At 72.3% G+C, this 47,798-nt stretch carries 36 protein-coding genes, 2 tRNA genes and 2 pseudogenes; 21 read left to right on the top strand and 19 right to left on the bottom strand.

The window, feature by feature from the left end:
* Together EYA84_RS32345 and EYA84_RS02415 are read right to left on the bottom strand one after the other, a co-directional pair.
* Window positions 1-504 (bottom strand): annotated as a pseudogene (locus EYA84_RS32345) (hypothetical protein); the annotation flags it as partial.
* Between the two features lie 67 nt (window positions 505-571).
* The gene (locus EYA84_RS02415; RefSeq protein ID WP_131051343.1) at window positions 572-1,276 is read right to left on the bottom strand and encodes an NUDIX domain-containing protein; all 705 of its coding nucleotides are present in this window, start codon (window positions 1,274-1,276) and stop codon (window positions 572-574) included.
* A gap of 74 nt (window positions 1,277-1,350) precedes the next feature.
* On the opposite strand from EYA84_RS02415, the gene EYA84_RS33300 reads away from it, so the two are divergent.
* Complete coding sequence (locus tag EYA84_RS33300; protein WP_236145561.1) at window positions 1,351-2,394, top strand: SPFH domain-containing protein; 1,044 nt, start codon at window positions 1,351-1,353, stop codon at window positions 2,392-2,394.
* A 103-nt stretch (window positions 2,395-2,497) separates the two neighbouring features.
* On the opposite strand, the gene EYA84_RS02405 is transcribed toward EYA84_RS33300, so the two are convergent.
* On the bottom strand, window positions 2,498-2,737 hold the full coding sequence (locus tag EYA84_RS02405; protein ID WP_131051342.1) for a DUF6458 family protein: 240 nt from the start codon (window positions 2,735-2,737) through the stop codon (window positions 2,498-2,500).
* Between the two features lie 153 nt (window positions 2,738-2,890).
* Here EYA84_RS02405 and EYA84_RS02400 point away from each other — a divergent pair.
* A tRNA-Gly gene (locus tag EYA84_RS02400) sits at window positions 2,891-2,963 on the top strand.
* A gap of 38 nt (window positions 2,964-3,001) precedes the next feature.
* Window positions 3,002-3,076: transfer RNA gene (locus EYA84_RS02395), tRNA-Val, on the top strand.
* Window positions 3,077-3,089: 13 nt separating this feature from the next.
* On the opposite strand, the gene EYA84_RS02390 is transcribed toward EYA84_RS02395, so the two are convergent.
* Both EYA84_RS02390 and EYA84_RS02385 read right to left on the bottom strand, forming a co-directional pair.
* The gene (locus EYA84_RS02390) at window positions 3,090-7,148 is read right to left on the bottom strand and encodes a trypsin-like peptidase domain-containing protein (RefSeq protein WP_131051341.1); all 4,059 of its coding nucleotides are present in this window, start codon (window positions 7,146-7,148) and stop codon (window positions 3,090-3,092) included.
* A 14-nt stretch (window positions 7,149-7,162) separates the two neighbouring features.
* Window positions 7,163-7,492, bottom strand: a complete 330-nt coding sequence (locus EYA84_RS02385) for a CU044_2847 family protein (protein WP_131051340.1) — start codon at window positions 7,490-7,492, stop codon at window positions 7,163-7,165.
* Between the two features lie 429 nt (window positions 7,493-7,921).
* Between EYA84_RS02385 and EYA84_RS02380 the strand changes: the two genes are divergently transcribed.
* Together EYA84_RS02380 and EYA84_RS02375 are read left to right on the top strand one after the other, a co-directional pair.
* Window positions 7,922-8,542 carry a hypothetical protein gene (locus tag EYA84_RS02380; RefSeq protein WP_236145560.1) on the top strand — a complete coding sequence of 207 codons (621 nt, stop codon included), beginning with the start codon at window positions 7,922-7,924 and terminating at the stop codon, window positions 8,540-8,542.
* Window positions 8,539-11,874, top strand: a complete 3,336-nt coding sequence (locus EYA84_RS02375) for a helicase HerA domain-containing protein (protein ID WP_131051338.1) — start codon at window positions 8,539-8,541, stop codon at window positions 11,872-11,874. The genes EYA84_RS02380 and EYA84_RS02375 overlap by 4 nt, the downstream gene beginning before the upstream one ends.
* A gap of 28 nt (window positions 11,875-11,902) precedes the next feature.
* Here EYA84_RS02375 and EYA84_RS02370 read toward each other — a convergent pair whose 3' ends face one another.
* Together EYA84_RS02370 and EYA84_RS02365 are read right to left on the bottom strand one after the other, a co-directional pair.
* A complete protein-coding gene (locus EYA84_RS02370; protein WP_131051337.1) occupies window positions 11,903-12,577 on the bottom strand; it encodes a polysaccharide deacetylase family protein in 675 nt (224 codons plus the stop codon).
* Between the two features lie 243 nt (window positions 12,578-12,820).
* Entirely contained in the window at window positions 12,821-14,440 is a 1,620-nt protein-coding gene (locus tag EYA84_RS02365) for a glycoside hydrolase family 43 protein (RefSeq protein WP_131051336.1), read from the bottom strand.
* A gap of 255 nt (window positions 14,441-14,695) precedes the next feature.
* On the opposite strand from EYA84_RS02365, the gene EYA84_RS02360 reads away from it, so the two are divergent.
* From EYA84_RS02360 to EYA84_RS02345, 4 genes are all read left to right on the top strand, one after another.
* Window positions 14,696-15,991, top strand: coding sequence for an extracellular solute-binding protein (locus EYA84_RS02360; protein ID WP_131051335.1), 1,296 nt, complete (start codon window positions 14,696-14,698; stop codon window positions 15,989-15,991).
* 46 nt (window positions 15,992-16,037) lie between these two features.
* Entirely contained in the window at window positions 16,038-17,057 is a 1,020-nt protein-coding gene (locus EYA84_RS02355) for a LacI family DNA-binding transcriptional regulator (protein WP_131051334.1), read from the top strand.
* Between the two features lie 123 nt (window positions 17,058-17,180).
* Window positions 17,181-18,206, top strand: a complete 1,026-nt coding sequence (locus EYA84_RS02350) for a LacI family DNA-binding transcriptional regulator (protein ID WP_131051333.1) — start codon at window positions 17,181-17,183, stop codon at window positions 18,204-18,206.
* A gap of 270 nt (window positions 18,207-18,476) precedes the next feature.
* Window positions 18,477-19,493 (top strand): NAD-dependent epimerase/dehydratase family protein, encoded by a 1,017-nt coding sequence (locus tag EYA84_RS02345; protein WP_131051332.1) that lies wholly within the window; start codon window positions 18,477-18,479, stop codon window positions 19,491-19,493.
* 52 nt (window positions 19,494-19,545) lie between these two features.
* Here the strand turns inward: EYA84_RS02345 and EYA84_RS02340 are convergent, their stop codons facing one another.
* The gene (locus EYA84_RS02340; RefSeq protein ID WP_131051331.1) at window positions 19,546-20,520 is read right to left on the bottom strand and encodes an Acg family FMN-binding oxidoreductase; all 975 of its coding nucleotides are present in this window, start codon (window positions 20,518-20,520) and stop codon (window positions 19,546-19,548) included.
* A gap of 210 nt (window positions 20,521-20,730) precedes the next feature.
* On the opposite strand from EYA84_RS02340, the gene EYA84_RS02335 reads away from it, so the two are divergent.
* Window positions 20,731-21,369, top strand: coding sequence for a response regulator transcription factor (locus EYA84_RS02335; protein ID WP_131051330.1), 639 nt, complete (start codon window positions 20,731-20,733; stop codon window positions 21,367-21,369).
* 21 nt (window positions 21,370-21,390) lie between these two features.
* On the opposite strand, the gene EYA84_RS02330 is transcribed toward EYA84_RS02335, so the two are convergent.
* On the bottom strand, window positions 21,391-23,019 hold the full coding sequence (locus EYA84_RS02330) for a GAF domain-containing sensor histidine kinase (RefSeq protein ID WP_236145563.1): 1,629 nt from the start codon (window positions 23,017-23,019) through the stop codon (window positions 21,391-21,393).
* A gap of 125 nt (window positions 23,020-23,144) precedes the next feature.
* Entirely contained in the window at window positions 23,145-24,152 is a 1,008-nt protein-coding gene (locus EYA84_RS02325; RefSeq protein ID WP_131051328.1) for an Acg family FMN-binding oxidoreductase, read from the bottom strand.
* Window positions 24,153-24,338: 186 nt separating this feature from the next.
* Between EYA84_RS02325 and EYA84_RS02320 the strand changes: the two genes are divergently transcribed.
* Window positions 24,339-26,249, top strand: a complete 1,911-nt coding sequence (locus EYA84_RS02320; RefSeq protein ID WP_131051327.1) for a heavy metal translocating P-type ATPase — start codon at window positions 24,339-24,341, stop codon at window positions 26,247-26,249.
* A 21-nt stretch (window positions 26,250-26,270) separates the two neighbouring features.
* Here EYA84_RS02320 and EYA84_RS02315 read toward each other — a convergent pair whose 3' ends face one another.
* The 3 genes from EYA84_RS02315 to EYA84_RS02305 form a co-directional block, all read right to left on the bottom strand.
* Complete coding sequence (locus tag EYA84_RS02315; RefSeq protein ID WP_131051326.1) at window positions 26,271-27,158, bottom strand: universal stress protein; 888 nt, start codon at window positions 27,156-27,158, stop codon at window positions 26,271-26,273.
* A gap of 12 nt (window positions 27,159-27,170) precedes the next feature.
* Window positions 27,171-29,564 carry a phosphoketolase gene (locus tag EYA84_RS02310; RefSeq protein ID WP_131051325.1) on the bottom strand — a complete coding sequence of 798 codons (2,394 nt, stop codon included), beginning with the start codon at window positions 29,562-29,564 and terminating at the stop codon, window positions 27,171-27,173.
* Window positions 29,565-29,651: 87 nt separating this feature from the next.
* Complete coding sequence (locus EYA84_RS02305) at window positions 29,652-30,515, bottom strand: universal stress protein (RefSeq protein ID WP_131051324.1); 864 nt, start codon at window positions 30,513-30,515, stop codon at window positions 29,652-29,654.
* Between the two features lie 203 nt (window positions 30,516-30,718).
* Between EYA84_RS02305 and EYA84_RS02300 the strand changes: the two genes are divergently transcribed.
* From EYA84_RS02300 to EYA84_RS02270, 7 genes are all read left to right on the top strand, one after another.
* On the top strand, window positions 30,719-30,955 hold the full coding sequence (locus tag EYA84_RS02300) for an HTH domain-containing protein (protein ID WP_131051323.1): 237 nt from the start codon (window positions 30,719-30,721) through the stop codon (window positions 30,953-30,955).
* Complete coding sequence (locus EYA84_RS02295; protein WP_131051322.1) at window positions 30,955-31,536, top strand: Clp protease N-terminal domain-containing protein; 582 nt, start codon at window positions 30,955-30,957, stop codon at window positions 31,534-31,536. The genes EYA84_RS02300 and EYA84_RS02295 overlap by 1 nt, the downstream gene beginning before the upstream one ends.
* A 99-nt stretch (window positions 31,537-31,635) precedes the next feature.
* Window positions 31,636-32,622: a diacylglycerol kinase family protein gene (locus EYA84_RS02290; protein WP_236145559.1), complete on the top strand. Its 987-nt coding sequence runs from the start codon at window positions 31,636-31,638 to the stop codon at window positions 32,620-32,622.
* The gene (locus EYA84_RS02285; protein ID WP_131051320.1) at window positions 32,615-33,625 is read left to right on the top strand and encodes a YihY/virulence factor BrkB family protein; all 1,011 of its coding nucleotides are present in this window, start codon (window positions 32,615-32,617) and stop codon (window positions 33,623-33,625) included. Before EYA84_RS02290 ends, EYA84_RS02285 begins: the two co-directional genes overlap by 8 nt.
* 125 nt (window positions 33,626-33,750) lie before the next feature.
* Window positions 33,751-35,241, top strand: coding sequence for a phosphatase PAP2 family protein (locus EYA84_RS02280; protein ID WP_131051319.1), 1,491 nt, complete (start codon window positions 33,751-33,753; stop codon window positions 35,239-35,241).
* 19 nt (window positions 35,242-35,260) lie between these two features.
* On the top strand, window positions 35,261-36,028 hold the full coding sequence (locus EYA84_RS02275; protein WP_236145562.1) for an endonuclease/exonuclease/phosphatase family protein: 768 nt from the start codon (window positions 35,261-35,263) through the stop codon (window positions 36,026-36,028).
* A gap of 547 nt (window positions 36,029-36,575) precedes the next feature.
* The gene (locus EYA84_RS02270) at window positions 36,576-37,364 is read left to right on the top strand and encodes a hypothetical protein (protein WP_131051317.1); all 789 of its coding nucleotides are present in this window, start codon (window positions 36,576-36,578) and stop codon (window positions 37,362-37,364) included.
* Between the two features lie 277 nt (window positions 37,365-37,641).
* Here EYA84_RS02270 and EYA84_RS02265 read toward each other — a convergent pair whose 3' ends face one another.
* Entirely contained in the window at window positions 37,642-38,604 is a 963-nt protein-coding gene (locus EYA84_RS02265; RefSeq protein ID WP_131051316.1) for a TIGR03557 family F420-dependent LLM class oxidoreductase, read from the bottom strand.
* Between the two features lie 366 nt (window positions 38,605-38,970).
* Here EYA84_RS02265 and EYA84_RS02260 point away from each other — a divergent pair, with 366 nt between their 5' ends.
* Window positions 38,971-40,332: a cellulase family glycosylhydrolase gene (locus tag EYA84_RS02260; protein WP_131051315.1), complete on the top strand. Its 1,362-nt coding sequence runs from the start codon at window positions 38,971-38,973 to the stop codon at window positions 40,330-40,332.
* Window positions 40,333-40,558: 226 nt separating this feature from the next.
* On the opposite strand, the gene EYA84_RS02255 is transcribed toward EYA84_RS02260, so the two are convergent.
* Complete coding sequence (locus EYA84_RS02255; RefSeq protein ID WP_131051314.1) at window positions 40,559-41,800, bottom strand: RNA polymerase sigma factor; 1,242 nt, start codon at window positions 41,798-41,800, stop codon at window positions 40,559-40,561.
* Window positions 41,797-42,189: a YciI family protein gene (locus EYA84_RS02250; RefSeq protein WP_162854325.1), complete on the bottom strand. Its 393-nt coding sequence runs from the start codon at window positions 42,187-42,189 to the stop codon at window positions 41,797-41,799. Before EYA84_RS02250 ends, EYA84_RS02255 begins: the two co-directional genes overlap by 4 nt.
* Before the next feature lie 208 nt (window positions 42,190-42,397).
* On the opposite strand from EYA84_RS02250, the gene EYA84_RS02245 reads away from it, so the two are divergent.
* Complete coding sequence (locus EYA84_RS02245; RefSeq protein ID WP_131051312.1) at window positions 42,398-43,522, top strand: sporulation protein; 1,125 nt, start codon at window positions 42,398-42,400, stop codon at window positions 43,520-43,522.
* 90 nt (window positions 43,523-43,612) lie between these two features.
* Here the strand turns inward: EYA84_RS02245 and EYA84_RS02240 are convergent, their stop codons facing one another.
* Entirely contained in the window at window positions 43,613-43,996 is a 384-nt protein-coding gene (locus EYA84_RS02240) for a hypothetical protein (protein WP_131051311.1), read from the bottom strand.
* 373 nt (window positions 43,997-44,369) lie between these two features.
* On the opposite strand from EYA84_RS02240, the gene EYA84_RS02230 reads away from it, so the two are divergent.
* Window positions 44,370-44,771 (top strand): hypothetical protein, encoded by a 402-nt coding sequence (locus EYA84_RS02230; RefSeq protein ID WP_131051309.1) that lies wholly within the window; start codon window positions 44,370-44,372, stop codon window positions 44,769-44,771.
* 52 nt (window positions 44,772-44,823) lie between these two features.
* Here EYA84_RS02230 and EYA84_RS02225 read toward each other — a convergent pair whose 3' ends face one another.
* Together EYA84_RS02225 and EYA84_RS02220 are read right to left on the bottom strand one after the other, a co-directional pair.
* Window positions 44,824-47,046, bottom strand: coding sequence for an ATP-binding domain-containing protein (locus tag EYA84_RS02225; RefSeq protein ID WP_201272273.1), 2,223 nt, complete (start codon window positions 47,044-47,046; stop codon window positions 44,824-44,826).
* Between the two features lie 232 nt (window positions 47,047-47,278).
* Window positions 47,279-47,798: pseudogene (locus tag EYA84_RS02220) on the bottom strand (tetratricopeptide repeat protein); the annotation flags it as partial.

Here is a 47,798-nt window from a genome sequence, read left to right as displayed (position 1 = left end):
AGATGTGTAAAACAGACAGGCTCCGATCCCGGCGCCCCGACCGCCCGCCACCACGCCGGCCCCGGTGCCCGCACCCATCCCGGCACCGAGCCGTACGCCGAGGCCCACCCCCTCGCCGAGCCCGTCGCCGCCGACCGCCTCGCCCTCGCCCTCGCCCTCGCCGTCGCCCTCGCCGTCGCCGACCGACGCGCCGTCCTCCCCGACGACCTCGGCCGATCCGAGCATCTCCACCGACCCGGGCACCACGCCGGACCCGTCGGAGTCCACCGACCCGACCGCCTCGACCGATCCGACCGCCTCGGGCGGCCCGACGGAGTCGGGTGACCCGCCCTCGGGCGGCCCGACCACCTCGGGTGACCCGCCGTCGGCCGGTCCCACCTCGGAGGACCCGGCCGATCCGACGGCCCCGCCGTCCCGCCTGCTGCCCGGACCGGTGCTGCCGCCCTCCGGCGGCAACGACAGTGCCCGGTCGCGTGCCCGGATCCGGCTGCGGGGGCGTCGCACGTCTGAGGCGCACGGGTGTACGCCGGAGACCGCCGGGCCCGGGTCCGGGCGCTGAGGACCGGAGGCGTCAGCCCCTGCTGGTGCGGGGTGGGTCGGGTCGCAGCATCGGCGGGTACAGCATCGCGGCCGGGCCGCGCCGGAACAGTTGGGCCGGTCGGCCGCGTTCGCCCTCGGTGGAGCGGCCGACCGGGACCAGGAAGCCCGGTGTGCTGGTCACCTTGCGGTGGAAGTTGCGCGGGTCGAGGGATGTCCCCCAGACCGTCTCGTAGACCGCCCGGAGCTGCGCCACCGTGAACTCGGGTGGGCAGAACGCGGCGGCCAGCGGGGTGTACTCCAGCTTGGCCCGAGCCCGTTCCAGCCCGTCGGCCAGGATCCGCTCGTGGTCGAAGGCGAGCTGACCGGGGGAGAGGCGCGCCAGCGGCAACCAGTCGGCCGAGGCGGCGTCCGTGCCGGCCACCGGGGTGGCCTGGTCGGGCAGGAGCGCCAGCCAGGCCACGGTGACGACCCGGCCGCGCGGGTCCCGGCCGGGACGGCCGTACGTGCCGAGCTGCTCCAGGTGTCCGGCCGGCTCGGCCAGGCCGGTCTCCTCGGCCAGTTCCCGGGTGGCGGCGGCGGCCAGGTCCTCGTCGATCCCGACGAACCCGCCGGGCAGCGCCCACCTGTGCAGGTACGGCTCGATGCCGCGTCGGACCAGCAGGACGCAGAGCTGCTCCGCGCGCACGGTCAGCACGACCAGGTCTGCGGTCACCGCGAAGGGCGGGTACTCGGCCATCTCTTTATCACCACCTTGACGACAAAGTAGCAGACCCTTTATCGTCGTGTAGACGACAAAGGGAGGCGAGAGTCATGGCCGACGTGACGAGGCGACTGTTCCTGCGCCACCTGCGCGGCACCCCGACCAGCTGGGTGCGTCTGCACGTGGGCGGTCGGGTCCGCCGGGAGGGAGTGGGCCAGTCCTTCTGGTACCGCCCGCTGCGCGCCGTGCTCAGCGAGGTGCCGGTGGACGACCGCGAGCTGCCGCTGCTCTTCCACGCCCGCACCGGCGACTTCGCCGACATCACCGTGCAGGCCACCGTCACCTACCGGGTCGCCGACCCGGCGCTGGCCGCCGGTCGGCTCGACTTCTCGGTCGACCCGCGCACCGGCAGGGCGCGGGCCCGCCCGCTGGACCAGGTGGCCACCCTGCTCGCCGAGCTGGCCCAGCAACCCGCCCTCGACCTGCTCGCCCGGGTGCCGCTGGCCGAGGCGCTGACCACCGTCGCACCGGTCCGCGAGGCGGTCTCCGACGCGCTGGCCACCGAGGCACGGCTGGCCGACATCGGGGTGGCCGTGGTCAGTGCCCGGGTGGTGGCGATCCGGCCCGAGCCGGAGCTGGAACGCGCCCTACAGACCCCCACCCGGGAGGCGGTGCAGGTCCAGGCCGACCGGGCCACGTACGCCCGCCGGGCACAGGCCGTCGCGCAGGAACGCGCCGAGAACCCCGCCGCCCCGCCGTCGAGTCCGTCGCCAACCCCGGCGGCCGCGACCGGCGGTGGACAGTTCGCCACCGCGCTGACGTTGCGGACCAGCCCCGGCAGCACGGCGTCCCGCAGCTACACCGTGCCCCGCAACCGGGTCCTCCTGCTCACGGACTTCCTGGTCGACAACCCGCAGGGGGACACCGGAACGTTGACCATCACCGCCGACGACGTGCGGGTGGTCACCTACGGCCTGGAGAACTTCCGTAACCAGGACTACCACTCGGTCACCCCGATCCGGGTACCCGCCGGATCGCGGGTGACCCTCACGGTCGAGTGCCGGCAACCCGGCACCCCGGTCGGTGCCGCCACGCCCGGGACCTGCCAGGAGGGGCTCTATCTGAACGGCATCCTGAACCGGACCAGGCCCTAGTGCGGACAGCGACGGCGGCCACCGTTCCCGGTGGCCGCCATCGTCATGTGTGCCGGGCGACCGATCAGCTCCCTCGGCCGCCGCGCCGATCGTCGGGCGCCGCTCACAGCGGCGGCGCGACGTCCCGGCGCTCCTCGACCCGGCGGTACTCGGCCGGCTGCTCGGTGGCGACCACCTGGCGGCGGCGTCCCCAGACCAGGGTGGTCATGATCAGACCGAGTACGCCGGCGGCCATCAGGATCCAGCCGACCACGTCCAGGTCGAGACCACCGATGCTGGCGTTGACCGCGAAGGTGAGGATCGCGCCGAGCGCGAGCAGGAAAACACTGGTTCCGATACCCATGACAGCCTCCTTCTTCCAGGGGCGCGGGTGTGCTGTCGGGAAGGTCTGTACCCCGACGGTGACCGGCACAATCACTCCGGGAAGTGGGGTGGCCGATCGAGCGATCTTGTCATCGGGTAGAGTTGGCGCGTCCCCGGCACTTCGCGGGGGCACGCGGACGTAGCGCAGCTGGTAGCGCATCACCTTGCCAAGGTGAGGGTCGCGGGTTCGAATCCCGTCGTCCGCTCGCAGTCCGCCCGCACCTCTGGTGCCGGCGGTCTCCACGGGCGATTGGCGCAGTGGGAGCGCGCTTCCTTGACACGGAAGAGGTCACTGGTTCAAACCCAGTATCGCCCACCAGCCCGATCGGGCGTCAGCCGGTGACGGCCAACGCGAGCAGTCCCTGATCCAGCCCCACCAGCAGCGTGTCCTCCACGGTGCAGCAGGCGAGCGCCGGGTGATAGACGGGGATGGTGCGGCCCAGTCGACCCGTGGCCGGGTCCCAGATCCGCACCGTGCGATCCCTGCTGGTCGAGGCGAGCAGGTCACGACCGCCGATCCGGACGAGGCTCAGGCCGGTGACGGCTGCGGTGTGCCCGGTGAACCACCGCACCGGCTCGCCCCACTCGGCGTCCCACATCCGGATCGAGTGGTCCGCGCTGGCGGAGACGAGCATCGGGCGGCCGGCCACCGGGACGGCGCAGAGCGCGGTCACCGCGTCCTGATGACCCTGTCGGGTCCAGATCGGGGTGTCCCCGCCGGCCCAGAGCATCACGGTGCCGCTCTTGTCCGCCGAGGCGAGTGCCTCGATACCGGGCCAGGTCACCGTGGTCAGGGCCGTCACCCACGCCCGCGTGACATGTCCGAGCAGGACCCCGCGCACCGAGCCGGTGTGCGGATGCCACAGCCGGATGGCCTGGTCGTCGCCGGCCGAGGCGATCACCGTCTCGCCGTTGACCACGAGCGGGCAGACCGCCGCGACGGGGGCGTGGTGTTCGCTCATCTCGTGCACCGGCTGATCGTCCCGGGAGCCCCACGACCCGACGGTGGCGTCGTCCTGAGCCGTGAAGATGAGCGGCTCCTCGTCGTCCGCGATCGCGCACATGGCGTTGACCGGCCCGCCCGACGTGGTGAACTCCCGCACCCGCTCGCCGGTGCCGGCGTTCCAGACACGTACCCGGCCGTCGACACCACCCGAGGCGACCAGGACCCCCTGCGTGCCGGGCACCGGGCAGAGGGCGGCGACCGGACCGAAGCGGTCCTGGTCGGCGACCGTGTCCGGCTGGCCGCCCGCCGGATCCCACAGCCGTACGGTGCCGTCGTCTCCGGCGGTGGCGAGCATCCGGTCCTTCGCCGTGCGCAGCTCGCACACCGCGCGGACCCAGTTCGCGTGTCCCCGCAGGCTGGGGCGGCTGGCCCAGGTCGGCACCTCCCACAGCCGGATGAGTCCGTCCTCGCCGGTGGACACCAGCAGGAGCCCCCCATCGACCTCGACCGTGCAGAGGTCGGTGAGCGGCCCGCCGGTTTCGAGGACCTGCACCTGCCGGCCGGTCAGCGGATCCCAGAGGCGGACCGTGCCGTCGTATCCGGCCGAGGCGAGCAGCGTGCCGTCGGGCGTCCGGACCGCATAGAGAGTCGTGACCCAGCCGACGTGACCGGTGAGGGTCAGAGTCGGCCGGTCGTCGACGGTCGGCTCCCAGATCCGGATCACGCCGTCGTAGCCGGTCGAGGCGAGCAGGTGGCGGCCGGCGGCCGGCACGTACGTCACCGCCGTCACCCAGCCGGCGTGGCCGGTCAACTCGTACCGCTGGGTGCCGCTCACCGGGTCCCACACGCGGACGGTCCGGTCGTCGCCGGCCGAGGCGAGCAGGTCACCCGTCGGCAGCGGAATGGCGCAGATGTTGCGTACCCAGTCGTCGTGCCCGCGCAGCTCGTGCCGACGGTGGCCGGACCGTGGTTCCCAGAGCCCCACCGTGCCGTCGTGGCCGGCGGTGGCGATCAGCACCTCGCCGGCACCGGTGCGGACGGCGCACACCCCACGGACCGTGTCGTCGTGGCAGGTGAAGACCGACTCGACCTGGTTGGTCAGGGGGTCCCAGAGCCGGAGGGTGCCGTCGTCACCGACGGAGGCGAGGAGCCGTCGGTTGTCGATCTCGATGGCGGCGACGTCGTAGACGGCCTGCGAGTGGCCGTCCAACACGCTGCGTTCCTGGCGGGGCGGTGTGTGCGCCCACCGCGCCTGGTAAGGGGCCTGTGCCGCCGTGATCCCGCTGCGCAGACCGTCGAGGCGATCGACGACCGAGAAGAGCGCGGCCCGTTCGGCCGGTTCCGCCGCGACCGCCAGCGGGGTGCGTTGCAGCAGGCGGGCTCGGGCCTGCGGCAGTGGGGCCGTCGGGAGCTGTTCCGTGTCGACCACGGTGAGCAGGCGATCCAGGTGTGCGTGGAGCAGGTAGCCCTCGTCGGCGAGCAACCGGTCCACGAGCCCGGCCCGCGCGGCGTGTGGTGGCAGCGACCGGAGGAGGTAGTCGGGGGCACGGTCCCAGCCGTCGGCGGCGGCCCGGTCCACCCACGCGGAGACCAGTCGGCGTTGGTCCTCGCGTCGTGCGTCGCGGGCGTCGCGCTCGGCCAGCAACGCGTCGTTGAGGGCCTGGTGGAACAGCCGGTACGCGGGCTGCGCCCCGCCACCGGTCTCGACCAGGAAGTTCGCCGCCGAGGTGCGGGCGAACGCTAGCAGTTGCGCCTCCGTGACCCCACCGCCCAACGCCGTCACCGCCGTCTGCCACAGGGCGAGCGGCAGCCCCGGGGTCTCGGCGTACGCCAGTGCGGTGAGAGCCAGCCGGGCCGAGGTCGAACCCGCCGCCGGCAGACCCGCGAGGTACGCGTCCAACGCGTACGCCACGGTCGCCGTGAACGACACGGTGGCGGGGTCGACCGCGTCGATGTCGCGCAACGCGTGCGCCCGTGCGACGAGACCGGCGACGAGGAAGTTCCCCTTGGCCAGGGCCGCGATGCGACGGGCGAGTGGCGCGGCGGCACCGGGTGCGGCGTACGGGTTGGCGGGCCTCTCGGCACCGAGGAGTTGCAACGTCGCCTCGGCGTAGTTGACGAGATCGGACTCGGCGAAGTACTCGGAGGTGTCCAGGTCGATCAACTCGGCCTGGTCGCCGAAGCAGGCGATGAGGTCACCACGGTCGTCGGAGCGGCGGGTGCCGACCACGACCCGGGCACCGTACCGGCCGCACTCCTGTGCCATCGGCAGCAGGATCTCGTCGATGATCTGGCGGGCGTGGCCGGGGTCCACGGCCTCGTCGAGCGCGTCGACGACCAGAGCGAAGGGGACGGGCCGACGCTCCAGTCGTCGGCGTACCGCCGGGACCAGGTCGGCGGGCGCGGCCGGCAGGTCGACGGCGACCGCGCGGGCGATCTCGGTCGCCACCTCGTCGGCGGTCTTGCCCTTGACGTGCACGGCGCACGAGACGGAGCCGACCGTGGCGGTGACGGCGACGTCGTCGGCGGGAAGCGTGGCGCGGATCTGTCGGTCGGCGGTGGTGACGACCCGTCCCAGGACCGCGGACTTGCCGACGCCGGGTGACCCGGTGACGATCAGTGGACCGGTGACCGCCGTCGCACCGTCGATCCAGTCGACGATGCGACGGAGGGCGGTCTTCCGTCCCCGGAAGCGGGTGCCGCCCTCGGTGTCGACCGCCACTCCCCGGGCGCGGGGGAGCCAGTGCCGGCCGGCTTCGCCGTCGCCGCTGAGCGCCCAGCCCCAGGCGGATAGCGCGGTGTCGTCGGTGTCCTCGATCCGCCAGGCCGACAGCGTCCCGAGCTTCATCTCGGGTATCTGCTCGTCGGCGTAGTGGAGCGTCACCGCCTGTCCCCGGCCGTTGCCGTCGGCGGAGACGACGACGCCGATCACCGCCTGGTACTCCGGAGACCAGACGGCAGCGCCGCTGAACCCCTTCTTCAACGCTCCACCGGCACCGCTGTCGATCATGACGTGGCCGTATCCGCCGGTGTCGGTCACGGAGCCGGTGGCCGAGGTGCCGCCGATGATCTGTGCCGGGAATCCGAACGCCCAGAAGGGGCGATCCACCAGGGGCTTGGGTTCCAGGCAGCGCAGCCGTGCGGGGACGACGGTGGGCGGCACCGGCTCGACGAGTTCGAGCAGGACCAGGTCGACGTGGGCGGTCTGCCTGCCGTCGTGCAGGCACTGTCCGACCTTGCGCCGGTCGAAGTACGTGACCTTCGGGGCGAGCGGGAAGGCGACGTACAGGTCGTCGTGAAGGGTGCCGTCGGCGGCGAACGCCACGTGGTGACAGGTGAGGACGAGGTTCGTGTCGATGACGATGCCGGTGCCGACCGGGTGCTGCTGGTTCGCGCCGCGATGGAGGGCAGCGACCCAGGGGCTGTCGTCAGGGGCTGTGGTCACGGGTCGCCCGTTCGTCAGGGCCGCAGACCGGCGCCGAGATCCGGATTGTCGCGCGCGTGCCAGGCGAGGGTGACTTCGAAGTTCGCCTCTCCGGTCGCCTTCGCCACCACCCAGTTCGCCGTTCCGGTCGCCTTGATCCCGAACCGGACTTCGACCGAGTCGGGCGCGACGGATTTCACCTGTTCCAGCAGTTCCTTCGCAGCGGCGACCGCAGGGGCGGCCGATTCCCGCACCCAACCGGCGACATCGCCGAACCCGGCGGGCTGGAAACCTGCCGGCGGTTCGACCTCGATCAGTGCGACGGTCTGGTCATCGACCTGGTAGCGGACCACTTCAGACTGCACAGGTCACCTCCGTTGCCCTCTCCCCGGAACGGCAGGAGAGGTCGCGGCGTCACCCAATTGCCGGCGGGCCTCTCGCCGAACAGCCATGCTGCCTGTTGTCGTGGACATTTGGCAACGGCCGCTTAGTCGATCACGACTGGCAGCTCCGAACTGGTGTTCCAGTCATGCCGTCCACGCTGGACCGCTGAAGATCGACTCAGCCGGGTTGTCGGTTATCGGCAGCCCGATTGCTGACCTTGCGCTCGCTGGCCGCCGTCGGCAGAATCGGCCCGTGCGCGGGGCGAACCCGTTGCGGAACCTGGACCACGGCCACCCCTTCCGAGTCTTCGATCATCACCGTCAACGTGGTGAAAGCTCGTGCCACAGAGGAGCATCCGCATGCCGGAAAAGGAACTGACCCTCGTTGACCGGTGCATTCTCGTCACACTTATGATCAAGGCGGCGCCGCTGCCGCAGACCTACTTCACCAATGTCGCCGGGATCGGCCTGAAAGCGGATCATCGGCGTCGACTCCTCGCTCTCGACCTGATCGAGGTCTCCGAGAAGCCGATCACCCTGGCCCTGACCGACAAGGGATGGAGCCGGGCCGCCGAGGAATTGGGAGCCGAGGCACCGAAGGGCGCGGGTACGGCGGGCGGCACGCTCTATGTCGTACTGGACTTCCTGCGGCGGCTGATCGATCACTCGGGTACCCGTGCCGACGATCTGTTCCGCCTGCAGATCAAGGAGGACGACGTCGTCCCGGCCGTGGCCGTGTCACCGACCGGCACCGATCCGGCGAACTCCACGGTCGACGTGGTCTCCCTGATCCGGCAGGCGTACCAGGCACTGGCAGCCCGTCCCGGCGACTACGTCATGCTGGCCGACCTGCGCGCTGCGGTCGCGGATCTGCCCCGTACGGAGGTCGACGCCGCGTTGGTGCAGCTCAACCGGGAGCGCGACGTCCACCTGGTGCCGGAATCCAACCAGAAGGTGCTCCGGCCGGAGGAGCGCGCCGCCGCGGTGAGTATCGGCAACCAGGACAAGCACCTTATCGCCATCTCGTCATGATGGCCGCCGAGCAGCGGCGGGCCCTGGCTGCGCTGAGGTTCAACTGGGCGCCGACACCGGACGACGTCTGGAAGCCGACCCCGTTCCACGTCGAGGGTCTGCACCACGACGTCGTGCAGACGGTGCTGGACAGCTTCGCCGAGGCGGAGCAGAGCCCCGACTCCAGCCCGGTGGGCGTCGCCATCCTCGGTCAGCGCGGCACCGGCAAGACCCACCTGCTCGGTACGGTGCGTCAGGAGGTGCAACAGCGCGGCGGCTTCTTCTTCCTGGTGGAGTTGCTGGAGGCCCGGGCGTTCTGGCACAGCACCGCGATGTCGATGCTGACGGGCTTCGCCAGGGCGATGCCGGACGGGACGACGCAACTGCGGGCGTTCCTGCGCCGGCTGGCGGACCGCGTCGACGCGCCGCGAACGGTCCGCCGGGCGGTCACCGGTGAGACCGAACTCAGCCGATCGGCGCTCGACGCCTTCGTCGACCTGATCCGCAAGACCGATCGCCAGATCGGGACCGAGTGTCAGGACACCGCGCGGGCGTTGGTCCTGTACGCCGCCGAGCAGTCGGCCCCGCAGGACATCGGCTTCGACTTCCTCTGCTCCAGCGACGAGGAGGAACCGGGTCTGCGCGCCGGCTGGGGGCTGCGACGCACGCGGCGAGCGCCTCAGGAGGTGGTCCAGGACACCAGCCGCCTGCTGGCCATGGTCGGTCCCACGGTGATCGCGGTCGACCAGATCGACCTGATGGTCGCGCAGTCGGTGAAGGCGACCAACCACGAGGTGCGAGGCGAGACCGACTGGCAGACCTCGTTGTTGCTGGAACAGGTGGCCAGCGGGCTGATGGCCCTGCGGGAGACCACCCGTCGCTCGTTGTCGGTGGTGTCCTGTCTGCCGCAGACCTGGCAGAACATCAAGGAGCAGGCCACCGACACGGTGCAGGACCGGTTCCGGGAGGCCGCCTGGCTCAAGCACATCCCCTCCGCCGAGGTCGGGCGGGAACTCGTCGAGAAGCGATTCTCGATGCTGTTCGACGGACTCGGCTTCACCCCGCCGTATCCGTCCTGGCCGGTCCACCCGTCCACCTTCGAGGAGGTGGAGGGCTTCACGCCGCGCGAGTTGCTACGGAGCATCGACGCGCACGTCCGGGCCTGCCTGGCCGCCGGTGAGGTGCGGGAACTCCGGCATCTGCTGCACGCGGCGGCGGACCGACCCGGCGTCCCGAGCGGATCACCGGCGGGTGGCGCGTCGGCGACGGGTCGCGCGGACGAGTTCGGGAAGATCGACGTGAGGTACGCGGAACTCGTCGCCGGGGCCGATCCCGAGCCCGCCGTCCGCCAGAAGTCCGAGGACGCGCGGGTGCCGGAACTCCTCAGGGCCGGGCTGACCGCGTGGATCGCCGAGCAGGGCTCCGCGGTGGAGGCGTTCAGCCTCGACCCGATCCCGGCCGGGGGCAAGCCGGCCCTGCACGCCCGGCTGCGACACAGCCTCGACGAGGAGAGCGAGGACGAGGAGCACTGGTCCTTCCGGGCGATCTGCGCCCCGCACCACATCGCCGCGCTCAACCGGATCCGCAACGCGGTGACCACGGCCGGGCTCACCGAGGGCATCGCCAAGCGTCGGCTCTTCCTGCTGCGGAGCGCGGCGTGGTCGACGGGGGCCCGTACCCGGGAGGTGCTGGAGGCGTTCGAGCGGGCGGGCGGGCGGACGCTCGACTTTCCCGCCGCGGACATCCGCCGCCTGGCCGCCCTGGAGCAGCTCATCCAGACGTACGGCCTGGAGACCCTACGGCCGTGGTTCGCCGACCGCCGACCGGTGGCGGACATCGGTTGCCTGCGAGAGGCACTCGGTGTCCGGCCGGCCGATGCGCCGGTCACCGGTCCGCCCGCCGGTGCCGTGCCCGCCGGCGCCGTGCCCGCCGCTGTCGTGCCCGCCCTCGACGTGGCGCCGGGACCGGCGTCCCGGCCGGAGGCGCCGCCGGACCGGGTGGTCGGGCGGGCTCCTGTTCCTGCGTCCCCCACCAGCGCACCGTCGGCGGCGGCGTACGCGGCGGTGCCGCAGACACCTGTCGCCGGTCCACCGCCCGTCGCCGGAGTCGACCCGCACCAGGTGGTTCTCGGTGTCGTGCCCGGTCGGCCGGACCCGGTGCGGATCGGCCTCGAATCGCTGCGCCGGCACACCGTCGTCTTCGCCGGTTCCGGCTCGGGCAAGACCGTGCTGATCCGCCGGCTCGTCGAGGAGTGTGCCCTGCGCGGCGTCTCCGCCATCGTCCTGGACCCGAACAACGACCTGGCCAGACTCGGCGACGCCTGGCCGGCACCGCCGAACGGGTGGGGTCCGGGGGACCCGGACCTGGCTGCGGCGTACCTCTCCGGGACGGACGTGGTGATCTGGACGCCGGGCCGGCAGTCCGGGCGGCCGTTGACGTTCCAACCGTTGCCCAGGTTCGCCGACGTGCTCGACGATCCGGACGGCTTCACGGCCGCGGTGAACGCCGCCGTCGCCACGTTGGCCACGCATGCCCGGGTGGACGGCGGAACGGACAAGGCGCGCCTCGGACGGGCGGTGCTTCGTGAGGCGCTGATCAGTTACGCCCGGACCGGCGCCAACGACCTGCACGAGTTCACCGAGGTGCTCAACGAGCTACCCGACGGGGTCAGCCAACTCGACAGCGCGCCCAAGTTGGCGGCGAGCATGGCGCAGTTGCTCAAGGCGGCGCTGATCAACGACCCCTTGTTCGGTGGGGCCGGAACCCCGGTCGACCCCGGTGAACTGCTCACGCCTCCGCCGGGTCGACGGGCCCGGATCTCGGTGATCAGCTTCGTCGGGCTTCCCGAGGACCAGCAGCGGCAGAGCTTCGTCAACCAGCTCCAGTTGGCACTCTTCACCTGGATCAAGCGCCATCCGGCCGGTGACCGGCCCCTGGGCGGGCTGCTGGTGATGGACGAGGCGCAGACGTTCGCCCCGTCCGGTGCCGTCACCGCCTGCACCCAGAGCACCCTGGCGTTGACCTCGCAGGCCCGCAAGTACGGCCTGGGCCTGGTCTTCGCCACGCAGTCGCCGAAGGGGCTGCACAACCAGATCCCCGGCAACGCGGCCACCCAACTCTTCGGACTGCTGACCGCTCCGGTCCAGATCGAGGCGGCACGCGAGGTGGCCAGGGCGAAGGGCGCCGACGTGCCGGATGTGGGGAAGATGCGGACGGGGCAGTTCTACGCCGCCGTCGAAGGTGCCCGGTTCGTCAAGATGCAGGGCCCGATGTGCCTGAGCCACCATCCGCCCAGCCCGTTGACGACGGAGGAGGTCGTGCACCGTGCGGCCGCTGCCGACTCCGGCGTCTAGGTCGCCGGGTCGTCACCCCGCTGGTCCGTCAGCGACTCACGGTGCTGCCGGGTAGGGCGAAGGTCCACCCTGCGGTACGCGCCAACGGCACGAAACGGTCGACAGCGTCGACGGTCTGGCTCCGGTCTCCGCCCCCGTCGTGCAGCAGCACCACCGCGCCGGGTGCGGCACCGTCGGTGAGTCGCCGCAGCAGTTCGTCGGTGCCGGGCGGCTCCCAGTCGGTGACGGCGACCCGCCAGCCCATCGGCCGCATGCCGAGCGCGGCGGCGACGGTGGGGGTCTGGCCCCAGGCGCCGTACGGGGCACGGAAGTAGCCGACGCGGGCGTACGGGACGGCCTGCCGGATCACCGCGTTGGTCTCCAGCAGGTCCGACGCGATGCGACCGGCGGCCCAGTCACTCATGTCGTCGTGCCGCATCCCGTGGTTGCCGAGCACGTGGCCCTCGGCGGTGATCCGGCGGACCACCTCGGGATACCTCACGACCTGGTCGCCCCGGAGGAAGAAGACCGCCCGGACGTCGTGGTGGGCCAGCACGTCGAGCAGGCGTGGGGTGTGCACCGGATGCGGCCCGTCGTCGAAGGTGAGGCAGAGGACCTGCCCGGTGTCGATCACCTCGACCGGTCGAGCCGGTGGGGGCCCGATGCCCGACCGGAACGTGACGGCGGGGTAGGGGGCGTGGCGGGGCTGGGTGGACGGTGGCATCACCGGTGGCCTTCCGACAAGGTGGTGCGGCGAGTAGGTCGCGTGGGGCGCGAACCCGCCCCACCTGGCACGGCGACGATGCTGCGGTGGCGATGCGGTCGTTCCGGGAGCGTCCGGTAACTTGGTCGAAACGTTACGGCCGTCGATGCCGAGGCGTCAATGGTCGATACGTCCGACTCTCGGCATCTTGCCTGTTCAGGGCGCTGGAAAGCGATATCGAGAACTTTCCGGACGCCGCGTAGTTCAGTGGTCGAGGTAGGTGGCGTGGTCGAAGTCCGCGTACCGTCCGTCGCCACCGATGTCCTGCACCCAGAGTCCGAGCAGCGACCCGGTGAAACCCCAGGCGGTGAACTCTCCGTCGACCATCTCGGTGGCGTGCTCGTCGGAGAGGATGGTGGCGTCCAACTCGACCGGCACCTGCTGCCAGCCGGCACCCAGGTCGTACTCGAAGCGCAACACCGGGCCGTCGAAGGTCACCCGCAGGCCGACCTGGCGGGCGCCGCCGGTGTCGACGGTGAGCTGCGGGTACGCGGTACGTCGTCCCCGGTCGCAGCTGAGCACCTCCAGCACCACGCGCCCGTCGTCGGCCCGGGTCAGATAGAGGTGGTGCCAGTTCCGGGTGTTGTAGTACCCGGTCACGCCGGCCAGGTGCCGGTGATCACGCGGGTCGAACTCGACGACCGTCTCCAGCGAGCAGTGCGACGTGCGGACCCGGCGGGCGACCAGGCTCGGGGTCTGCTTGCCGGTCGGCGACTGTCCACCGTGCACGCGCAGGTACGAGGGGCGCGAGCGCAGGTCGATCCAGTCGTCGTCGGCCGGTCGGCGCAGCGTCGACCAGCACACCGCCAGTTCGGGCGCGTCGAAGTGGTCGACGGCCGGCTCCGGCGGCCACGGCTGTGTCGGCAGGTCCGGTGCGGGGATCTCGTCGGCCGGGATGCCGCCGTCGACGCGGGGCCACCCGCCGGACGGCCAGTCGACCTTCTGCAGCGCGGTCTCCCGCCCCAGCACGCACGCGCCGAGCGGGGTGTACGGGCGGCCGACGAGGTGTGCCATGTACCACTCGCCGTGCGGGGTCTGGACCAGGCTGCCGTGTCCGGCCTTCTGCAACCTGAGGTCGGGGCGGCCGACGGAGGTGAGCATCGGTCCGGCCGGGTCGACCTCGTACGGCCCGAACAGCTCGCGCGAGCGGGCCACCGTGACCTGGTGTTCCCAGCTCGTGCCGCCCTCGGCGGTGACCAGCCAGTACCAGCCGTCACGGCGGTACAGGTGCGGTCCCTCGGTGAGGCCGACCTCGGTGCCGGTGAAGATGATCCGCGGCTCACCGAGCATGCGCCTGCCGGCCGGGTCGTACTGCTGGATCTCGATGCCGCCGAAGCGGTCGCGGCCCGGCCGCCACTCGGCGCTGAGCGCGAGCACCCAGGTGGTGCCGTCGTCGTGGAAGAGGGCCGCGTCGAAGCCGTGCGAGTGCAGCCGGACCGGCTCCGACCAGGGGCCGGTGATGCTCGGTGCGGTGGTGAGGAAGTTCTGTGCGTCCCAGTAGCCGCCCGCGAAGCTGGCCACGTCGCTGTAGACGAGGTGGAACAACCCGTCGTGATGGGTCAGGTCGGGTGCCCAGATGCCGGCGGCGTCGTCGCAGCCGCGCAGGTCGAGCAGGCGGCGGTCGGTGACGATCCCGCCCGTGTCACGCCAGTGCACCAGGTCCGTGGAATGGTGCACGCGCACGCCCGGATACCACTCGAAGGTCGAGGTCGCCAGGTAGTAGTCGTCGTCGACGCGCAGGATCGACGGATCGGGATGGAATCCGGCGAGGATCGGGTTCCGGATCGACCGGGTGGTGGCCACGTCCGCGGTCTCGGCCGACATGCGCTGCTCCTTCAGGCTTCGAACCCGGTGGATTTCCGGAAGTGGGCTGCGGGAACCTCCCAAGATTCGGCTCACCGTAGCGGGTAGTGTCTGCATACGACAGCCCTCTTGACCGCGTACGTCGACGCGTCGTAACGTGCCGGCCATCACGACGAAAATACCGGCAACGGGTTGAAACTTTCGAACTGCCATTCGCGGCCTGTCGCCGATCGCAGTGCCTCTATGCGTACGTCACCGGTTGTCGAAGGGATACAGATGACAGCGCCCGTCTCCCGCAGGTCACTACTCGGCCTGGCCGGTCTCGGCGCCAGCGCCTTCCTGCTCGGAGGATGCGGAGGGGACGATTCCGACAGCCCCGGCACCCCGCAGACGGTCAAGTGGTGGCACATCCAGAACACCGAGCCGATGCTGCCGGTCTGGGCCGACCTGGCGCGGGTGTACTCGGGCCGGCACCCGAACGTGACGTTCGAGATCGAGCCGCTGGAGAACGAGGTCTTCAAGACCGAGCTGGCCGAGATCACCAAGAAGGGCACGCCACCGGACCTGTTCCAGTCGTGGGGCGGTGGCCTGTTGCAGCAGCAGGTGGAAGCGGGCCTGGTCAAGGACATCACCGCCGAGGTGGAGCCGTGGATCGGGCAGTTGCTGCCCGCCGCGTTGCAGCCGTACACGATCGACGGACGGATCTACGGCATCCCGTTCGACGTCGGCATGACCGGCTTCTGGTACAACCGGGACCACTTCTCCGACGCCGGCATCACCTCGCCGCCCACCACCTGGGCCGGGCTGCTGGAGGCGGTCGGCAAGCTCAAGGCGCGGGGCATCACCCCCATCGCGCTCGCCGGCAAGGACAAGTGGCCGGGGCACTTCTACTGGGCGTACCTCGCGATGCGCGTCGGTGGCCTGGAGGCCCTGCGCGTCGCGGGTGAGACCGGCAACTTCGACACCCCGGAGTTCGTCGCCGCGGGGGAGCGACTGAAGGAGCTGGTCGATCTCAAGCCGTTCCAGCGCAACTGGCGCTCCGCGGAGTACGGCACGGCGGACGGGCAGGGCGCGGCGATGGGCAACGGCGAGGCCGCCATGGAGCTGATGGGCCAGTGGGCGCCCTCGATCCAGGCGTCGTCGTCGAACAGCAAGCTCGGAATCGGCAACCAGCTCGGCTTCTTCACCTTCCCGACGGTGGAGGGCGGTAAGGGTGCCGCCACCGACGCGTTCGGCGGCGGCAACGGCTTCGCGGTCGGCCGCGACGCTCCGCCCGCGACGGTGGACTTCCTGCGCATGCTGCTGCGGTCGGAGAACCAGCGCCGGGCCGCCGAGACCGGTGCCGTGCTCCCCACCAACCTGGCCGCCGTCGGCCGGATCAAGGACCCGAACAACCAGGTGGTGGCGGCGCACCTGGCGGTCGCGACCGGGTTCCAGCTCTACCTCGACCAGGCGTACCCGCCGGCGGTCGGTCAGCAGGTCAACAACAGCGTCGCCGAGCTGATGATCGGCCGTAAGCGGCCGGATCAGATCCTCAAGGACATCACTGCGGTGGCGAAGAGCCAGCAGTGACGCCTCCGTCGGCGGCGTCCATCGAGCGAGCAGATGGAGGCGCCGCGTGGCTGCCAGTGACAACCGCACAGTGACCATCGCGGCGATCGCCCGTCTGGCCGGCGTGTCGGTGCCGACCGTGTCGCGGGTGATCAACGGGCGTTCGGACGTGGCTCCGCAGACGCGTCAGCGGGTGGAGGAGTTACTCACGCGGCACGGGTACCGGCGGCGTCCGCCGAGTATGCGGGCGAGTTCGGGGTTGGTGGACCTGGTCTTCAACGATCTGGACAGTCCGTGGGCGGTGGAGATCATTCGGGGTGTGGAGGATGTCGCGCACGCCGCCGGGGTGGGCACGGTGGTCTCCGCCATCCACCGCCGTACCTCCTCGGCCAAGCAGTGGCTGGACAACATCCGGACCCGCTCCACCGAAGGGGTCATCTTCGTCACCTCCACCCTGGAGGCGCCGCAGCAGGCCGAGTTGCGTCGCCTCAACATCCCGGTGGTGATCGTCGACCCGGCCGGTGTCCCCGCCCAGGACGCGCCGACGATCGGTGCCACGAACTGGGCCGGCAGTCTGCGGGCCACCGAGTACCTGATCGGGCTGGGACACCGCCGGATCGGGTTCGTCGCCGGCCTGCCGCAGTTGATGTGCAGCCGGGCCCGGATGGACGGCTACCGCGCGGCACTGGAGACGGCCGGTATCCCCGTTGACGACCGGTTGATCCAGGTCGGTAACTTCTATCACGAGGCCGGGTTCTCCGGCGGGGTGCGGTTGCTCGGGCTGGCCGATCCACCGACGGCGATCTTCGCGTCCAGCGACCAGATGGCGTTGGGGGTGTACGAGGCGGTCCGGCAGCGGGGTCTACGGGTGCCGGACGACGTGAGCGTGGTGGGTTTCGACGACCTTCCCGAGGTGCGCTGGTCATCGCCCCCGCTGACGACGGTGCGTCAGCCGTTGGCCGAGATGGGGATGCTGGCGGCGCGTACGGTGCTGCGGTTGGCCAAGGGCGAGAAGGTGGAGAGCCCCCGGATCGAGCTGGCCACCGAATTGGTCGTCCGGGACAGCGCGGCGGCACCGAGGAGCTGACCGCCGACGGCCCGACGGATCTGCCCCACCTCCCGGTATGCGGGTGAAAATTCCGGCACTAGGGTGGGGGTTGTCGGCTGCCTCGCCGGGTGGGTCGCCGTACCGGGTTGGGTGGGTGGAGCTGTGGTTGCCAGAGAGACCCCCAGGGTCACGATTTCGGCGATCGCCGATCTGGCCGGCGTGTCGGTGCCGACCGTGTCGCGGGTGATCAACGGGCGTTCGGACGTGGCTCCGCAGACGCGTCAGCGGGTGGAGGAGTTACTCACGCGGCACGGGTACCGGCGGCGTCCGCCGAGTATGCGGGCGAGTTCGGGGTTGGTGGACCTGGTCTTCAACGATCTGGACAGTCCGTGGGCGGTGGAGATCATTCGGGGTGTGGAGGATGTCGCGCACGCCGCCGGGGTGGGCACGGTGGTCTCCGCCATCCACCGCCGTACCTCCTCGGCCAAGCAGTGGCTGGACAACATCCGGACCCGCTCCACCGAAGGGGTCATCTTCGTCACCTCCACCCTGGAGGCGCCGCAGCAGGCCGAGTTGCGTCGCCTCAACATCCCGGTGGTGATCGTCGACCCGGCCGGTGTCCCCGCCCAGGACGCGCCGACGATCGGTGCCACGAACTGGGCCGGCAGTCTGCGGGCCACCGAGTACCTGATCGGGCTGGGACACCGCCGGATCGGGTTCGTCGCCGGCCTGCCGCAGTTGATGTGCAGCCGGGCCCGGATGGACGGCTACCGCGCGGCACTGGAGACGGCCGGTATCCCCGTTGACGACCGGTTGATCCAGGTCGGTAACTTCTATCACGAGGCCGGGTTCTCCGGCGGGGTGCGGTTGCTCGGGCTGGCCGATCCACCGACGGCGATCTTCGCGTCCAGCGACCAGATGGCGTTGGGGGTGTACGAGGCGGTCCGGCAGCGGGGTCTACGGGTGCCGGACGACGTGAGCGTGGTGGGTTTCGACGACCTTCCCGAGGTGCGCTGGTCATCGCCGCCGATGACGACGGTGCGTCAGCCGTTGGCCGAGATGGGGATGCTGGCGGCGCGTACGGTGCTGCGGTTGGCCAAGGGGGAGAGGGTGGAGAGCCCCCGGATCGAGCTGGCGACCGAGTTGGTGGTCCGGGACAGTGCCGCCGCCCGACCGACGATCGGTTGATCTACCGATATTTTTCCGGAAGTTGTTGACGGGCGTCTCGGTGGCGACGACGATTTAGCGTGCCAACCTTCGATGAAGGAGCCGGCCAGGGGTGCCCGCCGTGCCCGCGGCACCGCCCTGCCGAAGCCCGTGCCCGGCGCACGCCACTGGCGGACGCCGGGCACGGCACTGTCACGTCGGGCACGGTGCGGTCCGGCTTCTGCCCAGGGCAGATCCGCTGAGGGTGAACGATCTGTCCCACCACGCCCGACACCCGGCAGGGTGGACCACATGAGAATGCTCATGCTGGGCGGCAGCGGGTTCGTGGGCCGGGCGACGGTCGCCGAGGGCGTCCGTCGTGGATGGACGGTGGCCGTGTTCAACCGGGGGCGGCACGGGGCTCCTCCGGCGGGCGTACGGCACCTGACCGGCGACCGCACCACAGCGGACGGGCTGGCCGCGCTGGCCGACGGCGAGTGGGACGTGGTGGTCGACACCTGGGACGGTGCGCCCAGGGACGCCCTCGCCGGCGCACGGATGCTCGCCGGGCGGGTCGGGCACTACGTCTACGTCTCCTCCGGATCGGTCTACGCGCCGCCGGTGCCCGCCGGGGTGACCGAGGACGACGCGGTGGTCGACGCCGACCCGGCCGCCGCCGACGGCGACTACCCGACACTCAAGCGCGGCAGCGAGCGGGCGGTCCAGGAGGTCTTCGGCGACCGGTCGTTGTTGGCCCGGGCCGGGCTGATCCTCGGCCCGGGCGAGGACATCGGTCGGCTGCCGTGGTGGTTGACCCGTGTCGCCCGGGGCGGTGACGTGCTCGCGCCCGGTCCCGCCGACCTGCCGGTGCAGTACGTCGACGTGCGCGACCTGGCCGTCTTCCTGCTCGACGCCGGGGCCGCCCGCCTCGCCGGCCCGGTCAACGTGGTGGACCGTCCCGGGCACACCACCATGGGTGGACTGCTCGCCGCCGCCGTCACGGCGACCGGCGCCGACGCCTCGCTGCGGTGGGTCGCGCCGGAGCGTCTGCGCGACGCGGGCGTGTCCCCGTGGAGCGAGTTGCCGGTGTGGCTGCCGCCCGGCCACGAATACCGGTGGATGCAGCAGATCGACGTCAGTCGGGCGTACGCCGCCGGCTTCACCGGTCGGCCGGTGTCCGACACCGTCACCGACACCTGGGAGTGGTTGCGCCGAGTGGGCGAGGTGCCCGCGCGGGCGGGGCGGCCGGCCCGAGAGCCGGTGGGTCTCGACCCGACCCGGGAGGCCGCCCTGCTCGCCGAGTTCGGCACGGGCGACCCGGCCCGCTGAGCGTCGGCCCGGCCCTCCCCGCGACGTCGCCCGGTCCACCCCTCGTCGGCGGTCAGCCGAGGTGCACCGGCAGGTCCAGCGTCTCGTCGACCGGGCGGCGTGGGGTGGGCCGGCCGGGCCGACCGAACCCGATCCGCATCACCATCTGCGGGGTGCCGAACCGGCCCAACGACATCCGGAGCTGCTCACGGGCCGAGGGCACCTCGATCGGCTGGGACAGCATCGACACCGACAGCCCGGAGTCGGTGGCGGTGAGCAGGACCCGCTGCAACGCCTGTCCGGCGACGACCTGGTCGACGGCGGTGTTGCCGGCCGAACCGAGCACCGCCACCAGGGGCTCCGGCTCGAAGTCGCGGCCGGGTGCGCGCGGGGCGCCGCCGAAGCCACGTGACGGCAGCAGGTCCTGCGGTTCGGCCTGCGGCCCGCCGGCCAGTGCCGGCACCCCGTCGGGCGCGGGCTCGGCGCGTACCCAGGTGAGGCGTTCGGCTCGGTAGGCGGGATCACGTTCGAGGACGCGGTGCGCGCCACGGGCGATCTCGGCGAAGGCGGTGACCGCGCTCACCCCGATGAGCAGTTCCAGCCAGCAGTGCTCGGCGCGGGCCGCCTCACCGAGGCGCCAGCGGGTGTCGGCGGGCACCGGGTCGGGCCAGAACGGGGCGCGGTTGCTGAACCGGCGGTGGATCGCCGCGTGCAGGTTCTGCTCGGTCGGGGTCGGTCGGCGCGGCAGGTCCGGCACCAACCGGGCCAGCACGGTCGGTTCCGCCGGGTACGGCCGCAGCCGGACGGTGGCCGGGTTTCCCGCCACCGCCAGCGCCAGACGCAGGTTGAACAGTGCCGCGCCACCGGCGACCCGGGCACCCCAGCCGCTCGGGTCGGTGGCGGGTAGTCCGCGTCGCGGGTCGAGAAGCACCTCGATGCCGCCGTCGCGCAGCCGGAACCGCCAGGGCTGGACGTTGTGCAGGGACGGCGCCCGCACCGCGTCGGCCGCGGCGACCCGAAGCTGCTCGGCGGTGTAGCCGTTCTCCATGGTCCTGCCCCCTCACGCTCGCCGGTACCACCCCACGGTGCGCCTCGGCGACCCCCGCCCAGCAGGGCCACACGTCCCGAACCCCCGGGACACCCCGCCCCTCACCCGGGACCGTGCACCGGCGTCGACTCCATCTCCGACCAGGGGACGGTGGTGGGTCGGGACCTTCGGCCCGTGCGTGCGGTGGGGGAGAACGGGTAGAAACGAAGGATGATCCGGGTGTTCCTGCTCGACGACCACGAGGTCGTCCGTCGTGGCCTTGCCGACCTGCTCCAGGCCAGCGGCGACATAGAGGTGGTCGGCGAGTCCGGCTCCGCGCCGGAGGCCGCCCGCCGGATCCCGGCGCTCCGCCCCGACGTGGCAATCCTCGACGCCCGGCTACCCGACGGCAACGGCATCGACGTGTGCCGGGACGTGCGGGCCGTGGACTCCTCGATCAAGGGCCTGATCCTCACCTCGTACGAGGACGACGAGGCGCTGTTCGCGGCGATCATGGCCGGTGCCTCCGGGTACGTGCTCAAGCAGATCCGCGGCACCGACCTGGTCGACGCGGTGCGCCGGGTGGCGGGCGGGCAGTCGCTGCTCGACCCGGCGATCACCACCCGCGTCCTGGACCGCATCCGCAGCGGCGTGGAGCAGCCACGCGAGCTGCAGTCCCTCACCGAGCAGGAACGGCGGATCCTGGAGTACGTCGCCGAGGGCCTGACCAACCGGGAGATCGCCGGCAAGATGTTCCTGGCCGAGAAGACGGTCAAGAACTACGTCTCCAGCGTGCTGGCCAAGCTCGGCCTGGAACGGCGTACCCAGGCCGCCGTGCTCGCCACCCGGCTGCTCGGCAAGTCCCGCTGACCGTACGCCGGCACCCGCCGGTCAGTCCCGCAGCGGGATCGACCAGCGCAGTTCGGTGCCGTGCGGACGGGCCGGGCGGACCTCGAAGGTGCCGTCGTGGCGTTCCGCGCGCTCGCGCAGGTTCACCAGCCCGCCCCGGGCGGCGGCCGGGTCGCATCCCACCCCGTCGTCGGTGACGAGCACGGTCACCCGACCGCCGTCGACCCGTACCGACACCGTCACGGCCGACGCCTCGGCGTGGCGTACCGCGTTGGACAGGGCCTCGCGGAGCACGGCGGTGAGATCGGGGCGGACCGCGTCCGGGACGGCGCTGTCGACCGGGCCGTTCAGCTCCAGCCGGGGACGGAAGCCCAACGACTCGGCCGCCACCTCCACCGCCTCGCGGATCTCGGTGCGCAGCGCCGCGCTCACCGGACTGCGCAGCTCGAAGATGGTGCGGCGGATGTCGGAGATGGTGGCGTCCAGGTCGTCGACCGCCGCGTTGATCCGTTTGGTCAACTCGGGCCGCGTGGCCAGCGGCACCGCGCTCTGCAGGTGCAGGCCGGTGGCGAACAACCGCTGGATGACCACGTCGTGCAGGTCACGGGCGATGCGTTCGCGGTCCTCCAGGACCACCAACTGCTCGCGTTCCTCCTGGCCGCGTGCGCGTTCCATGGCCAGCGCGGCCTGCCCGGCGAAGCTGCCGAGCAGCGCCACGTCCTCGTCGGTGGCGCCACCGTGCTCGACCGCGTGCGCGATCACCAGGACACCGTGCAGGGTGTCGGCGGTGGCCAGCGGCGAGATCACCGCCGGCCCGGTGTGCAGCACCGCCGGCCAGGGAGCGGCGTGGGCGAGGTCGTCCACCGAGTCGTGCCGGCCCTCGGCGATCGGCCCGGCGAAACTGGTGTCCGCCGCCGGCAGCACGGTGCCGACCAGCGCGCGGGCCTGGCTGCCGGCACCGTCGACCACCTCGACCGTGAAGTGGTCGGCCTCGTCGTCGTAGAGCAGCACCAGGGCCAGCTCGGCCTCGGCGACCTCGCGGGCCCGTCGCGCCACCAGCGTCAGCGCGTCGGTGCGGCGGACCTCGCCGAGCAACAGTGAGGTGATCTCGGCGGTGGCGGCGAGCCAGCGTTCCCGCCGGTGCGCCAGCGCGTACAACCGGGCGTTCTCGATCGCCACCCCGGCCGCCGCGGCGAGGGCCACGACGATCTCCTCGTCGTCGTCGGTGAACTGCGCGCCGCCCTGCTTCTCGGCCAGATAGAGGTTGCCGAAGACCTGGTCGCGGATGCGGACCGGCACGCCGAGGAAGGTGTGCATCGGCGGGTGGTGCGGCGGGAACCCGTAGGAGCGCGGATGCTGGGTGATGTCCGGCATCCGCAGCGGCTTCGGATCGTCGATCAGCAGGCCGAGCACGCCCCGGCCGTGCGGCAGGTCACCGATGGTGGCGTGCAGCTCGGGGGAGATGCCGTGGGTGATGAAGTCGTGCAGCGTCCGGTCGGTGCCGATCACGCCGAGCGCGCCGTACCGGGCGCCGGCCAGGTCGCAGGCGGACTGCACGATCCGTTGCAGGGTGCTGCGCAGGTCCAGGTCGGTGCCGATGCCGACCACCGCGTCGAGCAGGGCCCGCAGCCGTTCCCGGCTGGTCATCACCTCCCCGACCCGGTCGAGCATCTCCTGGAGCAGCTCGTCCAGGTGGACGCGGGAGAGCGGGCTGAGGCCGAGGGAGGGCGGCTCGTGCCGGGGGTGGGGTTCGCCGACGGTCACCCGGCGATGCTAACCGGCGGGCGGCCGTCGGCTCATCCCGCTGTTCCCTCCACCGCCGAGGTGTCCACCACCTGCGCGCGATCCAGTCGCTGCGTGTGCGGCGGACCCGCGTGCGCCGGGTCCGCGACGCCGAGTCGCAGGACGAGGTACGGGTGGCCGAGCCCGGCCAGCACCCCCCGCAGGACCTGCCGGGTCGCCGGCACCTCCACCACCCCGCTCAGCGGCACCACCGAGACACCCAGCCGGGTGGCGGTCAGCCAGGCGGCGGAGAGCGCCTCACCGGCGCGCAGCCAGTCCACCGGCTCGTCCTCGTCGCCGTAGAGCACCGCGTACGACGCGGCCCGGTCGTGGCCCGGCCCCACCGGCAGCGTCCCGGGGCGGCCGAAGTCCCGGCCCGGCACGGTGGTCTGCGGGGCCTGCTCGGGCAGCACCTCGGAGGTCAACCCGGTCCCGGCGGCCCGACTGGTCCAGTAGTCCAGTTCCTCGCGCAGCCGGGAGTCGTCGGCCTCGACGGTGGCGGCGCGCGAGGCGGCGGCGGCCAATTCCAGCACCTGGTCGCGATCGAGGATCTCCAACCGGGCGCCCTCCTGGCGGGCGGCCGTGCTGACCGCGTCCAGTCGTTCGTCGCCGACCGGCTCGTCGCTGACCGGTCGACGGTCGGTGTGCCGGACCTGCATGCACTGGACGGTCCGCATGGCGTCCGGGTCGGCCCCGCTGGGCCGCAGGTCGGTCAGCCGGGCGAGCAGCTCCGGCTCCGCCGGTTCGGGCATCCGCCGTACGGTCGCCGTCCACCCTTCGGCGGCCAGCGCCAACCGGGCGTGGTGCAGTGCCGCGCCGCAGCTCAACCGGACCAACTCGCCGTCCGGGTCGGTCGCCGCCAACTGCGGGTCGTGGACCATCCGCAGCTCCAGCGCGTCAGGCAGGACCCGCCAGCGCCACGGCTGCGCGTTGTGCACCGAGGGCGCCCGACCCGCCATCGCGGCGGCCTCCGCGAGCGCGGTGGGCAGCGGGCGATGCGTGGCCGGCGTCTGGTGGCTCATCGTCACGACCTTTCGTCTCTGCTCATCGTGCCGCACCTCGGTACGGCCGTGGGCCCGGTCCGGCCCATCATGCGACATCCGCCGGGGGTCCGCACGGTCCCAACGTCCCGGCACCGAGGGGTAGTTCGGCCCGGTATCTGGCCGGAGTGCCCGACGGTGGGGCACGGTGCCTGCGACGATCCGCGCATGGCGGAACCGACGTCGGACGCGCCGGACCACGGTCCCCGCGAGTGCCTGCCGCCGCGCCCCGTGCCGTCGGGTGGACCACGTCGGTGGTGGCTGTGGGCGCCGCTGACCGCACTGGCCGCGCTGGTCCTGGCCGGAGCGGCGGCACGACTGGCCGGACGGGTCGGCGTCGCTGACGCACTGTGGGCGGCGGCCAGCCTCGTCGCGTTGCTGCCGGCGGCCGCCTCGATGCTGCGCGAGCTGTGGCGGCGACGCTTCGGCGTGGACGTGATCGCGGTCCTGGCGTTGGCCGGGGCGCTCGTCGTCGGCGAGTACCTGGCCGGTGCGGTGGTCGCGCTGATGTTGGCGACCGGCCGGACCCTGGAGGCGTACGCGCACCGGCGGGCGACCCGTGACCTGCGCTCCCTGCTCGCCCGCGCTCCGCGTACCGCCCGTCGACGTACCGCCGACGGCGGCGTCGAGGTGGTCCCGGTGGACCGGCTGGCGGCCGGGGACCGGTTGCTGGTCGGCCCCGGTGACGTGGTCGCCGTCGATGGCCTCGTGGAGTCCGCGGCGACCCTCGACGAGTCGGTGGTGACCGGGGAGTCCCGGCTGGTCGAGCGGGCGGCGGGGGAGCGGGTGGCCAGTGGCGTGGTCAACGCCGGGGCGGGCTTCGGACTGCGGGCCACCGAGAGCGCCGCCCGCAGCACGTACGCGGGGATCGTCCGGTTGGCCGAGGAGGCGACCGCCCGCAAGGCGCCGACGGTGCGGCTGGCCGACCACTACGCCGCCGCCTTCGTGCCGTTCACCCTCGTCGTGGCCGGCCTGGGCTGGTTGCTGTCCGGTGAGTTCCTGCGGGCGGTGGCGGTGCTGGTGGTGGCGACCCCGTGCCCGCTGCTGCTGGCCACCCCGATCGCCATCGTCAGCGGGCTGTCCCGGGTCGCTCGGCGGGGGATGCTGGTGCGCGACGGCGGGTCGCTGGAGGTGCTCGGTCGCGCCCGTACCCTGCTGGTCGACAAGACCGGCACGCTCACCCTGGGCCGACCGAGGGTGGCCGACCTGGTGGTGGCCCCCGGCGGCGACGCCGACGAGATGCTGCGCTCGGCCGCCTCGGTGGAACAACTCTCCCCGCACGTGTTGGCGGCGGCGCTGGTCCGTGATGCCCGGGGACGCGGGATGCGGCTGGTGACGCCGACGGAGGTGACCGAGGAGGCGGGCCGGGGAGTGCGCGGGCGGGTGGGTGGACGACGGATTCGCGTCGGTCAGCTCGACGCCGACCCGCCGCCGTGGGCGGTGCCGGTCCGTACCCGCGCCGAACAGGCCGGACACAGCGTGGTCTGGGTGTCCGACGAGACCGGGCCGTTCGGCGCGGTGGTGCTGGAGGACCCGGTACGTCCGGACGCCCGCCAGGTGGTGGACCGGCTGCGTGAGGCCGGGATGACCCGGATCGTGATGGTCACCGGCGACCGCCCGGAGACGGCGCACCGGGTCGCGCGGGACGTCGGCGTGGACGACGTGCTGGCCCGGTGCACGCCGACGGAGAAGGCGGCCCGGGTCCGCGCCGAGGCGGGGCGGGCGGTCACCGTGATGGTCGGCGACGGTGTCAACGACGCGCCCGCCCTGGCGGAGGCGCACGTCGGGGTGGCGATGGGCGCCACCGGGGCGACCGCCTCCGCCGACGTCGCCGACGCCGTGCTGAGCGTCGACCGGCTCGACCCGCTCGCCGACGCGGTGGAGGTGGCGCGTCGCGCCCGGCGGATCGCGGTGCAGAGTGCCACGGTGGGGATGGGCCTGGCGGTCGTCGCGATGGGGTTCGCGGCGGCCGGGAAGCTGCCACCGGTGGCCGGTGCGTTCCTCCAGGAGGGCATCGACGTGTTGGTGATCCTCAACGCCCTGCGGGCGCTGGGCGGCGGGCCGCGCCGACCGGCCTGACACCGGTCGGCGCGGATCGCCTCAGCGTTCCCGGACGACCGCCACCGGGCAGTGCGCGTGCTGGATGAGCTGCTGGCTGACCGAGCCGAGCAGCATGCCGCGCAGGCCGCCCCGGCCCCGGGTGCCGACCACCACCAGTTGCGACCGGCGGCTGGACTCGATCAGCAGCCCGGCCGGTGCGGAGGTGCCCGTCTCGACGCTCACCTCGACGTCGGGGAAGGTCTCCCGCCAGCGGCGCACCGCCTCGTCCAGCTCCGCGCGGTCCTCGGCCAGGGCCGCGTCCCGGGCCTGCTCTCCGGTGAGGTTCGCCTGCTCGCCCCTGGGCTGCCAGGAACGCAGCACCCGCAGCGGCACCCTGCGCAGGGCGGCCTCCTCGACGGCGTAGCCGAGGGCCACCAGCGAGGGTTCGGAGCCGTCCACCCCGACGGTGACGTGCCCGGACCGGGCGGCGTCGGCGGTGTCGCGGCGAACCACCACCACCGGGCAGTGCGCGTGCGCGGTGACGCTGACCGCCGTGGATCCGGCGAGCAGGCCGGCGAAGCCGCCGTGTCCCCGGCCGCCCAGCACCACCAGGTCGGCCTCCGCCGAACTCTCCTCCAGCACCAGGGCGGGCGGGCCGTCGCGGACCTCACCGTGCACGGTCAACTCGGGGTTGGCCGCACCGGCGTCCGCGGCGGCTTTGCCCACCAACTCCTCGACCTGCTGACGGGCCTGTTCGTCGGGCCACATGCCGGGCGTGACTCCGGGACCGACCCAGCCGGCCACGGTGAGCCACTCGAAGACGTACACCAGCCGGACCGGTCGGCCGGACCGGCGGGCCTGGTCCAGCGCCCAGTCCAGGGCCGCGGCCGCGTCCGGCGAGCCGTCGTAGCCCACCACGATCTCCGCGCCGTCCGTACTCCCGGTCATGGTGTCTCCTTTTCAGGGGTTGGTGGGGTCGGTCTCGCGGACCCAGCGCCACTCGGCGACCCGGGGGTCGTCCTCCCCGAACCGGCGGGTGTGGTCGCGGGCCGCGTCGCGGGCGTCGGCCATCTCCTGCCGCAGGTACGCCACCCGGTCGCCGAGCCCCGGCACCCGGTCGATCACGTCGATGACGAGGTGGAACCGGTCCAGGTCGTTGAGCATCACCATGTCGAAGGGCGTGGTGGTGGTGCCCTCCTCCTTGTACCCGCGTACGTGCAGGTTGCGGTGGTTGGTGCGGCGGTAGGTGAGCCGGTGGATCAGCCACGGGTAGCCGTGGTAGGCGAAGATGATCGGCTTGTCGCGGGTGAACAGCGTGTCGAACTCGTTGTCCGGCAGGCCGTGCGGGTGCTCGCTCGACGGCTGGAGCCGCATCAGGTCGACCACGTTGATCACCCGGACCTTCAGGTCGGGCAGGTGCCGGTGCAGCAGGTCCGCCGCCGCCAGGGTCTCCAGGGTGGGCACGTCCCCGGCGCAGGCGAGGACCACGTCCGGCTCGCTGCCGCCGTCGGTGCCGGCCCAGTCCCAGATGCCCACCCCGCGCCGGCAGTGCTGCACGGCCTCGTCCATGGTCAGCCAGTTCGGCGCGGGCTGCTTGCCGGCCACCACCACGTTGACGTAGTGCCGGCTGCGCAGGCAGTGGTCCATGGTGGAGAGCAGGGTGTTCGCGTCCGGCGGCAGGTACACCCGGACGACCTCGGCCTTCTTGTTCATCACGTGGTCGATGAAGCCCGGGTCCTGGTGCGAGAAGCCGTTGTGGTCCTGCCGCCAGACGTGGCTGGAGAGCAGATAGTTCAGCGATGCCACCGGCATCCGCCAGGGGATGTCCCGGGTCACCTTGAGCCACTTCGCGTGCTGGTTCACCATCGAGTCGACGATGTGGATGAACGCCTCGTAGCTGGTGAAGACGCCGTGCCGCCCGGTCAGCAGGTAGCCCTCCAGCCAGCCCTGGCACAGATGCTCGGAGAGCACCTCCATCACCCGGCCGTCGGGGGAGAGGTGGTCGTCGCCGGGGACCGTGGCGCCCATCCAGGCCCGGTCGGTGACCTCGAACGCCGCCTGGAGCCGGTTGGAGGCCACCTCGTCCGGCCCGAACAGCCGGAAGGTCTGCGGGTTCGCGGCGATCACGTCCCGGATCCACCGGCCCAGTTCGCCGGTGGCGCCGGTGGCCGTCGCACCGGGACGTGGCACGTCCACCGCGTAGTCGCGGAAGTCCGGCAGGACCAGGTCACGCAGCACCGACCCGCCGTTGGCGACCGGGTTGGCGCTCATCCGCCGATCCCCGGTGGGCGGCTGGGCGGTCAGCTCCGGGACCGGGGCGCCGGTGGCGTCGAACAGCTCCTCCGGGCGGTAGCTGCGCAGCCAGCGCTCCAACTCGGCCAGGTGCTCCGGGTTGCTGCGGACGTTCGACAGGGGCACCTGGTGGGCGTGGTACGTGCCCTCGACCTGCTTGCCGTCGACCTCGCGCGGACCGGTCCAGCCCTTCGGCGTACGCAGCACAATCATCGGCCAGCGCGGACGCTCGGTGGTGGCTCCGGACCGGGCCCGACGCTGGATCTCGGCGATCTCGTCCAGCGCCCGGTCCAGAGTGGCGGCGAGTGCCTCGTGCACGGCGGCGGGTTCGTCACCGGCCACCACGTACGGCTGGTAGCCGAAGCCGCGCATCATGGCGAGCAGGTCGGACTTGGGGATCCGGTCCAGCACCGTCGGGTTGGCGATCTTGTAGCCGTTGAGGTGCAGGACGGGCAGCACCGCGCCGTCCCGGGCGGGGTTGAGGAACACGGTCGACAGCCAGCTCCCGGCCAACGGGCCGGTCTCCGCCTCGCCGTCCCCGATGACACAGGCCACCAGCAGGTCGGGGTTGTCGAACGCGGCACCGTAGGCGTGGCTGAGCGCGTACCCCAGCTCGCCGCCCTCGTGGATCGAGCCCGGCACCTCCGCCGCCACATGGCTGGGGATGCCGCCGGGGAAGGAGAACTGGCGGAACAGCCGGGCCATGCCGGCCTCGTCGCGGCCGACACCCGGGTACCGCTCGCTCCAGGTGCCCTCCAGCCAGGTGTTCGCGACGATCGCCGGACCGCCGTGACCGGGGCCGGTGACGAAGAGGGCCGACAGGTCGCGGTCGACGATCACCCGGTTCAGGTGGGCGTAGATCAGGTTCAGACCGGGCGAGGTGCCCCAGTGCCCCAACAGTCGGGGCTTGACGTGCTCCGCCGTCAGCGGTTCGCGGAGCAGGGGATTGTCGAGCAGGTAGATCTGCCCGACGCTGAGATAGTTCGCGGCCCGCCAGTAGGCGTCGAGGCGGCGCAGTTCCTCGTCGGTCAGGGTGCTCGGGATGTCCACGGCCGTGTCCATACTGCTTGAGCCTCTCGCGGGTCGGTGGATTCTGCATCCGCAGCGCGGGTTTCCTGCCTCCAGCTTTCCGGGATCGGCGGGCGTGGATCAGGGCCGTTGGTCCCGCCCGGCCGGGTGTCCTGGCCCGTCGTCGGCGGGCGGCCCGGAGACGCCCCGGACCACCAGCACCGGGGCCGGGGCGTGGTAGAGCAGCGACTGGCTGACCGCGCCGAGCATGCCGCGCCACGGTTCGTCACCGCGCGCGGCGACCACCACCAACTGCGCGGCGCGCGACTGTTCGACCAGGACGTCACCCGGTTCGCCCCGGACGACCCGGCACTCCACCATGACGCCGGGCTGCCCGGCACCGTGTCGGGCCACGAGCGCGGCGAGCCGGTCGGTGGCCTCACCCACCGCCGCGTCGGACTCGACCACCCAGGCCACCAGCAGGTGCGAACGGTGCCGGCTGGCGCAGGCGTACGCCCAGGCCAGGGCGATCTCGGCGGACGCCGAGCCGTCCACACCGACCAGTACCGGCCCGGTCGGCGGGGGTTCCTGGCGGGCGACCAGCACCGGGCAGTCGGCGCGGGCGGCCACCTGGACGGCGGGACTGTCGGCCGGGATGCAGCGGTCGCAGTGGGCCATGCCGCCGTCCCCGACGGCCACCAGGAACGCCGTCTCGGACTTGCGGACCAGCGTCGCCACCGCCGAACCCTCGATGATCTCGGCGGTGACCGGGACGTCCGGCTCGCTCTGGTTGGCCGCCACGGTGGCCTCGGCGAGCAACTCCTCGGCGTGCGAGCGGGACGCGCTGACCGCGGGCGCCTCCAGCGCGGCCCAGTTGAACGCGTGCATCAGGTGCAGCGCACGGCCGTGGGCGGCGGCCACCCGCGCGGCGGTACGGGCCACCGGCAGCGCGCCGTCCGGACCGACGCCGACCAGCACCGGCGTCGTCCCGCTGCCTAGGGCCATCCGCCATCACCCCCGAAGCTGCGTTCGGCCTGCTGTTGAGGCTAGTCGCGCCGGTGCGGCCCCGGGGCGTGATCGCCCGACGGCCGCCCTGCTCAGGACGCCGATCCCACCCGGAGCACGACCGCGCTGGCGGGTGGCGGCGAACCCGCGCCGGGTGTCAACCGGGATTGACAGGCTCGGGCCTGTCAATGTAAGTTGACGCCATGAGTCAGGCGACGGAACTCGCGGCCGCAGCGGGCAGCACCGACCCCAGGGTCGGGCTACGCGCGGTCCGCGCCCTGCGCCGGCTGCTCGAATGGCTCGAGGTGGTCCAGGTCGACAACGCCCGCCGACAGGGCTGGTCCTGGCAGGAGATCGCCGACGCGCTCGAGGTCAGCCGGCAGGCGGTCCACAAGAAGCACGCCGGGCGACCGGCGGTCGGATCCTCCCGGGAGGCATGATGTTCGAACGGTTCACCGACCGCGCCCGCACCGTGGTGCGGCACGCACGCGACGAGGCGCGGGCCGAGGGGCGAGGACCCGTCGGCACCGAGCACCTGCTGCTCGGCATCCTCGCCGACGGCGACGCGCTGGCCGTCCGGGTGCTCCGCGACGTCGGGGTCACCGGTGACGACCTGCGGGAGCGGGTACGCCGCCACACCGTCCGGGGCGACGACGGGCTCGCCGAGGCCGACGCCGCCGCGCTGCGGGAGATCGGCATCGACCTGGCCGCGATCGTGGCCCGGATCGAGGAGTCCTTCGGCCCGGACGCGTTGCGTGAGGCCGTGCCGGCACCGCGTCGCCGCTGGGGTCGGCTCCGGCGGCACCCGGGCGGGCCGTTCTCCGCCCGCGCCAGGAAGGTGCTGGAGCTCTCCCTGCGCGAGGCGATGCGGCTGCGGCACCGGCACATCGGCACCGAGCACCTCCTGCTGGGGCTGCTCCGCGAGGGCAACGGGCTGGCCGCGCTGGTGCTCACCGAGGCCGGGGTGGACCTGGCCGACGTACGCCGCCGGGTGGAGACCGCGCTGCGGGCCGCCGCCTGAGCCGCCACGCCACGGGTCGGCGTCACACCTGTCGGGTGGGTGAACCTGGTCACCCGGCGTCGGGTCGCCGAACCGCCTACCGTGCCGCACACTGACGCCGTGGAAGCTGGACGAGACGGACAGGCCCTGCGCAGTGCGGTCGTGGTCAACCCGGTCAAGGTGGAGGATCTCGACACGTTCCGCCGCACGGTCGTCGACGCGCTCGCCGCCGCCGGCTGGCCCGAGCCGCTGTGGCTGGAGACCACCGTCGACGACCCCGGGCGCGGCCAGACCGAGCAGGCCCTGGCCGAGGGCGTCGACGTGGTCTTCGCCTGCGGCGGCGACGGCACCGTGATGGCCTGCGTCAGCGCGCTGGTCGGCACCGAGGTGGCCCTCGCCGTCCTTCCCCAGGGCACCGGGAACCTGCTCGCCGCCAACCTGGGACTCTCCACCGACCTGGCCGCCGGGATCGAGGTGGCCGTCGAGCGCGGACGGCGTCTGCTCGACGTCGGCGAGGTCGACGGGCAGCACTTCGCGGTGATGGCCGGCATGGGCTTCGACGCCCAGATGCTCGCCGCCACCAACGAGACGACGAAACGGCGGATCGGCTGGCCGGCGTACGTCGTGGGCGCCGCCCGGCACCTGCGCGACCGCCCGATGCGGGTGTCGATCTCGCTGGACGACCAGCCGCCGCTGCGCCGCCGCGCCCGCTCGGTGCTGGTCGCCAACGTCGGTCGGCTCCAGGGCGGCGTACGCCTGCTCACCGAGGCCGAACCCGACGACGGCTACCTCGACGTCGCCGTGCTCACCCCGCACCGGTTGCGACACTGGATCAGGCTCGGCTGGGCGGTGGTGCGCCGCCGCGACCGGGTGCCCCGGATGGAGGTCTTCCGGGCCCGCCGGGTGACGATCACCAGCAACCGCCCCCAGCCGCGCGAACTGGACGGCGACCTGATCGAGCCCGGCCACGAGCTGAGCGTGCAGATCCGTCGACGGGCCCTGTGGCTGTGCGTACCGCAGCCGGAGAGCACACCCGACCTGGCCGAGGACGCGTCCGGCGCCGCCGAGCGGGGTGAGCGGCTCATCGAGGAGGGCCGGGGTGAGTAGCACCAAGATGGTGCCGGAGACCCGGCTGATGGCCGACGAGCAGCTCTGCGCCGACCACGCCTGGCAGACGCTGCGCCGCGAGGGCGGCTGGCACCTGCTGCACGACGCCTTCGTCCGGTTCCGCTACGGCGACGGGTTCAGCCACGCCCGCGCCTTCGCCTTCCAGCTCTGCCTGGCCGTGGTGCCGTTCCTGATCGCGCTGACCGGGCTCATCTCGGAGCTGGGGGCGGCCGAGGGCGGCGAGGTGGTGGCCGACACCGTCCTCGCGCTCACCCCCGGCGCCAGCGAGGCGGTCGTCGCCGATCTGCTCGGCGAGGGCGCGGGCGGCGAACGCGTCGAGGACATCGGCGAGGTGGCGCTGGCCCTCGGCCTCGGCACCGGGCTGGTCGCGCTGACCAGCACGATGGCGCAGATCGAGCGGGGCGCCAACCGGATCTACGGCGTCGAGCGAGACCGCCCCGCCCTGCGGAAGTACCTGCGCGCCGCGGTGCTCGCCGTCGTCGCCGGCATACCGGCGCTGACCGGGTTCCTCATCCTCGTCGGCGGCGGCCCGATGGGCGACTCGGTGGAACGCCGCTACGCCTGGGGCGAGTGGGCCGCCATCCTCTGGGACGTGGTGCGCTGGCCGCTCAGCCTCGCGCTGACCGTGCTGGCCGTCGCGGTGCTGTTCCGGTACGCCCCACGTCGCCGTCAACCCGGCCTGTCCTGGCTGCTCTTCGGCGCCGGCATCGCCACCGCACTCTGGTGGCTGGCCAGTCTGCTGCTCGCCGGCTACGTGCGGTTCAGTGAGGACTTCGGCCAGACGTACGGCGCGCTGACCGGCATGATGGCGTTGTTGCTCTGGGCCAACCTCACCGGCATGGCGCTCTTCGGCGGGCTGGCCTTCGCCGCCCAACTGGAGGCGGTCCGCATCGGTGTGTCCGAGCCCGCCAAGCCGGACCTGTGGAAGCCGAACGCCCCACGTGCGGGTCTGCACGACACCGGCGAGATGACCGCGCTCTAGACGCCCGCCGTCCGGGCCGGAACGTCCTTCTCCACCCGGGTGGGTGTACGCACCCATCGACGCGGGTACAGCGCCACGCCAGAAGGCGTCGCCGTCGGTCGACGCCCCTGGCGAAGGAGGCTGCCGTGGGCGCGGTCCGGGACGTACTGCGACGACCACTCGGTCACTTCACCGAACGTACCCTCGCCGGGCTGCTGCTCGTCCTCGGCGCCGGGGTCGGGTTCGGGCTGCTCCTGGTGCTGGTCCGGGTGCAGTGGACCCCGCTGTACGACGTGGACCACGGCGTGGCGGTCTGGCTCAACGAGCGGATCTCACCCATCGGTCCCCTGGTGACGGTGCTCACCGCCATCACCGACCTCGGCGGTCGACCGGTGATCGTCTGGCTGGTCACCGTGGCCGTGGTCGGGCTGCTGATCCGCAAGCAGGGTCGGCTCGCGGTCTTCCTGATCGTCACCGGGGCGGGCGCGCTGATCCTCGACCCGTCGCTCAAGACGCTCGTCGACCGGCTGCGCCCCGAGGTGGACGTGCCCATCGGCACGTACGCCGGGCAGAGCTTCCCCAGCGGACACGCCCTCGGGTCGATGGTCGCCTACGGCGCGCTGCTGCTGGTCTTCCTGCCGGCCATGGCGCCCCGCTGGCGCAAGCCGGCGATCGCCCTGGCCGCCACCGTCGTGGTCCTGATCGGATTCACCCGGGTCGCGCTCGGCGTGCACTTCCTCTCCGACGTGCTCGGCGCCTGGCTCCTCGGCGCGGCCTGGCTCGGCGTCACCGCGTACGCCTTCCGGCTGTGGCGGTTGGAACGCGGCCGCCCGGCCGTCCCACTGACCGACGGCCTGGAGCCCGAGGCGGCACACGAGGTGGCCCTGGCACCGGAGGAGGAGAAGCTGCTGCCGCACGCCCGTGCCGGCGTCGCCGAGATCGTGGTCGGCTGGGTGCTGGTCTTCGGCGCCCTCTACGGCTTCGGCATGCTCGTCAGCTACCACGCCGACGGCACCTTCCTGGCCCGGCTCGACGAGATCGCGCCGCAGTGGTTCGCCGACCGGGGCACCCCGTTCCTGGACGACCTGAGCTGGGTGTGGAGCAAGGTCGGCGACACCCACGCCATCCTGCTCATCTCGATGGTCTTCTGCCCGCTGGTGCTGGCGATCTGGCGACGCTGGCGGCCGGTGCTCTTCGTGGCGCTGACCATGTTCGGCGAGCTGACGCTCTTCCTCGCCTCCGCCGCCGCCGTGGACCGGCCGCGCCCGCCGGTGGAGAACCTGGACGGCCCGATGCCGACCTCCTCCTTCCCGTCCGGCCACATCGCGGCCACGCTCTGCCTCTGGGTGGCGATCGCGGTGGTGGTCTTCCCGCGTACCGACCGGTGGTGGCGTTGGCTCTTCGTGGCGGCGGCGGTGATCATGCCGGTCGGTGTGGCAGTGTCCCGGATGTACCGGGGCATGCACCACCCGACCGACTTCATGGGCGCGATCATGCTGACCGGGCTCTGGATCGGGCTGCTCTACTGGGTGATTCGCCCCAACGAGGACGTACGGTCCGGCAACCAGCCGGAGATCGAGTCCGAGGACGTGGACACCCTCGACGACGAGTTGGCCAAGGCCGGCCAGCCGGGCTGAGGCGACCGTGTTGCGGGTGATGACCTGGAACATCCGCAACGGCGGACAGGACCGGCACGGCCCGGACCGGCGCACCCTGCTGGCCCGGGTCGTCGCCGCACACCGCCCGGACGTCCTCGCCCTCCAGGAACTACGCGGCCTCGACGTGGCCCGCTTCGCGTCGGACGCCGGCCTGACGCCCCACCTGGCCCGGTCGCCCTTCGGCCAGCCGGTCGCGATACTCGTGCACCCGCGCTGGCCGACCACGGCGACCGGGCCGGTCCGTCGACCGTTCCACCACGCGGCACAGCGCGTCACACTGTCCACCGACGCCGGGCCGCTCGCCGTCCTCAGCACCCACTTCTATCCGTACCGTGGTGGCCGGCGCCTGGTCGAGGCCGGCTGGGCGGCCGCCGCGCTACGCCGGTCCCGCGCCGACCTCGCCCTGCTCGCCGGAGACCTGAACACCCTCCCCCCGTACGCCGACCACGCCGAGAGTCTGGCCCGGCTGGCACCCGCGTACCGCCGTCGGCACCTGCGCCGCGACGGACGGACCGTGGACACCCGGGCGGTGGCCCACCTGCTCGCCGCCGGTCTGGTCGACCTGGCCGCCACCGCCGGCCCGACCGTGCCCACCGGCTACGGACACACCCCGGAGTTCGCCGAGATGCGCCTGGACTACCTGCTGGCCACCCCCGCCCTGGCCGCCCACCTGGTCGACGTCCAGGTCATCCGCACCCCCGACACCCACCGAGCCTCCGACCACCACCCCATAACCGCCACCTTCACCCTCACCCCACCCACGTAGCGCCACGTCGCCTCGTCCAGCCCCGCTCGCCTGTGCCCACCTGGCTCCTGCCCTGCCCCATCTCCGTAGTGGTCCCCACGTCCGGCACACCCCTACCTGTTCCGGTGCAGTGCGGAGGCACCCGCACACACGACGTCCCACGTCCCACGCCCCCGGTGTCCCACGTCCGGTGCCTCGCGGCCGAGTCCGCGTCCGGTGCCTCGCGGCCGAGTCCGCGTCCGAATCCGGTATCCGGCGTCCGGTGTCTCGCCTTCGGTGTCCCGCGTTCTGGCGTCCCGCGTCTGGGGTGTCCCGCGTCTGGCGTCCGGCGGCCCTTGTTCCGTGCCTCGCGTGCGGCATCCCGCGCCGCACCCCGGCTCTCGCCCGCCCTCGCCTGCGGTGATCAAGGAGTTTTGGTCACGGAGAGGTCGTACGAAGGCACAAGCTCCTTGGTCATTGCCGGTGGACGCGGGCGGGATCCGGGAGTGCGTAGCGCTGGGCTACGGCGCCGAGATGGCCAGCGGCTACGGCGTCGGGCTGGTTGGCGGGAAGCGGATACGGTGTGGCCGTGATCGACTCGTCACCGCGCGATCGTGAGGCCGACACCAGGTCGGTGGTGTCCTCACCGGGAAGGGTTGCCGCACGGGCCGTCGCGCTGGTGGTGGTGCTGCCGTTCCGGCTGGCCTGGGAGTTGCTGGTCGCCGTCGGCGGGCTGCTGCACCGGTGGCTGGTCACGCCGACCCTGTGGTTTCTCGACCGGTGTGTATGGCGTCCGATCCACTGGCTGCTGCGCCACCTGGTCTGGATTCCGCTGCTCTGGACGCTGCGGGCCCTCGGATGGCTCTGGCACACCCTGGTGTGGACCCCGTCGAGCTGGATGTGGCGTCGTCTGGTCGAGTTCTGGCACGGCGTACTGCGGCCGCCGCTGCGCTGGTGCGGTCAGGGACTGGCCCGGATGCTGCGCTGGTGCGGCCGGGCGGTGGGCTGGCTGGTACGGGTCGTCGTGCTGGTGCCGTCGTACTACCTGGTGTGGGTGCCGCTGGTGTGGACCGTGCGGGTGCTCACTCCGCCCGCCCAACTGCTGGGCCGATGGCTCGCGGCGCTGGCCGGGTCGCTCGCCGCCGTGCTGGGCTGGGCCTGGCGTACGGCGGGACGCATCCTCTGGTGGTGTGGGGTGTGGACGCTGCGCCCGGTGTTCCGGGCCGGGCTGTGGGTGTGGACGCACCTGCTGCTGCCCGTCTGCCGAGCCGTCGGTGCGGTCTGGCATTCGACGGTCGACTGGCTGCGTCGTGGCGTCCTGGAACCGATCGGCCAGGCCACCCGCGAGGTCCTCGTCGGCCTCGGCCTGCGCCGCTGACCGCGCAGGCGGACCGGCAACGCCCGCCCGATCATGCCCTCGGCGGCGCCCGGATGTTAGGAGGGGTCCCTTCCTATACAGGAGGCGTTAGCAGGGGACCCCTCCTTACACACACAGCAGCAGCAGCAGCGGGTGGTCAGAGCACCAGGTTCAGCAGGACGGTCAGCACGATCGAGGCGACGATCGAGAAGAGGATCATCAGAAGGCAGCCGAGGCCGCCGCCGGCCGGTCGGATCTCCGTGTTGCCGATACGCATCGCTGAATCACCTCCTGCCGGTCACAGTTCGCGCAGCCGGGGCAGCAACTGCTCCTGCGCCCAGTCGAGGAACATCGGTTGGTGGTCGCCGCCGACCTGCACCAGCGCCACGTGCGTGAAGCCGGCGTCGACGAACTTCTTGAACGCGGCCACGTGCGTGTCCACGTCCGGGCCGCAGGAGATGCCGGCGGCCACGTCCTCTTCGCGTACGGACTGCGCGGCGGCCTCGAAGGCGTCGGCGTCGGGCAGTTCGGCGTTGACCTTCCAGCCGAGCCCGAACCAGCGGAACTGGTCGTGCGCGATCTTGCGGCACTCGGCCTCGTCCGGGCCGTAGCAGATGGCCACCTGGCCGTAGCGGGGTTGTCCGGCGCCACCGGCCTCCTCGTACATCTCCACCAGGTGCGCTTCCGGCTCGGTGGCGATCATGCCGTCGGCGTACTCGGCGGCCAGGGTGGCGGACTGCCGTCCGGACGCGGCCACCGCCATCGGCACCGGCGTGTCGGGTCGGTCCCACAGGTACGCGTCGGGCACGTCGTAGTGGTTGCCGGAGAAGGTCAGCGTCTCGCCGTTGAGCAGCGGCCGGATGATCTGCAACGCCTCCTCGAACATCTCGTGCCGCTGCTGCACGTGCGGCCAGGCGCCCACCACGTGCTCGTTGAGGTTCTCCCCGGCGCCGAGGCCGAGGGTGAACCGCCCGTCGGAGAGGAGCCCGACGGTGGCGGCCTTCTGTGCCACCACGGCCGGGTGGTACCGCCGGATCGGGCAGGTCACGAACGACATCAGCTCCGCGCGGGAGGTGGCGTGGGCGACCGCGCCCAGCACCGACCAGGCGTACGGCGAGTGGCCCTGCGACTCCAGCCAGGGGTAGTAGTGGTCGGACATGACGAGCTGGTCGAAGCCGGCTGCCTCGGCCCGTACCGCGTGGTCGACGAGTTGCTTCGGGCCTGCCTGTTCGCACATCAACGTGTATCCGATGCTGACCATGCTGTCTCCTTCGCTACCCGGCGGTCCGTTTGCGGATACCCGGGCCCGGTTGGGTCAATCCTCATCGACGCTTGACGCGCTCTTCGGCGGCTGCCTACGGTTATCTGAACCGGTTCAGATGCAGGCCGGGAGCCCATCCTGTGGTGGGGATGGTCCGCCCGTGGTGGCCCGGCTTCTCATGGGTCACCACGGGTCGCCGCCCGTCGGCCGAGCTACTGAACCGGTTGCTTCCGAGGCTTCATCGGCCTACGCTGATGCCTGCCTCGCCGGGCCTCTCGCCGCGCGGCTGCCGGGCTACAGCCGCCGCATCTGCCACTCACCGCACTCCCTCCTGGGCACGGGGGAGAGAACTCCTGCGAGGAATCGATGAGAAGACTTTTCGGGGCCGTCGGCGCCGTGCTGCTGGCGACAGTCGCCGCAGTGTTCGCCTTCGGCCCGTCGGCGCACGCCGCCACCGGCTTCACCGTCAGCGGCGGCAAGCTGTACGACGCCAACGGCAACGAGTTCGTCATGCGCGGCGTCAACCACGCGCACACCTGGTACGCGAACCAGACCAGTTCGTTCGCGAACATCAAGGCGCTCGGCGCGAACACCGTCCGGGTGGTGCTCTCCAGCGGTGACCGGTGGACCCGCAACAGCGCCGACGACGTGTCGAACGTGATCCAGCTCTGCAAGACCAACCGGCTGATCTGCGTGCTGGAGGTGCACGACACCACCGGCTACGGCGAGCAGAGCGGTGCCGCCACCCTCGACCAGGCGGTCGACTACTGGCTGAGCATCGCCGGCGCGCTCAACGGCCAGGAACGGTACGTGATCGTCAACATCGGCAACGAGCCGTACGGCAACCAGAACTACTCGTCCTGGGCCACCGACACGTCGAACGCGATCCGGCGGCTGCGTACCGCCGGCCTCGCACACACGATCATGGTGGACGGCCCGAACTGGGGCCAGGACTGGTCCTTCACCATGCGGGACAGCGCGCCGACGGTGTTCAACGCCGACCCGGCCCGCAACACCGTCTTCTCGATCCACATGTACGGCGTCTTCGACACCGCCGCCGAGATCAGCGACTACCTGGGCCGCTTCCGCAGCCGGGGACTTCCGATCGTGGTCGGCGAGTTCGGCCACTACCACTCCGACGGCGACCCCGACGAGGACGCCATCCTCTCCTACACGCAGGCCAACGGCATCGGCTGGCTGGGCTGGTCGTGGAGCGGCAACGGCGGTGGCGTGGAGTACCTCGACATGGCCACCTCGTTCAACCCGAACCAGTTGACCACGTGGGGCCAGCGGCTGTTCAACGGCACCAACGGCATCCGGCAGACCGCTCGGGAGGCCAGTGTCTTCGGCGGTACCCCGCCTCCGACCACGCCTCCGCCGACCACGCCTCCGCCCACGACGCCTCCGCCGACGACCCCGCCGCCGGGTGGCGGCTGCACGGCGACGTACTCGATCACCGGGCAGTGGCAGGGCGGCTTCCAGGGCGACGTCCGGGTGACCGCCGGCAGCAGCGCCATCACGGGCTGGACGGTGCGCTGGACCCTCGCCGGTGGCCAGTCGGTGAGCCAGTCCTGGAATGCCACGGTCACCAGCAGCGGTACCACCGTGACCGCTCGCAACGTCTCCTACAACGGCCAGCTCGGCGCCGGTGCCAGCACCAGCTTCGGCTTCCTCGGCAGTTGGAGCGGAAGCAACCCGGCCCCTGCGGTGACCTGCACCGCGAGCTGACGACCGCACCCCTGACGGTGGCCGGGCCCGACGCGGGCCCGGCCACCCGGGTCGCGCCGCCGGTAGTCCACCACGCCCCCTTTGCTCTGCTTCACCCCACGCACCGATGTGGCGTCCGAACCGTTGCGTCGGGTGAAGCAGAGCAAAGGGGGCCGACGGGACACCTACCAGGGGCGAGAGACCGGCGAGGCGGACAGGACCCAGCGGGCGATCGCGCGGTCCGGGCTCAGGCGAGGCGGGCGGCGCGCATCAGCAGGTAACGCTGCTCCGGCAGGCTGGCGGTCAGACCGGCGGCGCACCGGTACTGGTCCACCGCGCGCTCGTGGTCGCCGGCCATCTCGTACAGGTGGGCGCGGGCGGCGGGGAGACGGTGGTGACCGGCCAGACGGGCCTCACCGTCCAGCGCGTCCAGCGCGGCCAGGCCGGCCCCCGTGCCGTGCACCATCGCGGTGGCCACGGCCCGGTTGAGTGCCACCACGGGACTGGCCGACACCTGTTCCAGCACCTGATAGAGCGCGAGGATCTGCGGCCAGTCCGTCTGCGCGGCGGTCGGCGCCTCGTCGTGGAGCGCGGCGATGGCGGCCTGCACCTGGTACGGGCCGACCGGCCCTCGGGGCAGTGCCCGGGTCACCAGCGCGACGCCCTCGGCGATGGCCGCCGCGTCCCAGCGGCTGCGGTCCTGCTCGGCCAGGGTGATCAGCTCGCCGGACGGTCCGGTCCGGGCCGCCGACCGTGCCTCGGTGAGCAGCATCAGCGCCAGCAGCCCGGTGACCTCGCTGTCGTCCGGCAACCGGGCGTGCAGCATCCGGGTCAGCCGGATCGCCTCGTGCGCCAGGTCGACCCGGTGCAGGGTGTCTCCGGCACTGGCCACGTGCCCCTCGGTGAAGACCAGGTAGAGCACGTGCCGTACCGAGGTCAGCCGGGCCGGCAGCTCCGCCGGCTCGGGCATCCGCAACGGCGTACCGGACTCGCGGATGCGCTGCTTGGCCCGACTGATGCGCTGCGCCATCGTGGACTCGGGCACCAGGAACGCGCGGGCCGTCTCGGCGGTGGTCAGGCCGCCGACCGCGCGCAGCGTCAGCGCGATCGCCGAGGCGGACGTGAGCGCCGGATGGCAGCAGAGCAGGAACAGCTCGAGGGTGTCGTCACGGTCCGCGTCCAGGTGCGCGTCCACCGGCGGTACGTGGTGCGCGTCCCTCGGCTCGCGCCGGGCGACCAGGTCCTCCCGCGCCCGCCGGGCCTGCTCGGCGCGGACCAGCTCGACCATCCGCCGGTACGCGACCTGGATCAACCAGCCGCGCGGGTTGTCCGGTACGCCCGCACCCGGCCAGCCGGTGGCGGCGGCCAGCAGTGCCTCCTGCACGGCGTCCTCGGCGGTGGCGAAGTCCCCGAACCTGCGGGCCAGTACGCCGAGGACCTGCGGCGCCAGTTCGCGCAGCAGGTCCTCGGTCCGTCGGTCGTCCGTCACAGGTCCTGTGGTGGCGCGGACAGCAGCGGGTGCACCTCGATCGGCATGTTCAGCGGCGCACCGCCCGGGCCGGGAGCGGTCGAGATCCAGGCGGCGATCTCCACCGCCCGCTCCGGGGTGTCGGTGTCGACGATCCAGTACCCGGCGAGGAACTCCTTCGTCTCGGCGAACGGGCCCTCGGTCACCACCGGTGCGGAAGCCGCGCCGGCCCGGACGATCTTCGCCTGCGCCGGCCCGGCGAGCCCCTGCCCGTCAACCAGTTCGCCGTCGGCGGCCAGTTTCGCGCCCACCTCGCCCATGAATGCGATGTGCGCTCGGATCTCCTCCGGCGTCCAGGTGTGGATCGGCGGGAAGTCCGTCCCGGCGACGCTGAACTGCATGAGCAGCATGTACTTCACGACTGTCTCCTCACGGCCACGGCACCATTGTCGGTGCCCACGTCCTCTGGTCGAAGCCGCCCAGCCGGTTCTCGACATCCCTGCGACAGGAATTCTGCGCAGATCCTCCCAGCGACCTTTCAGGGCCGCCCGATACGGTGCCGCCGTCAGCGTCCGTTCCTAAAGGGAGCCCGGGCACCAGACCCCGCAGGAGAACTGAATGGTCTTCAAGAAGATGTTGAGCGCGTTGGGCGTGGGCGGTCCGAGTGTGGACACCGTCCTGGCCAACCCGAACACCAGGCCCGGGTTGGCCCTCGACGGTCAGGTCAACCTGCTCGGCGGGGAGGCGGCGGCGAACATCGAGCAGATCGTCATCGGCCTGGTCACCCGGGTCGAGGTCGGCGAGCAGGCCGGGGTGATGGAGTTCCACCGGCAGGTGGTCAGCGGTCCGCTCCAACTCGCCGCGAAGCAGGCGCTGTCCATCCCGTTCCAGCTTCCGGTGCCGTGGGAGACCCCCATCACAGGGCTGTACGGCCAGCGGCTGCACGGCATGACGATGGGTCTGCGTACCGAGCTGGCGATCGCCCGCGCGGTCGACAAGGGCGACCTGGACGAGATCAACGTGCACCCGCTGCCGGTGCAGGAGCGGATCCTGGAGGCGTTCCTCCAGCTCGGCTTCCGTTTCAAGAAGGCCGACCTGGAGCGCGGCAGGATCCAGGGCGTACGCCAGACGCTGCCGTTCTACCAGGAGATCGAGTTCTTCGCCGCGCCGCAGTACGCGCAGACCGTCAACGAGCTCGAAGTGACGTTCGTGGCCAACCCGCACGGCGTGGACGTGGTGCTCGAATGCGACAAGCGGGGCGGATTCCTCGCGCCCGGCCAGGACGTGTTCGGCCGGTACCAGGTGGCCCACTCCGACGCCGAGCGGTCCGACTGGGTGGAGACGGTCGACGGCTGGATCCAGGAGACGATCGGGCGTTTCGGTGCACTGCGCGCCCAGGGGTTCGGCCCGCAGGGCTACGGTGCCCCCGGCTACGGTGCCCCCGGCTACGGTGCCCCCGGCTACGGTGCCCCCGGCTACGGCCCGCAGGGTTACGGCCAGCCGGGGTACGGGCCGCAGGGCTACGGTGCCCCGAACAAGTACGGCCAGCCGCAGCGGCGGGGCGGGGTCGGCATGGGCGGTGTGGTTGCCGGTGCGGCGCTCGGCGCGGCGGGCGGCATGCTCGCCGGTCACATGATCGGCAACGCCTTCGACGGTGCCGAGGAAGAGGTCACCGAGGCGGCCGGCGACTTCGGCGGTGACTTCGACGGCGGCGGTGACTTCGGGGGCTTCGAGGAGTTCTGAGCACGACGCCGCACCCCGCTCGGCGGGGCGCGGCGAGACAGGACGGTGGCCCTCCGGGAAGACTCCCGGAGGGCCACCGCACGCAAGGGGTCAGCGCCGCCCGCGCTGCTTGCGCTCCGCGGCCGAACGCCGCTGGCTACCGGCCTTGGCCAGGCCACGGCTACCGAGGTAACCGATGGTCAGCAGCGTGATGAAGAACCACGCCTGGCCGGGGTTGTTCAGGTTCAGGCCGTTCGCGGTGGTCCCGCGCCAGAAGGCAGAGATCACCACGAGGGTGACGGCTGCCGCGTAGATCCAGAATTCGGTCGTCAGGAACGACTGCTTGGTCTCCGTACCCGGAGACGGCATCTCCTCCCGGTGCCCGTCGTGCATCATCGGCATCGGGCGGGTGGCGGCCTCTTGCATGGCCTGCCGGTTCTGGGCGTCCTGCGCCGGACGGTTCATCGGCCTGGTCGATGCAGCCTGCGTGCTCATCTGTCCTCCTCAGGATGTGATGAGTCGTCACCTGCGGCCCTCGCCCCGCTACCGCGTGTCGGCCACGGCACGGTTCGCGCACCTGGCGGGGGCACCCGCCGTCTACCCCGCCGCCGGGAGGCAGTAACCCCCGGCGACCCGGCCGAATCCGTCCGGCGTGGGGATACCTGCCCGGCCCGGCGAATGCCCACCCGAACGGGCCCGATGTCCCGTTCCGACCGTGCCCGGACCACCATCGCTCTCCGCACCACGCGCGGCCGGTGAATGCGCGACCGGATGCCGGCGCGCGGGCCCGGTGGACCGGTGGTGCGGGTTTGTCGGGCCGGTCACCGGGCACGCCATCAGGACCGACGCTTCTGCGAGGTGATGGATCGTGCGTGAGGACGACATGCGACAGGACGCCGCCCGCCGGGCCGAGGAGCGGATCGCCGGCGGCGTGTACGGCGAGGGCGCCGTGGACGAGGTGACCGTGCCGCCCACCGATGTGGAGAGTGAGATCCAGCGCGACGACCGGGACGATCCGGCGCACGTGCCGATCGACCCCACCGTGCTGCGCGACGGCGGCCCCACCCGGGGCCAGGGCGCGCTCACCACGACGGGCGGTACGGCCGGACCGGCCAGCGCCCGACGGGTGGCCCGCCAGCCGGAGCGGCACCGGGGCAAGGTGGCACCGACCACCACCGGCGACGCCACCACCGGCGGGATGAGTACCCCGTCCGGCGGCAGCACCAGCGACCAGTCCACTCCCGCCACCCACGTGGGCAGCTTCGACTGACCGACCACCCACCGCCCGGCCCGGCCCTCACGAGGGCCGGGCCGGGCGGTGGTCAGGGGGTGGGGGTGAGGGTGGTGAGGCGTTGGGTGGCGCGGGTGAGGGCCACGTAGAGGTCACTGCGCCCCCGGGGGGACTCGGCGACGATGCGGTCCGGGTCGACCACGATCACCGAGTCGAACTCCAGGCCCTTGGCCTCGGCGACGGTCAGCACCACCACCCGGCTCTCCAGGTCGGGCTGCTCGCCGACGGCCGCCTCCGGTAGCGCGGTGGTGAGCGCGGTGCCGAGGTCGTCGACGCGACCGGCCGGCACGATCACGCCGAGCCGTCCGTCGGTGAGCCCGGCGGCCTCGTCGGTGGCGACCTCGACCAGCTCCGTGGCCAGCCGGTCCGCCGGTACGTCCTGCGCGCCGGGCGGGAAGCCGCTGGCGCGTACGGCGCGGGGTGGGCGCAGGGTCGGGTCGATCTCGGCCAGTACGCGACCAGCCACCTCCATGATCTCGGCGGGGGTGCGGTAGCTGACGGTCAACTCGGTGAGCCGCCACCGGTCGGCCACGTACGGTGCCAACGCCTCCGACCAGGACGGGGTGCCGGCCAGGGCCCCGGTCTGGGCCACGTCGCCGACGATCGTCATGGAACGGCTCGGGCACCGGCGCATCAGCAGTCGCCAGGCCATCGGGGAGAGTTCCTGCGCCTCGTCGATGATGATGTGGCCGAACGCCCAGGAGCGGTCGGCGGCGGCGCGCTGGGCGGTGGTGAGCCGGTCGGCCTCCTCCTGCCGTTCCAGCAGCCGGTCGGCGTCGAGCAGGTCGGTCACGCCGAGGATCTCGCCGCCGTCGGCCTCGTCCTCGACGTCGATGGACCGGGAGCCCCGGGCGATCTCCAGTACGCCCTCGGCGTACTCGCGTTCCATGGCGCGGATGCGTTCCCGGCGGGCGGCGGCGGCCCGGTCGTCCTCGCCGAGCAGTTCCGCCGCCTCGTCCAGCAGCGGTACGTCGGCCGGGGTCCAGCCGCCGGGCTCGCGGTGCAGGGCGGCCCGCTCGTCGGCGGTGAGCATCGGCGCGGCGGTGGCGATGCGGTCGGTCGAGGCGTACAGGTCGGCGAGCAGGCGTTGCGGGGTGAGGACCGGCCACAGCTCGTCCAGCGCGGCGGTGATCTCGGGTTCCTCGCGCAGTTCCCGGCGGATCTCGGCGCGGTCGGCCTCTTCGAGCAGGTTGTCGCCGCCCAGCGGGTCGGCGCCGATCCGCTCGGCGATCTGGTCGGCCAGCGCGTGGATGACCTCGACGTCGAAGAGGGCGCGGGCCAGGTTGTGTGGGCGGTCGCTGTGGCGCACGCGGTCCCGGGCGGCCCGGACGGTCGCCGGGTCGAGCACGAGGACCTCCTGCTGCGGCAGCGTGATCTCCAGCGGCTCGTCGGGCACCCGCTGCCGGTCGCGGACCGCGTTGGCCAGCACCTCGGTCATCACCGGCCGTCCCTTGAGGGCCGCGGTGGTGGCCGGCTCCGCGCGCCGGGCGCTGACGCCGGGGAAGAGGTCCCCCTGGGTACGCAGCAGCACGCCGGTCTCGGCCAGCGCGGGCAGCACCTGCGAGATGTACCGCAGGAAGGTGACGTTCGGGCCGACCATCAGGACGCCCCGGGTGGAGAGTTCCCGACGGTGCGTGTAGAGCAGGTACGCGGCGCGGTGCAGTGCCACCGCGGTCTTGCCGGTGCCGGGGCCGCCCTGCACCACCAGTACGCCGGACAGGTCGGACCGGATGATCCGGTCCTGTTCGGCCTGGATGGTCTCGACGATGTCGCGCATCCGGCCGGTACGCCCGGCGTTGAGCGCGGCCAGCAGCGACGCCTCGCCGGTCAGCTCCTCGTGGGCGGTGGGGGAGGCGGTGGTCAGGTCCAGCACCTCGTCGTTGAGGGCGACCACCTTGCGTTGCCGGGTCCGCAGGTGACGCCGCCGCCGGATGCCCTGCGGGTTGGCGGCGGTGGCGAGGTAGAAGGCGCGGGCGGCGGGGGCCCGCCAGTCCATCAGCAGCGGGTCGTAGTCGCCGTCGGTGTCGAAGATGCCGATCCGGCCGATGTAGTGGCGCTCGTCGTCGTCGGTGTCGAGTCGACCGAAGCAGAGACCGTTCTCCACCGCCGCGAACTGCTCGACCTGTTCGGCGTACATGCGGACGGCGCTGTCGCGCTCGGAGCGTGCCTGGAGGGTGCCGCCCGCCGCCCGCAGTTCCTCGGTCAACCGCTGTGCCGCCTGGTCCCGCAGGTCGTCGAGGCGGTGGTAGAGCATCGAGACGTACTCCTGCTCGCGGCCGATCTCGTCGTCGGACGGCGAACCGCCGGAGTGCCTTGACAATCCGTCTCCCGGTGGGTTAGAGTTCGTTTAGGAACGGCTTTTACAGCCGTTCTTTTTTGTTGCCTGAACTGCCGAAGATACCGCGCGACGACCGCCGGAGCCAAGGCGGTCGGGCCCCGTCACACCACGGTGTGCGACGCCCGTGCCCCGACTCCGGGCGGTGTGGTCACCGGCGTTCGGTGCAGACCTCGTCGGATCGCGCGACCGTGTCGGTGGACCAGGCGACCGCGACCGTGAAGCAGTAGTCGAGGCTGCGGTTGAGGCCGTAGACCACGAAACTGTCGGTCCCGGCGGGCAGGTCGGCGAAGGGGCTCTTCGGCTGTCCGCTCCGGCCACCCGAGATGATCACCGGTCCCTCCGCCCCCGCCGGGTACGCCCAGCGCAGCGTCACGCTGTCCCGGTTGTCGCGCAGCGAGAGCTCGGTGGGCGGCGCGCCGGGCGAGGCCGGTGGTGCCTCCGGTGCCGACGCGGACGGAGTCGCCGCCCCGCTCGGGGCGTCCCCGGCGGTGGGGGAGCCCGGTTCGCCCGGCCCGTCGACCCGGGACACCCCGGCGATCACCGCGGCGGCACCGAGCAGCACCACGACCACACCCGCCGCGATGATCGGCACCAGCCGGTTCGGGCGGGGGGAGGGCGCGGCCCTGTCTCTTAGACACCTCTCCGAGCCCACGAGACTAGCGCTCATC

Source organism: Verrucosispora sp. SN26_14.1, assembly GCF_004307965.1.
Classification (GTDB): Bacteria; Actinomycetota; Actinomycetes; order Mycobacteriales; family Micromonosporaceae; genus Micromonospora.
Note: the sequence above shows the minus strand (reverse complement) of the source record. Positions and strands in the feature narration are given on the sequence as shown.

Bases quoted from the DNA above. Each gene is read 5' to 3' on its own strand.
- EYA84_RS02415 (WP_131051343.1), bottom strand. From the start codon at position 1,276: ATGGCCGAGTACCCGCCCTTCGCGGTGACCGCAGACCTGGTCGTGCTG.
- EYA84_RS33300 (WP_236145561.1), top strand. From the start codon at position 1,351: ATGGCCGACGTGACGAGGCGACTGTTCCTGCGCCACCTGCGCGGCACC.
- EYA84_RS02405 (WP_131051342.1), bottom strand. From the start codon at position 2,737: ATGGGTATCGGAACCAGTGTTTTCCTGCTCGCGCTCGGCGCGATCCTC.
- EYA84_RS02380 (WP_236145560.1), top strand. From the start codon at position 7,922: ATGATCAAGGCGGCGCCGCTGCCGCAGACCTACTTCACCAATGTCGCC.
- EYA84_RS02375 (WP_131051338.1), top strand. From the start codon at position 8,539: ATGATGGCCGCCGAGCAGCGGCGGGCCCTGGCTGCGCTGAGGTTCAAC.
- EYA84_RS02370 (WP_131051337.1), bottom strand. From the start codon at position 12,577: ATGCCACCGTCCACCCAGCCCCGCCACGCCCCCTACCCCGCCGTCACG.
- EYA84_RS02365 (WP_131051336.1), bottom strand. From the start codon at position 14,440: ATGTCGGCCGAGACCGCGGACGTGGCCACCACCCGGTCGATCCGGAAC.
- EYA84_RS02360 (WP_131051335.1), top strand. From the start codon at position 14,696: ATGACAGCGCCCGTCTCCCGCAGGTCACTACTCGGCCTGGCCGGTCTC.
- EYA84_RS02345 (WP_131051332.1), top strand. From the start codon at position 18,477: ATGAGAATGCTCATGCTGGGCGGCAGCGGGTTCGTGGGCCGGGCGACG.
- EYA84_RS02340 (WP_131051331.1), bottom strand. From the start codon at position 20,520: ATGGAGAACGGCTACACCGCCGAGCAGCTTCGGGTCGCCGCGGCCGAC.
- EYA84_RS02335 (WP_131051330.1), top strand. From the start codon at position 20,731: ATGATCCGGGTGTTCCTGCTCGACGACCACGAGGTCGTCCGTCGTGGC.
- EYA84_RS02330 (WP_236145563.1), bottom strand. From the start codon at position 23,019: ATGCTCGACCGGGTCGGGGAGGTGATGACCAGCCGGGAACGGCTGCGG.
- EYA84_RS02325 (WP_131051328.1), bottom strand. From the start codon at position 24,152: ATGAGCCACCAGACGCCGGCCACGCATCGCCCGCTGCCCACCGCGCTC.
- EYA84_RS02320 (WP_131051327.1), top strand. From the start codon at position 24,339: ATGGCGGAACCGACGTCGGACGCGCCGGACCACGGTCCCCGCGAGTGC.
- EYA84_RS02315 (WP_131051326.1), bottom strand. From the start codon at position 27,158: ATGACCGGGAGTACGGACGGCGCGGAGATCGTGGTGGGCTACGACGGC.
- EYA84_RS02310 (WP_131051325.1), bottom strand. From the start codon at position 29,564: ATGGACACGGCCGTGGACATCCCGAGCACCCTGACCGACGAGGAACTG.
- EYA84_RS02305 (WP_131051324.1), bottom strand. From the start codon at position 30,515: ATGGCCCTAGGCAGCGGGACGACGCCGGTGCTGGTCGGCGTCGGTCCG.
- EYA84_RS02300 (WP_131051323.1), top strand. From the start codon at position 30,719: ATGAGTCAGGCGACGGAACTCGCGGCCGCAGCGGGCAGCACCGACCCC.
- EYA84_RS02295 (WP_131051322.1), top strand. From the start codon at position 30,955: ATGTTCGAACGGTTCACCGACCGCGCCCGCACCGTGGTGCGGCACGCA.
- EYA84_RS02275 (WP_236145562.1), top strand. From the start codon at position 35,261: ATGACCTGGAACATCCGCAACGGCGGACAGGACCGGCACGGCCCGGAC.
- EYA84_RS02265 (WP_131051316.1), bottom strand. From the start codon at position 38,604: ATGGTCAGCATCGGATACACGTTGATGTGCGAACAGGCAGGCCCGAAG.
- EYA84_RS02260 (WP_131051315.1), top strand. From the start codon at position 38,971: ATGAGAAGACTTTTCGGGGCCGTCGGCGCCGTGCTGCTGGCGACAGTC.
- EYA84_RS02250 (WP_162854325.1), bottom strand. From the start codon at position 42,189: ATGCTGCTCATGCAGTTCAGCGTCGCCGGGACGGACTTCCCGCCGATC.
- EYA84_RS02245 (WP_131051312.1), top strand. From the start codon at position 42,398: ATGGTCTTCAAGAAGATGTTGAGCGCGTTGGGCGTGGGCGGTCCGAGT.
- EYA84_RS02240 (WP_131051311.1), bottom strand. From the start codon at position 43,996: ATGAGCACGCAGGCTGCATCGACCAGGCCGATGAACCGTCCGGCGCAG.
- EYA84_RS02225 (WP_201272273.1), bottom strand. From the start codon at position 47,046: ATGCTCTACCACCGCCTCGACGACCTGCGGGACCAGGCGGCACAGCGG.